General features: G+C 72.7%; 47 protein-coding genes (1 of these 47 only partly in view). 18 read left to right on the top strand and 29 right to left on the bottom strand.

Translation table 11 applies throughout. From position 1 onward, the window contains the following. The 9 genes from ABZ883_RS21700 to ABZ883_RS21660 form a co-directional block, all read right to left on the bottom strand. On the bottom strand, nucleotides 1-1,199 hold the 5' portion of the coding sequence (locus tag ABZ883_RS21700) for an ABC-F family ATP-binding cassette domain-containing protein (RefSeq protein ID WP_360908365.1). Its footprint begins 439 nt before the window's first position; the window shows 1,199 of its 1,638 coding nt (coding positions 1-1,199); the start codon lies at nucleotides 1,197-1,199; its stop codon lies off the left edge, out of view. Between the two features lie 244 nt (nucleotides 1,200-1,443). Next, nucleotides 1,444-2,064 (bottom strand): TetR/AcrR family transcriptional regulator, encoded by a 621-nt coding sequence (locus ABZ883_RS21695; RefSeq protein WP_360908363.1) that lies wholly within the window; start codon nucleotides 2,062-2,064, stop codon nucleotides 1,444-1,446. Nucleotides 2,065-2,112: 48 nt separating this feature from the next. Further along, nucleotides 2,113-3,042: a hypothetical protein gene (locus ABZ883_RS21690; RefSeq protein ID WP_360908361.1), complete on the bottom strand. Its 930-nt coding sequence runs from the start codon at nucleotides 3,040-3,042 to the stop codon at nucleotides 2,113-2,115. Between the two features lie 132 nt (nucleotides 3,043-3,174). Then, entirely contained in the window at nucleotides 3,175-3,522 is a 348-nt protein-coding gene (locus ABZ883_RS21685) for a hypothetical protein (protein ID WP_360908359.1), read from the bottom strand. A 173-nt stretch (nucleotides 3,523-3,695) separates the two neighbouring features. Then, on the bottom strand, nucleotides 3,696-7,769 hold the full coding sequence (locus ABZ883_RS21680) for a discoidin domain-containing protein (protein WP_360908357.1): 4,074 nt from the start codon (nucleotides 7,767-7,769) through the stop codon (nucleotides 3,696-3,698). A gap of 586 nt (nucleotides 7,770-8,355) precedes the next feature. Next, nucleotides 8,356-9,606 (bottom strand): cation:proton antiporter, encoded by a 1,251-nt coding sequence (locus tag ABZ883_RS21675; RefSeq protein ID WP_360908355.1) that lies wholly within the window; start codon nucleotides 9,604-9,606, stop codon nucleotides 8,356-8,358. A 2-nt stretch (nucleotides 9,607-9,608) separates the two neighbouring features. Further along, nucleotides 9,609-10,079, bottom strand: coding sequence for a TrkA C-terminal domain-containing protein (locus tag ABZ883_RS21670; protein ID WP_360908352.1), 471 nt, complete (start codon nucleotides 10,077-10,079; stop codon nucleotides 9,609-9,611). A gap of 211 nt (nucleotides 10,080-10,290) precedes the next feature. Next, nucleotides 10,291-11,346, bottom strand: coding sequence for an aldo/keto reductase (locus ABZ883_RS21665; RefSeq protein WP_360908350.1), 1,056 nt, complete (start codon nucleotides 11,344-11,346; stop codon nucleotides 10,291-10,293). Nucleotides 11,347-11,398: 52 nt separating this feature from the next. After that, on the bottom strand, nucleotides 11,399-12,865 hold the full coding sequence (locus ABZ883_RS21660; protein WP_360908348.1) for an MFS transporter: 1,467 nt from the start codon (nucleotides 12,863-12,865) through the stop codon (nucleotides 11,399-11,401). 196 nt (nucleotides 12,866-13,061) lie between these two features. Here ABZ883_RS21660 and ABZ883_RS21655 point away from each other — a divergent pair, with 196 nt between their 5' ends. Next, entirely contained in the window at nucleotides 13,062-13,676 is a 615-nt protein-coding gene (locus tag ABZ883_RS21655; protein WP_360908346.1) for a TetR family transcriptional regulator, read from the top strand. A gap of 4 nt (nucleotides 13,677-13,680) precedes the next feature. On the opposite strand, the gene ABZ883_RS21650 is transcribed toward ABZ883_RS21655, so the two are convergent. The 7 genes from ABZ883_RS21650 to ABZ883_RS21620 all read right to left on the bottom strand — a co-directional run bounded on the left by ABZ883_RS21650 (nucleotide 13,681) and on the right by ABZ883_RS21620 (nucleotide 22,710). Further along, nucleotides 13,681-14,931, bottom strand: a complete 1,251-nt coding sequence (locus ABZ883_RS21650) for an NAD(P)/FAD-dependent oxidoreductase (RefSeq protein ID WP_360908344.1) — start codon at nucleotides 14,929-14,931, stop codon at nucleotides 13,681-13,683. A gap of 110 nt (nucleotides 14,932-15,041) precedes the next feature. Next, nucleotides 15,042-16,304 carry a SpoIIE family protein phosphatase gene (locus ABZ883_RS21645; protein WP_360908342.1) on the bottom strand — a complete coding sequence of 421 codons (1,263 nt, stop codon included), beginning with the start codon at nucleotides 16,302-16,304 and terminating at the stop codon, nucleotides 15,042-15,044. A gap of 126 nt (nucleotides 16,305-16,430) precedes the next feature. Then, the gene (locus tag ABZ883_RS21640) at nucleotides 16,431-18,245 is read right to left on the bottom strand and encodes a CBM35 domain-containing protein (protein WP_360908340.1); all 1,815 of its coding nucleotides are present in this window, start codon (nucleotides 18,243-18,245) and stop codon (nucleotides 16,431-16,433) included. 52 nt (nucleotides 18,246-18,297) lie between these two features. After that, nucleotides 18,298-19,122: a carbohydrate ABC transporter permease gene (locus ABZ883_RS21635; RefSeq protein WP_360908690.1), complete on the bottom strand. Its 825-nt coding sequence runs from the start codon at nucleotides 19,120-19,122 to the stop codon at nucleotides 18,298-18,300. Between the two features lie 101 nt (nucleotides 19,123-19,223). Further along, a complete protein-coding gene (locus ABZ883_RS21630; RefSeq protein WP_360908338.1) occupies nucleotides 19,224-20,192 on the bottom strand; it encodes a sugar ABC transporter permease in 969 nt (322 codons plus the stop codon). A gap of 20 nt (nucleotides 20,193-20,212) precedes the next feature. Beyond that, nucleotides 20,213-21,526 carry an ABC transporter substrate-binding protein gene (locus ABZ883_RS21625; protein WP_360908335.1) on the bottom strand — a complete coding sequence of 438 codons (1,314 nt, stop codon included), beginning with the start codon at nucleotides 21,524-21,526 and terminating at the stop codon, nucleotides 20,213-20,215. Between the two features lie 2 nt (nucleotides 21,527-21,528). Then, complete coding sequence (locus tag ABZ883_RS21620; RefSeq protein ID WP_360908333.1) at nucleotides 21,529-22,710, bottom strand: ROK family transcriptional regulator; 1,182 nt, start codon at nucleotides 22,708-22,710, stop codon at nucleotides 21,529-21,531. A 182-nt stretch (nucleotides 22,711-22,892) separates the two neighbouring features. Between ABZ883_RS21620 and ABZ883_RS21615 the strand changes: the two genes are divergently transcribed. Next, nucleotides 22,893-25,031 carry an alpha-galactosidase gene (locus ABZ883_RS21615; RefSeq protein WP_360908331.1) on the top strand — a complete coding sequence of 713 codons (2,139 nt, stop codon included), beginning with the start codon at nucleotides 22,893-22,895 and terminating at the stop codon, nucleotides 25,029-25,031. A gap of 66 nt (nucleotides 25,032-25,097) precedes the next feature. On the opposite strand, the gene ABZ883_RS21610 is transcribed toward ABZ883_RS21615, so the two are convergent. The 3 genes from ABZ883_RS21610 to ABZ883_RS21600 all read right to left on the bottom strand — a co-directional run bounded on the left by ABZ883_RS21610 (nucleotide 25,098) and on the right by ABZ883_RS21600 (nucleotide 27,858). Continuing rightward, nucleotides 25,098-25,658, bottom strand: a complete 561-nt coding sequence (locus ABZ883_RS21610) for an isochorismatase family cysteine hydrolase (RefSeq protein WP_360908329.1) — start codon at nucleotides 25,656-25,658, stop codon at nucleotides 25,098-25,100. Continuing rightward, a complete protein-coding gene (locus tag ABZ883_RS21605; protein ID WP_360908688.1) occupies nucleotides 25,634-27,313 on the bottom strand; it encodes an MFS transporter in 1,680 nt (559 codons plus the stop codon). The genes ABZ883_RS21610 and ABZ883_RS21605 overlap by 25 nt, the downstream gene beginning before the upstream one ends. Before the next feature lie 95 nt (nucleotides 27,314-27,408). Next, on the bottom strand, nucleotides 27,409-27,858 hold the full coding sequence (locus ABZ883_RS21600; RefSeq protein WP_360908327.1) for a MarR family transcriptional regulator: 450 nt from the start codon (nucleotides 27,856-27,858) through the stop codon (nucleotides 27,409-27,411). Between the two features lie 216 nt (nucleotides 27,859-28,074). On the opposite strand from ABZ883_RS21600, the gene ABZ883_RS21595 reads away from it, so the two are divergent. After that, nucleotides 28,075-28,794 (top strand): SDR family oxidoreductase, encoded by a 720-nt coding sequence (locus ABZ883_RS21595; protein WP_360908325.1) that lies wholly within the window; start codon nucleotides 28,075-28,077, stop codon nucleotides 28,792-28,794. An 18-nt stretch (nucleotides 28,795-28,812) separates the two neighbouring features. On the opposite strand, the gene ABZ883_RS21590 is transcribed toward ABZ883_RS21595, so the two are convergent. Further along, on the bottom strand, nucleotides 28,813-29,574 hold the full coding sequence (locus tag ABZ883_RS21590; RefSeq protein WP_360908323.1) for an SDR family oxidoreductase: 762 nt from the start codon (nucleotides 29,572-29,574) through the stop codon (nucleotides 28,813-28,815). 200 nt (nucleotides 29,575-29,774) lie between these two features. Between ABZ883_RS21590 and ABZ883_RS21585 the strand changes: the two genes are divergently transcribed. From ABZ883_RS21585 to ABZ883_RS21575, 3 genes are all read left to right on the top strand, one after another. Next, complete coding sequence (locus tag ABZ883_RS21585; protein ID WP_360908321.1) at nucleotides 29,775-30,428, top strand: class I SAM-dependent methyltransferase; 654 nt, start codon at nucleotides 29,775-29,777, stop codon at nucleotides 30,426-30,428. 131 nt (nucleotides 30,429-30,559) lie between these two features. Then, entirely contained in the window at nucleotides 30,560-31,306 is a 747-nt protein-coding gene (locus ABZ883_RS21580) for a DUF4328 domain-containing protein (protein ID WP_360908319.1), read from the top strand. Nucleotides 31,307-31,436: 130 nt separating this feature from the next. Next, nucleotides 31,437-31,664: a hypothetical protein gene (locus ABZ883_RS21575; protein WP_360908317.1), complete on the top strand. Its 228-nt coding sequence runs from the start codon at nucleotides 31,437-31,439 to the stop codon at nucleotides 31,662-31,664. Nucleotides 31,665-31,742: 78 nt separating this feature from the next. Here ABZ883_RS21575 and ABZ883_RS21570 read toward each other — a convergent pair whose 3' ends face one another. Further along, nucleotides 31,743-32,642: a glycoside hydrolase family 19 protein gene (locus tag ABZ883_RS21570; protein ID WP_360908315.1), complete on the bottom strand. Its 900-nt coding sequence runs from the start codon at nucleotides 32,640-32,642 to the stop codon at nucleotides 31,743-31,745. A gap of 100 nt (nucleotides 32,643-32,742) precedes the next feature. On the opposite strand from ABZ883_RS21570, the gene ABZ883_RS21565 reads away from it, so the two are divergent. Beyond that, nucleotides 32,743-33,528: a BBE domain-containing protein gene (locus tag ABZ883_RS21565; protein WP_360908313.1), complete on the top strand. Its 786-nt coding sequence runs from the start codon at nucleotides 32,743-32,745 to the stop codon at nucleotides 33,526-33,528. Here the strand turns inward: ABZ883_RS21565 and ABZ883_RS21560 are convergent. Continuing rightward, entirely contained in the window at nucleotides 33,518-34,690 is a 1,173-nt protein-coding gene (locus ABZ883_RS21560) for a TDT family transporter (protein ID WP_360908311.1), read from the bottom strand. The genes ABZ883_RS21565 and ABZ883_RS21560 overlap by 11 nt on opposite strands. Before the next feature lie 70 nt (nucleotides 34,691-34,760). Here ABZ883_RS21560 and ABZ883_RS21555 point away from each other — a divergent pair, with 70 nt between their 5' ends. The 3 genes from ABZ883_RS21555 (at nucleotide 34,761) to ABZ883_RS21545 (ending at nucleotide 37,514) form a co-directional block, all read left to right on the top strand. Further along, nucleotides 34,761-35,687, top strand: a complete 927-nt coding sequence (locus ABZ883_RS21555; protein ID WP_360908309.1) for a LysR family transcriptional regulator — start codon at nucleotides 34,761-34,763, stop codon at nucleotides 35,685-35,687. Between the two features lie 79 nt (nucleotides 35,688-35,766). Continuing rightward, nucleotides 35,767-36,243, top strand: coding sequence for a MarR family winged helix-turn-helix transcriptional regulator (locus tag ABZ883_RS21550; protein WP_360908307.1), 477 nt, complete (start codon nucleotides 35,767-35,769; stop codon nucleotides 36,241-36,243). Nucleotides 36,244-36,863: 620 nt separating this feature from the next. Further along, the gene (locus tag ABZ883_RS21545; RefSeq protein ID WP_360908304.1) at nucleotides 36,864-37,514 is read left to right on the top strand and encodes a hypothetical protein; all 651 of its coding nucleotides are present in this window, start codon (nucleotides 36,864-36,866) and stop codon (nucleotides 37,512-37,514) included. A 15-nt stretch (nucleotides 37,515-37,529) separates the two neighbouring features. On the opposite strand, the gene pip is transcribed toward ABZ883_RS21545, so the two are convergent. Beyond that, nucleotides 37,530-38,495, bottom strand: a complete 966-nt coding sequence (pip, locus tag ABZ883_RS21540) for a prolyl aminopeptidase (protein ID WP_360908302.1) — start codon at nucleotides 38,493-38,495, stop codon at nucleotides 37,530-37,532. A gap of 167 nt (nucleotides 38,496-38,662) precedes the next feature. On the opposite strand from pip, the gene ABZ883_RS21535 reads away from it, so the two are divergent. Then, entirely contained in the window at nucleotides 38,663-39,814 is a 1,152-nt protein-coding gene (locus ABZ883_RS21535) for an AI-2E family transporter (RefSeq protein WP_360908300.1), read from the top strand. Here the strand turns inward: ABZ883_RS21535 and ABZ883_RS21530 are convergent. Then, a complete protein-coding gene (locus ABZ883_RS21530; RefSeq protein WP_360908298.1) occupies nucleotides 39,811-40,431 on the bottom strand; it encodes an SMI1/KNR4 family protein in 621 nt (206 codons plus the stop codon). The two genes, ABZ883_RS21535 and ABZ883_RS21530, sit on opposite strands and share 4 nt — an antisense overlap. Before the next feature lie 585 nt (nucleotides 40,432-41,016). Between ABZ883_RS21530 and ABZ883_RS21525 the strand changes: the two genes are divergently transcribed. Further along, nucleotides 41,017-45,312: a discoidin domain-containing protein gene (locus tag ABZ883_RS21525; RefSeq protein WP_360908296.1), complete on the top strand. Its 4,296-nt coding sequence runs from the start codon at nucleotides 41,017-41,019 to the stop codon at nucleotides 45,310-45,312. A gap of 89 nt (nucleotides 45,313-45,401) precedes the next feature. Here the strand turns inward: ABZ883_RS21525 and ABZ883_RS21520 are convergent, their stop codons facing one another. Then, nucleotides 45,402-45,881, bottom strand: coding sequence for a lamin tail domain-containing protein (locus tag ABZ883_RS21520; protein WP_360908294.1), 480 nt, complete (start codon nucleotides 45,879-45,881; stop codon nucleotides 45,402-45,404). 340 nt (nucleotides 45,882-46,221) lie between these two features. On the opposite strand from ABZ883_RS21520, the gene ABZ883_RS21515 reads away from it, so the two are divergent. Beyond that, entirely contained in the window at nucleotides 46,222-47,061 is an 840-nt protein-coding gene (locus tag ABZ883_RS21515) for a methyltransferase domain-containing protein (RefSeq protein ID WP_360908291.1), read from the top strand. Here ABZ883_RS21515 and ABZ883_RS21510 read toward each other — a convergent pair. Continuing rightward, nucleotides 47,024-47,641, bottom strand: a complete 618-nt coding sequence (locus ABZ883_RS21510) for a TIGR03086 family metal-binding protein (RefSeq protein ID WP_360908289.1) — start codon at nucleotides 47,639-47,641, stop codon at nucleotides 47,024-47,026. The two genes, ABZ883_RS21515 and ABZ883_RS21510, sit on opposite strands and share 38 nt — an antisense overlap. Before the next feature lie 242 nt (nucleotides 47,642-47,883). Here ABZ883_RS21510 and ABZ883_RS21505 point away from each other — a divergent pair, with 242 nt between their 5' ends. From ABZ883_RS21505 to ABZ883_RS21490, 4 genes are all read left to right on the top strand, one after another. Further along, the gene (locus ABZ883_RS21505; RefSeq protein WP_360908287.1) at nucleotides 47,884-50,376 is read left to right on the top strand and encodes a SpoIIE family protein phosphatase; all 2,493 of its coding nucleotides are present in this window, start codon (nucleotides 47,884-47,886) and stop codon (nucleotides 50,374-50,376) included. A gap of 91 nt (nucleotides 50,377-50,467) precedes the next feature. Further along, on the top strand, nucleotides 50,468-52,642 hold the full coding sequence (locus ABZ883_RS21500) for a substrate-binding domain-containing protein (protein ID WP_360908285.1): 2,175 nt from the start codon (nucleotides 50,468-50,470) through the stop codon (nucleotides 52,640-52,642). A 75-nt stretch (nucleotides 52,643-52,717) separates the two neighbouring features. Beyond that, nucleotides 52,718-53,455 carry a dienelactone hydrolase family protein gene (locus tag ABZ883_RS21495; RefSeq protein WP_360908282.1) on the top strand — a complete coding sequence of 246 codons (738 nt, stop codon included), beginning with the start codon at nucleotides 52,718-52,720 and terminating at the stop codon, nucleotides 53,453-53,455. Then, nucleotides 53,455-53,733 (top strand): DUF6295 family protein, encoded by a 279-nt coding sequence (locus ABZ883_RS21490; protein WP_360908280.1) that lies wholly within the window; start codon nucleotides 53,455-53,457, stop codon nucleotides 53,731-53,733. Before ABZ883_RS21495 ends, ABZ883_RS21490 begins: the two co-directional genes overlap by 1 nt. A 106-nt stretch (nucleotides 53,734-53,839) precedes the next feature. Here ABZ883_RS21490 and ABZ883_RS21485 read toward each other — a convergent pair whose 3' ends face one another. Beyond that, complete coding sequence (locus tag ABZ883_RS21485; RefSeq protein WP_360908278.1) at nucleotides 53,840-55,027, bottom strand: damage-control phosphatase ARMT1 family protein; 1,188 nt, start codon at nucleotides 55,025-55,027, stop codon at nucleotides 53,840-53,842. Nucleotides 55,028-55,216: 189 nt separating this feature from the next. Between ABZ883_RS21485 and ABZ883_RS21480 the strand changes: the two genes are divergently transcribed. After that, entirely contained in the window at nucleotides 55,217-55,738 is a 522-nt protein-coding gene (locus tag ABZ883_RS21480; RefSeq protein ID WP_360908276.1) for an HD domain-containing protein, read from the top strand. 34 nt (nucleotides 55,739-55,772) lie between these two features. Here ABZ883_RS21480 and ABZ883_RS21475 read toward each other — a convergent pair whose 3' ends face one another. Both ABZ883_RS21475 and ABZ883_RS21470 read right to left on the bottom strand, forming a co-directional pair. Continuing rightward, nucleotides 55,773-56,501: a VOC family protein gene (locus tag ABZ883_RS21475; protein WP_360908274.1), complete on the bottom strand. Its 729-nt coding sequence runs from the start codon at nucleotides 56,499-56,501 to the stop codon at nucleotides 55,773-55,775. Between the two features lie 385 nt (nucleotides 56,502-56,886). Next, nucleotides 56,887-57,396: hypothetical protein (locus tag ABZ883_RS21470; protein WP_360908272.1), on the bottom strand; the 510-nt coding region annotated here is incomplete at its 5' end.

Here is a 57,396-nt window from a genome sequence, read left to right as displayed (position 1 = left end):
ACCCGCGCGCCGTCCGCGGCGCCGAGCTCGCCGCCGACCAGGCGCAGCAGCGTCGACTTCCCGGCGCCGTTGGGGCCGGTCAGCGCGATCCGTTCCGGGCCCCGGATCGTCAGGTCGGCGCCCTCGCCGGCGAAGATCTCCCGCCCGCCGTGGCTGACCCGCATCCGCTCCCCGGTGAACAGCGTGCGCCCGGCCGGGACACGGGTGTCGGGCAGTTCCAGCGCGATCCTCGTGTCGTCGCGCAGGGCGCGGCCCGCCTCGTCCAGCCGGGCCTTGGCCTCGCTGACCCGGGCGGTGTGGGTCTCGTTCGCTTTGCCCGCGGACTCCTGGGCGCGCCGCTTGAGCGTCCCGGCGAAGATCTTCGGCAGTCCCGCGCTGTCGAGGGAACGGGCGGCGGCGCCGGCCCGGCGGGCGGCCCGTTCCCGAGCCTGCTGCAACTCCCGCTTCTCCCGCTTGAGTTCCTGCTCAGCGCTGCGGATGTTCCGCTCGGCCGCCTGCTGCTCGGCGCGCACGGCCTCCTCGTACTGCGTGTGGTTGCCGCCGTGGAAGCGGATCTCCCCCCGGTCGAGTTCGGCCACCCGGTCGACCCGGTCGAGCAGCTCGCGGTCGTGGCTGACCAGCAGCAGGCAGCCCCGCCACTCGTCGAGGACGGTGTGCAGGGTGCGGCGGGCGTCCAGGTCGAGGTTGTTGGTGGGTTCGTCCAGCAGCAGGACGTCGGGACGCCTGAGCAACTGCGCCGCCAGGCCCAGCGTGACGGCCTGCCCGCCGCTGAGGGTGCGCAGGCGCCGGTCGAGGGCGACGTCCCCGAGGCCGAGCCGGTCGAGTTCGGCGCGGCTGCGGTCCTCGATGTCCCAGTCGTCGCCGATGGTGGTGAAGTGCTCCTCGCCCGCGTCCCCGGACTCGATGGCGTCGATCGCGCGGATCACGTCGGCGACGCCGAGGACCTCGGCCACGGTCAGGTCGCCGGTCAGGGGCAGGGACTGCGGGAGGTAGCCGAGCGTCCCGTCCACGGTGACGGAGCCGCCGCGGGGCCGCAGCTCCCCCGCGATCAGTTTGAGGAGCGTGCTCTTGCCGGCGCCGTTCGGCGCGACCAGGCCCGTGCGGCCGGAGCCGACGGTGAAGGACAGGCCCTCGAAGACAGGGGTGTCGTCAGGCCAGGAGAAGGACAGGTGGGAACAGACGATGTACGCGTCGGACATGGGTGAGCCCTCGGGAGAACGCCGCGGGCACGCCGGAGCGGCCCTGCGGAAAAGGAAGGGGGAAGGAACGACGAAGCGGCCACGGCGGCCGCGCCTTCTGCGCGCCTGCCCATGGCCGAGGACACCCGGTATCACCCGGAGATGTCGTCGTCACCCGCCACGTGCGGACTCCCTTGGTCTGCTGGATCTTCTTCCCGGTCGTTCGCGGGCCAGCGTAGCAGCCGGCCCGGAACCGGGCCCGCCGTTATCGTCGCGCCGACGGGCCGCCGTCGAACGCGGCCACGGCTTCGAACAGGCGCAGTCCCTGCTCCACGACGTCCTCGCGGGACAGCGGGAGCGTGCCGTCGGCCCAGTTCAGGAGGATCTGCTGGACGCCGCCCACGATCGCCAGGGCCATGACGCCGGTGTGCGTTCCGGGGGCCGGCGGGTCCTCCAGGAGCATGTCCTCCACCAGGCGGGCCAGATTCCGCATCCCCCGTCGCCGCTCGTTCGCGGCCAGCGGACCGGCCGCGAGGGACTCGACGAGCTTGACCCGTCCCTTGCCGGGGTCGTCGGCCACGCCCGCGGCCAGCACCCGCAGCATGCCGCGGGCCCGCTCCCCGCGTGTTCCGGGGCCGGTGACGGCGGTACGGCACCGCGCGGCCTCCTCGTCCTGGATCTCGGCCAGGACGGCGGCCATCAGGGCGTCGAGGGAGGGGAAGCTCTCGCCGAAATAGCGGTCCTGCAGTCCGCTGCGTCGCAGCACGGCGCGGATGGACGTGCCGGGGTACCCCTGGGTGTGGAACAGCTCCAGCCCGGCGTCCATCAGGCGCCGGCGCCGCGCCGCGGTGCGTTCCCCGGCGGTCATTCCGTCGTACGTTCGCATACCACCAGATCCCTCCGGCCCATCCTAGCCAGGGGTCCCTTTTCGGGCTCAGTGGACCGGGGAAACCCTCAGTACCCGCCGAACGCCATGTGACGAGTGGGCCTCGTGGTCTGCGGGGTACACGCCGACGGTGCCGTCGGGAAGGTGACGGCCGACGATGTGGTAGTAGTCGGTCCGGTTCCGTTCACCGAGGACCGGGTTCGGCTCCTCGTGGCTGCCTTGCGGGTAGTAGGGGAAGCACGTCGCCCACGGCACCGGGATCATGGTGCCGCGGTCACCGAGGAACGGCTTGGCGCCCTGCCGGTCCGCCGGGAGCCGCCCGGCACGACGGCGCGTGCCCTGCCAGACGAGGTACTGGGGGACGGTGATGGAGCCGATGTGGCGTCCGGCCGGTCGATGCGTCTCGGCGTCTTCCTTCTGAAGGTCCTTCAGCTGCCATTCCGCGCCTATGCCGCGGTACTTCAGTCCTCTCCCGGCTGGTTCGGGCCCATCGGAATCGTCCAGGACGAAGCCGATCAGCCAGTCGGCTTCCTGGCCGTCGTCGTGCCGGGCGGCAAGGTGCGCCCGCTCGGCCTCGACGGCGACGGAGTGGACAGCGGGCCGGCCCGTCGCCCTGGAGGCCCAGTCGGCGATCCGCTGCCGCGGGGAGGGCTGAGGCGGCGGTGGATCGTACGGGTACCGGTAGGGGCCCAGGGGAACCTTGTCGCTGATCCCGGCCCACTCGACCGCGTCGATCAAGGCGAGAAACCGCCGCCATCCACCCAGACTGCGGACGCTCGGAGTCATGACCAGATCGTCCCGGCATCCGGCTCCGGCTCGTCGGACGAGCCAGGCCCTGACCTCGGGCTGCACAAGCGCGTCGAGGGCCGCGCGGTCCGGCATGCCGTGAACGGGGAATCCCATGCTGCGCAGGACTGCGGCGCAGGCCTCGTACTGCCGGTCGACGCGCTCGTCGTAGGCATGTCCGCGCTTCGCCACCGTTACCCCCCTGCTGACGGAACTCCCGCCCCGCCCCCCGACGCCAAATCTGAATCCTTCCCTGGGCGGCTGGACATGTATGCCGGTCCGGCGGCAGCACCGAACGGGCGGATCGGCGTCGCCCGGGGGCCATCAGACGGCGGGTGCCCCCGAACGGGGCTCGCACGGGCTGTCGGGGCGGTCGGGGCGGTCGGGGCTGCCTGCGCTGTCGAGATACATCCACCCCAGCGGATTCCAGCGCAGACGGTGCACCTCGACGGCGTCGATCGCGGCGTTCGCGCGCGCCGCGCACTCGTACTCCGCCGTGGCGCGGCCCGCCGCGATGTCCACGGCGTCCTGGGCGTCGGCCGCGTCACCGCCGACGACGTAGTAGTGGCAGCCCGCGGCACCGTGCGGCGTGCTGAAGCGGAAGCCCACCAGCCATCGGTCCCCGTGCGCGGCCGATCCGGCCCGGTCCTTCGGTGCGATGGTGGCGAACATGGGTGCAGCGCTCCTTGGTCTCGTGGTGGCGGGGTGGCCGCTCCGGGCCGCTCGATGTCCAGTTCAACAGCACGAGCGGCCCGGAGCATCGCGTTCTTGCTGGCCTCCCTGTGCCTGGGAACGCCAGTACCACCCTCCGCGGGCGGGGCCGAGGCCCCGCCCGCGCCGGGCGGTCAGTCCCCGGCCCGCACCGTCGTCCGCGGCACGTTGTACCCGTCCACCCGCAGGGCCGGCCGGCCCGAGGGCAGGGCGTGCTCCGGCCAGGACAGGGTGAGGGTGCGCGACTCGCCGGGCAGCAGCCACAGGTAGTTGTCGCCGTACAGGGTCGGCAGTACGCGTTCGCCGCTGCCGGAGTCCAGGAGCGACAACCGCACCATGGCCGCCACCGATCCGCCCCGGTTGGTGACCGTGGCGGTCGTCCCGCGGCGCTCGCCGGACCGGGTGACCTTGCCGACCGTGGCGGTGACCCGGGTGCTGTGCGCGGAGTTGAGCGCCCGCATGGCGGACGGCTCGCGGTAGCGCCAGTAGGTGTTCTCCGACAGCACGGTGCCGCCGCGCTCCATCCGCAGCCGCAGCAGGTGGAAGTCCGGCAGGCCGTCCTCCCACCCGGCGGTGAACGCCTCGGTCGTGCCCGAGGAGGCGACGTCGAGGGTCGTGCGCAGGGTCTTCCCGAGCCGGCGGCCCTCGAGGTCGAGGAGCTGCGCCGTGACCGTGACGCCCTTCAGCGCGCGCGGGGTGTGGTTGACCGCGACGACCTGCCAAGAGCCGGGGACGGCCTGGACGTGGATCGCCTCACAGGCGGAACGGGCGCCGTAGTAGGTGCCGTTGACGTCGAAGTCGTAGTCGTAGGTCTGCCACACCGTGCTGTGCCACGCCGGGTGCGACATCCACAGCAGCAGGCCGGTGGCGTCGTCCCAGAGGTTGGCGTTCCACGCCTCGAACATCGCGCGGGTGTTCTCGTAGTTGACGAACTGCGCCTTGCGCGTGAAGTCGTCGAGGTCGCGGGCCGTGTCGAGGCGGGCCTCGATGGCGGCCTGGTAGTTCTGCGGGGCCTGGTTCCCCCGGGTGCTCCAGTCGTGGTAGTACCAGGCGCCGCCGGCCGGCCACTCGGGCTCGGAGCCGACGAGGTTGCGCATGCTCTCGGCGGTCGACACCACGGGCATGCCGATCTCGGTGTGGAAGCCGAAGTTGCCGCTGCCGTACGTGGACGCCGAGAAGTAGCGGTTCGGGTCGACCCAGCCGTAGGGGCCGCCGCCGGTGACGATGCCGCCCGCGGAGTTGTTCTGGTAGAGGATGCCGGGCGCCTCGTCGTGCACGGCGTCGCGCATGCCGTCGTCGATCGCCGCAGGCGGGTTGCCCTCGTTGGCGCCGCACCAGACGACGACACTGGGGTGGATGCGGTAGCGCAGCACCGTGTCACGGGCGAGGGAGTTGAACGCCTCGTGGTTCGGCGGGTCCATGCCCCAGGCGTTGGGGAAGTCGTTCCAGACCAGCAGGCCGAACTCGTCGCAACCGGCGTAGAACTCCTCGCGGTTGCTGCTGGCGACCCAGTTGCGGATCATCGTGAAGTTCATGTCGCGGTGCATGCGCAGCGCCGCGTCCATGCGCTCGGCGGGCATACGGCGCAGCAGTTCGTCCCAGCCCCAGTTGCCGCCGCGGCAGAAGACGCGGACGCCGTTCACGCTGATCTTCAGCGGGTCCGGGGTGTTGTCCACGGACGTCACGTCGGTCCAGTTGTCGCCGTCGTCGGAGACCTGGACGGTGTAGGTCTTCGGGTAGGCCGTCTCCCATACGGCGGTGACCCGGTCGAAGGAGACGGAGGAGCCCAGGTCCACCTGGATCCACTGGTTGTCCTCGTAGGCCGAGGCCCAGCGGGTGCCGGGGACGCCGTCGGTGGCGTTGGAGGCGGGGTTCGAGGAGTCCTCGGTGGAGGCGGTGGTCGTCCTGCGGAAGGCCAGATCGGTGCCGGGCGCCGAGCTGTCGACCACGGAGAGCGTCCACAGCGAGTTGCCCCAGCTGGTCGCGCGCGCACCGCACTGGAGGCGCACGTAACGCGCGGTGCGGGCCTCGAAGTCGACGTTCTGGAGGCTGGCCGCGCCGCTCTGGAACGGCAGCGGCACCGCGCCGTTGTCGACGGACTTCGCGTCGGTCCAGGTGTCGCCGTCGTCGGAGAGCTGGACCACGAAGGTCTTGGCGTAGGCCTGCTCCCACGTCAGGTCGACCCGGTCGAAGGAGACGGAGGAGCCCAGGTCCACCTGGATCCACTGGTCGTCCTCGAACGACGAGGACCAGCGGGTGCCGGCGTCGCCGTCGGTGACGTTCGAGGCCGCGTTGGCGGTGTTGTCCACGGAGGAGGCGTGGGCGTCCTTGTGCAGCGCGAGGTCGGTGTCGGGGACGGAGCTGTCGACGACGGACAGGGCCCACAGCGACGAACCCCAGCCGGTCGCGCGGGTCAGGCACCGCACCCGCACGTGGCGGGCCTTGCGGCGGCCGAGGTCGACGGACTGCGTGTAGGAGTCGCTGCCGGACGTGAAGCGCAGCGGGATGTCGTAGTCGTAGCCGAACTGACGTATGCCGAAGCGGGTGCTGCGGCGGTCGCTCTCCGCGCCGCCGACCGTCGCCACCAGCGTCAGGTCGTGCAGTGCGGGGCTGCCGTAGCCGTTGGGCCACCACAGCTCCGGGTCGCGCAGCCGCAGCCGGGCGTCGGTGGCGGGGGTGAACACGACGTCGGTGCTCTTGCCGGCGGGCACCGTGACGGTCCGGGACACCCGCACACCGCAGAGCGAGGCGCTGACGGTGACGCTCCGGTCGGTGGTGTCGGCGTTGCGCACCGGGACGGTGATCGTCAGCTCGGCGGTCCGGGTGTCCGGCAGGTCGGGCAGGACGGTGTCGACCCGGGGGTCGCCGAGGACGGCGTGGCCGGTGGAGCGCAGGCGGACGTGGTTCCAGATGCCCGCGGCCCGGTCGCGCACGGCCGGCATCCAGTCCCAGCCCGAGGAGGCCAGGTACGTCGGCGAGTTGCGGTTCATCATTGTGGCGCCGGCGTCCACGAAGGCCAGGCCCGCCTCGCCCTTGTCGCCGGGGCTGCCGGGGAGGGGCATCGGGGTGATGCGCACGGCCAGCGCCTGCTCGCCGCCGGCCGCCAGGTGGGCGGTGATGTCGGTGGCGGACCGGGCGAAGGGGAACTCCATGCTCGCCACCGAGGCGCCGTTGAGCCAGATGTCCGCCTTGTGGTTGATGCCGTCGAACTCCAGCCAGATGTGCCGGCCGGCGCCCGTGCGCAGCGACCGCGGCAGGCGGAACTCGCGCCGGTACCACCAGGCGTGCCGGGACAGCGCCTCGGGGACGTGCAGGTTGTTGAAGCCGGTGACCGGGTCGGGCAGCTTGCCCTGCTCGACCAGCGAGCCCAGCACCGTGCCGGGCACGGTGGCGGGCAGCCAGCGGCTGGTGTCGACGTCGGCGCGGGAGAGGTCGGCACCCTCGGCGCCGGCCCAGTCGTCCATGGTGAGCGTCCAGCCGGACTCCAGCGGCACGGTCCCGTCGGCGGCGGCCTCCAGTTCGGGCGCCTTGTGGTCGTGCACGCCCCAGTCGGTCCAGCCGGTGGCCTCCGGGCGGTGGCCGCGGGCCCGGCCGTGCACCTCGAAGCCGTTGAGGCCGAGGGGGTTGGCGTTGGAGCGCTTGTGCACGGTCAGCCGCACCCAGCGGGCGGTCACGGCCCGGGCGAGGGCGATGTCGACAACGCCGCCGGTGCCGGAGTCCGTCCGGTGGACCGCCGTCCAGGTGCGGTGGTCACGGGAGGTCTCGACGACGAAGTCCACGGCGCAACTGGACAGGATCTCCTGGCCGGTGGTGCTGTCGCGGGGGTTGCCGCTGTTGGACGGGACGAAGGGCGGGTCGCCGGCCGTGGCCTCGAAGGTCAGGCGGATGGCGGTGATCTCGCAGTCGCCCTCCAGGTCGACCGAGATCCACTGGGGGTCGCCGGCCGCCGCGCGCCAGCCGCTGCCGCGCACGCCGACGGCGTTCAGGCGGTCCACCGCGAACTCGCCCGGCGTCGGGGCGTAGTCGGTGGACGACACCGCGACCGGGCGGTGCGCCGCCAGGTCGCCGGCGGTGCCGCCGCCCGTCACGGCCTGCTCGGCGGCACGGGCGGTGCCGGGGAGCGCAACGCCGATACCCAGGCTCGCGAGCAGTGTGGTGCCGGTGGTGACGACCGACCGGCGGGAGGGGTGTGACGCGTGAGTCGACATACGCAAATGGTCCAATCCGGGCACCCGGTGACGGGTTGGCACGACGGCCCGGTCCGCTCGGGCCGCCTGACAACGTTGCCATCTGACAACGTTGCCATAGGCTGTAATCCCCCGGGGCCGCTGTCAAGGGGTACGGCACGAACCGTGCTCGCGAGCGACCCGGCGCGGGCGTCCGGCCAAGCGACGCGGGGCTGTTGAGATGCCCTGCCGGTATGGCCGAAAATCGATGCCCGGCCGAAGGGGAAGAATCGGCACCCGGCCGCCGCCGCCCGCCGCCGCGCCCCGGCGGCGGCCGGATCGCAACGTCAGGGTGCCACCTCTTTCACCTGCGCCTTTATGGAGGCAAGTAGGCGCAGGCAGACCCCTCCCCCGCCCTGCGCCCGACTGCCCGGCCGCGGCGGCCCGTTCGCCGTGCCGCGGGCTCGCGTACCGGCAGTTTTCAGCCACACGCGCGAAGACCGCGCCATGGCGGGCCCGGACCGTCGCACAGCGCCTTTCGGCCTTTTTGCGGACGCGCGTCTGCACCGTGCGTAGGGCGGTGCCGGGGCCGCGGCGGCGCGGCAACGCACCGCCGCGGCCGGGACGCTCAGCCCGACGAGCGCGGCGCCCCCGCCGGGGACGCGTCCGGGAGTTCCTCGACCGCCATCGGCCCGCCCGCCTCGGCCCCGGTGGACGGCACACGGCGGAACACCGCCCGCAGCGCGCTGACGGCGGGCTCGGTCCAACGGGCGGCCAGGGGTCCGGCGATGACCAGGATCAGGACGTACGCGGTGGCCAGCGGGCCGATCCGGGGCTGACTGGCGACGGCGAGGCCCGCGATGACGATCGAGAACTCGCCACGGGCCACGAGAGTGCCGCCGGCCCGCAGGCGGCCCCGGGTGTGGATGCCCGCCCGGCGTGCCGCGTACCAGCCCGTCATGATCTTGGTGACGGTGGTCACCGCGGCCAGCGCGAGCGCCGGCAGCAGCACCGGCGGGATGGCCGACGGGTCGGTGGACAGGCCGAAGAACACGAAGAAGACGGCGGCGAACAGGTCGCGCAGCGGCATCAGCAGCCGGCTCGCGCCCTCGGCCGCCTCCCCGGACAGGGCGATGCCCACCAGGAACGCCCCGACGGCGGCGGAGACCTGGAGCTTCTGCGCGAACCCCGCGACCACCAGGGCCAGTCCGAAGACGACGAGCAGCAGCATCTCCGGGTTCTCCGAGGAGACCGCCTTGCTCAGCAGGCGTCCGTGGCGCAGTGCCAGAAACAGCACGGCGCCCACGGTGCCCATGGCGATGGCGAGGGCCAGTCCGCCGGCCGCCAGGCCGATGCCGGCGAGCAGGGTGGTGAGCAGCGGGAGGTAGACCGCCATGGCCAGGTCCTCGATGACGAGGACGCCGAGGATCACGGGGGTCTCGCGGTTGCCGAGCCGTCCGAGGTCGGTCAGTACCTTGGCGATGACGCCCGAGGAGGAGATCCAGGTGACGCCGGCGAGCGCGACGGCCGCCACCGGGCCCCAGCCCAGCAGCAGCGCCGCGGCGGCGCCGGGCACGGCGTTGAGGGCGAAGTCGACCAGACCCGAGGGGTACTGCGTGCGCAGGCTGGTGACGAGTTCGGAGGCGCTGTACTCCAGGCCGAGCAGCAGCAGGAGCAGGATCACCCCGATCTCCGCGCCCACGGCGGTGAAGTCCTCGCTGGCGTCCAGCGGCAGCAGGCCGCCGTGCCCGAACGCGAGCCCCGCCAGCAGGTACAGGGGTATGGGCGAGAGCCCGAGGCGTCCGGCGAAGCGCCCGATGAGCCCCAGTCCGAGGATGACGGCGCCGAGTTCGATGAGGAGTTCGGTGGTGTCGTGCATCCTCACTCCCCCGCCACGATCGCGGCGAGCGCGTCCACGCCCTCGCGGGTGCCGACGACGACCAGTGTGTCGCCGATCGCGAGCCGGAAGTCGGGCCCCGGGGAGGGGTGGGCGCTCGTCCTGCGCATGACGGCGACGATGGAGGCGCCGGTACGGGTCCGCGCGCGGGTGTCGCCGAGCAGCCGCCCGGCGTACGGGGAGCGGGAGTTGACCGGGATCTGCTCGGTGACGAGGCCGATCCCCTCGGTGTGCACGGCCTCCAGCGGGGTGGGGTCGAGGAGCCGCGCCAGCACGGCGGCCTCGTCGCCCTCCAGTGGTATCGACATCTGGCACGAATCGGGGTCCTCGGCGCCGTAGAAGCCCAGGAAGCGCCGCCCGTCCTGGTGCACCACCACCGAGAGGTGCCGTCCCGCGCGGGTGGTGACGTCGTACTGCGTTCCGACGCCGGGAAGGGTTGTCCGCCGAGTTCCCACTCTTTCCTCCCAGGGGGTGTCCCGTGGTGTCGCTGCATGGCCGGGCGGGTGGCACAGCCCTCGACGTCCCGGACCCACGACACGGGTAACACTGCGGTAGGCCTGGCCACCAGCGCGTTTTACCCTATCATTACGCTTCAGCGGGGCGGATCCCTTCCCGCCGGCACCCCGCGCCACGGGACGGCGCGGGGCACCGGCGGGGCCGCGGGGATCAGGCCACCGGCCGGACGGGGACGTCGACTCGGGAGGCGTCCCCGCCGCGCAGGCTGTCGCGGGCGGCGAGGACCGCCTCGTGCGGCACACCGAGCGGGACGGCGCTGACCTCGGTCAGCCGCGTGTACTGCGCCGGGCTCAGCCGGACCGCCAGGGCGCCGAGGTAGTCGTCCAGCTGGGCGGTGTTGCGCGGGCCGATGATGGGCAGGAACGGCGTCGCCGCCCGCGCCGCGCGTTCGCGCACCCAGGCCACGGCCACCTGGGCGGGCGTCGCGCCGGTCTCCCGCGCGATGTCCAGCACCGTGTCGACGACGGCGGTCTTCTGGTCGGAACTCTCGGTGTGCACCAGGGTCTTGAGGTCGCTCAGCCGGCCCTGCGTGCCGCGGCGGTACTTGCCTGTCAGCAGCCCGCCGCCGAGCGGCGACCACATCGCGGCGGCCAGGCCCAGGCTTTCGGCCATCGGCAGCAGTTCGCGGTCGGCGCTGCGCTCGACGAGGCTGTACTCGATCTGGACGCCGGCGACCGGGGCCCAGTTCCGCACGTCCGCGAGGGTGGCGGCGCGGGATATGCGCCACGCGGGGAAGTTGGAGAGTCCCGCGTGCAGGATCTTGCCGGACCGCACCAGGTCGTCGATGCCGCGCAGGATCTCCTCGATCGGCGTCAGGTCGTCCGGGAAGTGGACCCAGTACAGGTCGATGTAGTCGGTGCCGAGGCGCTTCAGACTGGCCTCCACCGAATGGATCATGTTCTTGCGGCTGTTGCCGGTCCTGGAGATGTCCTTCCGGGCCGTGTACCCGTTGCTGAACTTGCTGGCCAGCACGAAGTGGTCGCGGTCCGCGGTGAGGAAGCTCCCCAGGATCTCCTCGGACTCGCCGAACTGGTAGGTGTCGGCGGTGTCCAGGAAGGTGCCGCCGGCCTCGGCGAACCGGTCGAACATACGGCGGGACTCCTCGATGTCGGCCCCGGCACCCCACCTGGTGCCGAAGTTGCCGGTGCCGAGGGCGTACTCCGAGACGCGCAGTCCGGTGCGGTGTCCGAAGGTCGTGTAGCGCAAGGGGATCTCCTTGGATGTGGGGGGACGAGCTGTTTGCGGTGGGGGGCGACGGTCAGCCGGCCTCGGGAGCGCCTGCCCGGCGGCGCGGTGTGATGCCGAGCGCGGCGAGCGCGCTGAGGGCGACGACCGCGGCCGAGGTCCACCAGGCGTGCGCGAAGGTGTGCGCGGCCTGGCCGGAGGCCCCCGCCGCGAGGAGGACGACGAGCACACTCACGCCGATCACGTTCCCGACCTGGCCGGCCATGGTGACGACGGCGCTGCCGGTGGCGGCCTTGTCCTTGGGGAGTTCGGCGGTGGCCGAGGAGATCAGGGTCGGCAGGGCCAGGCCGACACCGACGCCCGCGACGAGCCAGCCGGGCAGGATGTCGGTGGCGTAGTGGAGCTGCCCGCCCGCGGCCAGGGCGAGCAGCGCGGCCCCGACGGCGACGAGTGCCGCGCCCAGTGCCGCCACCACACCGACCGGGAGACGCCGGGCGAGGTGCCGTCCGGCGGCCGAGGCACCGAACACCATCGCGGGGCCGGGGGCGACGCCGAGGCCGGTCTCGATGGCCGACCAGTGCCATTCCTGCTGCAACCACAGGGTGAGGCCCAGCAGTTGGACGGCGAAGGCGGCGTAGAACAGCAGTGTCGCGACGCCGGCCCAGGCGAACACCGGGTTGCGCAGCAGCCGCAGGTCGACGGCGGGGACGGGGTGCCGCGCGGAACGCAGCAGGCACAGCGCGAGCGCCACCGCGGTCACGGCGAAGCTGCCGACCGTCGGCGCCGCGCCCCAGCCCCACACCGGCGCCTGCACCAGCCCCAGGGCCAGTGATCCGATCGCGACGGCCAGCAGGGCGCCGCCGAGCAGGTCGGGCATCCGGGCGTCGCGGGTCTGCCGCCCGCGGGGCAGCAGGCGTGCGGCGAGGACCAGCGCCGCGACGCCGATCGGCAGATTGAGCAGGAAGATCCACTGCCAGGCGGCCTGGACCAGCAGTCCGCCGACCATGGGCCCCGCCGCGGCAGCCAGTGAGCCGCTGGCGGCCCAGATCTGGATGTACCGGGTGAGCCTGGCGGGCGGGGCCGTGGTGAGGACGAGGCCCAGGCTGGCCGGGGTGAGCACGGCGGCGCCGGCGGCCTGGAGGAAGCGGAAGGCCACCAGGACCCACAGGTCACCGCTCGCCGCGGCGCCCAGGCTGGCCGCGGTGAACACGCCCAGGCCGAGCAGGAATCCGGTCCTGCCGCCGAAACGGTCGGTCAGCCGGCCGGCGGGGACCAGGAGGGCGGCGTACACGATCGCGTAGCCGTTGAGGATCCAGCTCAGCTTCGACAGCGAGGTCTCGCCGACGCCGTGGCCGATGGGCGCGAGCGCCACATTGACAACGAAGGCGTCCAGTCCGGACAGGAACACCGAGGTGGCCAGGACGGCGAGGACGAGGCCCGGGTGCACCGGTCGGCGCGCGGAGGGCCGGGGGGCGGGAGGCGATGCCTGTGCCGGGCCGGTGCGACCGGCGGGTGTCGCATGCGGGGGTGAGGCGGTCATGGACGAGGTCTCCAACGGAGTGACGAAGTGCGGGGGACGTCCCGATCGGGCGCGCCGCCGGCGGGACGCCTCCTGCGGGGAGAGGGGTCCCGCGGGAGGGTCCGGCCGGCGGCCGATTAAGAACACCGATCGGTGTACTTAAGAGCGACCGTAACAGGGGTGTCCGCTTAAGTAAAACGATCGGTACCCTGGAGCCATGAGCATCACCGACCCTTCGCCCGTACGCCGGCGCCGCGGCCGCGGCGCGCGGGAGCGGATCCTCAAGGCGGCCACCGAGCTGTTCACCGCCCAGGGCATCAACGCCACCGGCATGGACCAGCTCACCGCGGCCGCCGAGGTGTCCAAGCGCACGCTCTACCAGCACTTCGGCGGCAAGGACGAGCTCGTCCACGCCTGCCTGCGGGAGATGGAGGACGGACTGCTGCCCCCGCGGGTCCCGCCGGAGATGACCCCGGAGGAAGCCCGCGACCGGCTGCTCGCCGTCCTCTCCTGGCCTCCCCCGGACCCCTCGGCGCCGCTGCGCGGCTGCCCGTTCCTCAACGCCGCCGTCGAGGTCCCCGACCCCGAGCACCCGGTGCACCGGCTCGCCGCGTCCTTCAAGACCGAGTTCGCCAGGCGCCTGGCCGGCCTCGCCCGGCGCGCGGGCGCCCGTGACCCGGAACTGCTCGGCGAGCAGTTCGCCCTGCTGTACGACGGCGCCGTCGCCCGCAGTACGGCGCTCAACGCTCCCGGAAGCGGCGCCGTGGCCCGCTCGATCGCCACGTCCCTGCTGGACGCCGCGCTCGTCCCGGACGCCCGGTCGGCGGGCTGAGCCGCTAGTCGGTGCGGCGGTGGTCCGCCAGCAGTTCGCGCGCGGCGCGCGCGCCCGAGGCCAGGGCGCCCTGGAGCGAGCCCGTGGCGCGGTGGTCGCCGCACACGTAGCGGCCCGGCGTGACGCGGCTGCCGCGGCTCAACGGGTGCGGCGGCGGCATCGCGGGGAGGGCGCCGTGCACCGTGCAGGCGCGCAGCGGCTCCCAGCCGCCCGTGTCGGTCCCGTACACCTCGGCCAGCGCCTCCCGCACCGCGGCCTCCTCCTCCGGGCCCGGGACACCGAGGACGGAGGTCGACACCAGCGCGCGGCCGTCCGGTGACAGCCCGGGCTGGACCTCGGTGAGGACCACCGTGTTCAGGAACCGCCGCCGCGCGTCGACCAGGAGCGTGGGCTCCGCCAGCGGCGAGCGGCCGGCCGCGTGGTACAGCGTCGTCACGGTGCGCGTCCCGGGCACGGTGAGCCCGGGAAGCAGGCGTGCGGCGGCCTCCGGCCCGGTCGCCACGACGACGGACGGCGCCGCCGTCTCCGTCCCGTCGTCCAGCAGGACGCCGTACGCGGTCAGTTCGCGCACCGGGGCGTCCGTACGGACGACGCCCTCGGGCAGCAGCCCGGCGAGCTGCGCGGGCACCTCGCCGATGCCCTCGGCCGGGAGGCAGAGGGTGCCGCGCAGCATGCTGCGCCACACCAGGTGGAAGAAGCGGCTGGAGGTCTCCAGCTCGTCCTCCAGGAAGACACCCGAAAGGAACGGCCGGAAGAAGGACTCGACGATGTCCGCGGAGAGCCCGGCCGCGGCGAGCGCGGTGAGCGTCGTGGTGTCCGCGCCGCGGCGCAGGACCCGGGCGGGCAGCAGCATGTCGCGGGCGCTCAGCACGCCGAGCGCGGCCAGGTCGCGGGCCGAGGCCAGGCGGCCCGGCAGCAGGTCGGCGGCCTCCCGCGGTCGGCGGGTCGGGTCGGTGAACAGCAGCCGCCCGCGGTCGGTGTGCACCGCCACCCCGGGCGTGAACGGGCGCAGCCGCAGGTCGCGCAGCCGCAACCGGCGCCGCACCTGCGGGTAGGAGGTGTTGAAGACCTGGAAGCCGCGGTCCAGCAGGAAGCCGAGGTGGCGGTCGGTCCGCATCCGGCCGCCGACGCGGTCGGAGGCCTCCAGGACGCGCACCGACAGGCCCGCCGCGCTCAGGTCGGCCGCGCACGCCAGTCCGGCGGCCCCGGCACCGACCACGATCACGTCACACCGGCCGCCGTGCTCGCGAGCCATCGATCGCCGCCCTCTCCACGACCGCCGCCGCAGGACGGACCCCGCGTCGCACGGTGCCGATCACCCTACGTGCGCTCCCGCCGGCGTCCGGGCGCGGCGCGCCGCACCCGTCACAGCCGCAGGGTGACCAGGGCGACGTCGTCGTCGGTGTCCGCGCCGTCCTCCGCGCGCAGGTCGCGCAGCAGGGCGTCGGCGAGGTCCTCAGGGCCGAGGTCGCGGTGCCGGACGATGCTGTCCCTGAGGCGCCGCAGCCCGACGTCGATGTCCTCGCCGCGGCGCTCGATCAGGCCGTCGGTGTACAGGACGAGGATGGCCCCGGGCGAGTAGCCCACCGTCGCCTGGGCCCGGTTCGCCTCGTACGTCCAGGCGCCGAGCGGGGGGTCGGCGTTCTCGTCCAGGAAGACCGCGGTCTCGCTGCCCGCGTCGAGCAGGGCGGGCGGCGGGTGGCCGGCCCTGCTGTACGTGATGGTGCCGCGGGCGCGGTCGATGACGGTCTGGACGGCGGTGGTGGCCAGCGCCCCCTCGACGGTGATGGCGTACCGGGCCAGGGTCTTCAGGGCCGGCCCCGGCTGGCCGAAGGCGCGGACGGCGGCGCTGAGCGCGCTGCGCAGCTGGCCCATGACGCCCGCGGCCTCCAGGCCGTGCCCGACGACGTCCCCGACGGCGACCGCGAGCCGGTTGCGTTCCAGCCCGATCAGGTCGTACCAGTCGCCGCACACGTTCAGCGAACCGGTGGCGGGCCGGTAGCGGACAGCGGCGAAGTCGTACTGGTCGTGGACCACGGTGGGCAGCATCGAGCGCTGCAGCGTGACCGCGATGGCGCGCTCGCGGGCGTGCGCCTCGCGCAGCCGCTCGTTGAGTTCCTCCAGTTCCTGCGCCCGGACCAGCAGCCCGGCGGTGGCCAGCACGTCGCTGCTGAGCCCGCCGCCCTCGGAGTCCAGGCCGCGGCCGGAGCGGACCAGGGCGGTCACGTCGTCCAGGCGGGCGATGACCATGCTGACCTCGCCGTCGGGACCGACGACGGGGATGTGGACGGGGCTCCAGTAGCGCACGCCGTCGTCGCCGGGATGGCTGCCGGCGGCGTCGTACCGGATCGGGCCGATGACGTCCTGCTCACCGGTTACCACGGCGCGGTGCGCCGAGGCGCTCATGCGCTGCACGTCGTTGTCCGCCTCGATGGGGAACGCCTCGACGGCCGGTGTTCCGCGGACCTGTTCCCGTTCGAGGCCGAAGGTCCGCAGGAACGCGTCGTTGGCGTCGGCGATCACGAGGTCCGGGGTGAGCAGCAGCACAGGAACGGGGAAGGCCAGGAACACCGACTCGTAGTCGATCTTCCCGCCCGGTCCCCCTCCGGATGCGGATCCGCGGCTCACCCTTTGATGTCTACCTCGCCCGGACGGCCTCCGCCCGTTGGCGGCGGTCCGGCACCGCCCGGGTGGCGGCGGTGCGGACCGTCCGTACGGGGTGCGGGGCCCGGCGCGTGCCGGGCCCCGCGGGGGTCACAGGCGCTTCGGGACGTCGATCCGGTCGATGTCGGGGGCGTATCCGGAGCCGCTGCCGAAGGTGATGGTGTTGGCGCCGGCCCTGAGGCTCAGGGGGATGCTCACGGTCTCGGCCGTCCCCCAGTCGCCGGTGGAGGCGAACGCGTACGTCGTGGCACCGCCGCCGTTGACGGAGACCTGCGCCGACCGCGCGTCACCGCTGACGTAGGCGACCTTCACCGAGTAGATGCCGGCCTTCGGGACGACCACGTCGTTGAAGGCCAGCGAGCCGCCGAGGTAGAGGTTGCCGACCTTGCGGGAGCCGGAGCAGGCGCCGCAGTCGGCGACCGAGGCGCCACCGCCCAGGGTGTTGCCCGCGGCCTCGGCCTCGTACCCGGTCGTCGCCTGCGCCGGCCCGTGCGGGGTGACGGTGAACAGGCGGGAGCCGTGCGCGGGCAGGGTCGCGGTGATCTTGTCCGTGCGGCTGCCGAGGTCCTGGTGGTTCCACAGGTCGCGGACCGAGCCTCGGCCGGAGAAGCCGAGGGCGGCCCAGTCGGCGGTGACGTCGGCGGGGGTGTCGCCGAGGTTGAACAGGGCGACGGTCCGGCTCCCGTCGGCGTTCCTGGCGGCCCACACCTGCTGGTCGCCGGCCGGGGTGACCGGGCGGGCCGGCGGGGTACTGGACTGGTCGACGGCGATGACCTCGCGGTTGGTCAGCAGCGAGGTGCCGTAGGCGTCGAGGCGGGTGAGGTCGTCACCGGTGAACAGCGGGGACTTGGCGATGGCCCACAGCGTCATGTAGGTCTGCCGCTCGGCCTTGGTGAGACCGTCCATGGCGCCGTTGCCGACGTCCAGGGAGTCCAGGTCGTTCCAGCCGCCGGGGCCGCCGTGCCGGCTCCAGGCCGCGGCGTCGGCGAAGCGGTCGTCGACGGAGTTCTCCCAGCTGACCAGGGTGTCGCAGTAGCACTCGACGTCGGTGTCGATCCGCCAGCCGTTGGAGTACTTCTTCCAGTCGGCGATGTGGCCGATGTCCAGCGACCAGGAGAGTTCCAGGTGGATGGGGCGGCCGGTGGCGGCGATGGCCTTCTGCCAGGCGGCGATGTCGGCGACGTTGTCGTAGTTGTCGCCGCTCTTGAAGGAGCCGGGGCCGACGCCGTCGATCTTGAGGAAGTCGTAGCCCCAGTCGGCGATCAGCCGGGCCTGCGAGTCGATGTACTTCTGGGCGCAGGGCCGGGAGAAGTCGATCTTGTACGAGCTGTCCCAGCCGTTGGTGGTGCGCAGGTCGCCGTAGACGATGTCGCCCGTGGTGCAGCCGGGGGCGTTCCAGACCGGGACCTTGCCGTCGCCGTAGCCCTCCTTCTCCAGGCCGACCGGCAGGTAGATGCCGGCCTTCAGGCCCTTGGCGTGGATGTGGTCCGCGACCGGCTTCATGCCGCGGGGGAAGCGCACCGGGTCCGCGGTCTGCCGGCCGTTGGCGTCGAACTCGGGCTTCCAGTCCTTGTCGCGCCACCAGCCCGCGTCGATGTTGACGTAGCTGTAGCCGTACTTCTTCAGCTTGGCGGCCATGGCGTCGGTCTGCTGGAGCACCTTCTGCTCGGTGAGCCAGCTGTAGTCGCCGTCCGGGTTGAGCCCGGGGTACTTGGAGGACTGCATGCTCCAGCTCGACCAGCCCATGTAGGGCTTGGCCGCCACCGGTGCCTTCGTGACGGCCGGAGTCTCCGGCGCGGCGGCGCGGGCCGCGGGGACGGCGGTGGACACACCGGCGGTGAGCGCCAGGACGAGCAGGGTACGGACGGTGCCCGAGGGCACGACGGAGTGCGAGGGTGACCGCATGGGTCGGCCTCCTGGGGTTGGGGGGAACGGCGGGGCGGATGCCGCGGTGGCGTCAGCCCTTGCCGGAGCCGATGGTCAGGCCGCTGATGAACTGCCGCTGGAGGGCGAAGTACACCAGCAGGGTGGGGACGGCCGTCATCAGGGCGCCGGCGGCGATGAGGTTGGGGCTGGTGAAGTACTGGCCCTGGAGATTGGCCAGGGCCGCGGTGATGGGCCGCTTGTCGCCCGTCTCGATGAGCGCGAGCGGCCAGAAGAAGTCGTTGTAGATCCAGATCGACTCCAGCGTGGCCAGCGCGGCGAAGGCCGGCCGGCACAGCGGCAGGATGATCTGGAAGAACTGCCGCCACACCGGGGCGCCGTCGACGAGCGCCGCCTCGGAGATCTCGTGCGGGATCGTCTTCATGTAGTTGCTGAGCACGAAGGTGCAGAACCCGCACTGGTAGGCGATGTGGATGGCGATGATGCCCCACACGGAGTTGTAGAGCAGCAGCGAGTCGCTCATCCAGGGCGGCAGGGGGATCAGCAGGTAGAGCCGGTAGAGCGGGGTGATGAGCACCTGGGCGGGCAGCAGGTTGCCCGCGGTGAAGAGCATGAGCAGGACGATGTTCCACCGGAAGTCGAAGCGCGAGACGAAGAACGCGACCGCCGCGGAGAACAGCAGGGTCCCCAGCACCGAGGGCACGGTGATGAGCACCGAGTTCCAGAAAAAGTGCGGCATGCCCGACTGGGCCCAGGCATCGGTGTAGTTGCTCAGGCTGATCCCGTGCGGCCAGGACAGGTAGCCGTGCCGGGCCGTGTCCTCGTACGGGCGCAGCGAGGTGTACATCGCCCACAGCAGCGGCAGCAGCCACAGCAGGGCGATGCCGCCGAGCATCACGTGACGGCCCGTCTGACGGGGCGGCCGCGAGGCGGCGGTGCGCGGTCCCGGCCCGCGCCCGACGCGCTCCCGGGACGGGGCCCGCTCGGTGGCGGTGCTGGTCACTGGGCCTCCTTGCGGAAGTTCTGTACGAGGAAGGTCCCGATGGCGGCCAGGGAGACGACCAGCAGTACGACGGCCAGCGCGGAGCCGTAACCGATGTGGCTGGACTCGCCGATGATGTTGTCGGTGATCAGGAGGGACAGCAGTTCCATCCCGGGCTTGCTGCCGACGCCGCCGCCGAGCACGTACACCACGTCGAAGGCGCGCAGCGACTCCATGACGGTGACGACCAGGATGATGACGTTGACCGGCCGCAGCGCCGGGAAGACCACCTTGAGGAAGGTCTGCCGGCCGTTGGCGCCGTCGAGGGCGGCGGCCTCCTTCAGCGCCGGGTCGAAGCCCTTCAGGCCGGCCAGGTAGAGGATCATGATGTAGCCGGTGTGCCGCCAGGCCGAGGCGACCAGCACGGACCACAGGTTGAGGTCCGGGTCCCCCAGCCAGTCGATGTGGTGGCCGGGGGCGGCGGCGCCAAGGATCCCGTCGAGCAGCCCGGTGTCGGGGTTGTAGATGATCTCCCAGATCAGGCCGACCACGGCCAGGGAGAGCACCATCGGCAGGAAGATCGCGGTCTGGTAGACCCGGGTGAAGCGCAGCTTCCGGTCCAGCTGGTAGGCGAGGAAGATGCCGAACGGGGTCGGCAGCAGCGCCGTGAACAGCAGCCAGGTCACGTTGTGCCGCACCGCGGGCCAGAACGGCGGGTAGTTGGTGAAGATCTGCCGGTAGTTCTCCAGCCCGGTCCAGTGGATGTCGGACAGCGCGATGCCGTCCCAGCTGGTGAACGACAGGCCCATGGAGGCCAGCGCGGGCAGCCAGACGAAGAACAGCAGCGCGACCAGCGGGATGCCCACGGCGACGGTCAGGAAGAGGCGGTCGCCGGGGCCCAGCCGGCGGGCACGGGACCGGGAGCGCGCGAAGGGCCGCGCAGAGGGGGGATCGGAGGGCTGCGCGGAGGGGGGAGCGGACGGCACGGTGTTCCTTCCGGTCCGGGTCAGGCGGTGAAGAAGCGGGACCGCTGCGACTCGATCTGCTTCAGCAGGGACGAGGCGTCGTCCGGGTGGCCCAGCCACTGCGTGAGCCCGGGCAGCACGACCGTGGAGACGAAGCCGGGGTCGCTGTCGCGGTCCGCGAACTGCGTGATGTGCTTGGCGGAGGCGATGAGTTCGGCGGACTTCTTCTGCAGCGGGTTGTAGGAGCCGGTGTCCGCCTTCGCGTGCACGGCCACGTTGCTCGGGTCCACGCCCATGTAGAGGTTCTCGGCGCCGGCGCTGCCCAGGAACTCCAGCAGCTTCTTCGCGCCGGCCTCGTTCTTCGGCTTGCGGCTGAGCATGAAGCCGTCGGTGGGCGCCTCGACGGCGTCCTGGCCCTGCGCCGGGTCGATCTCGGGGAAGGGGAAGAAGTCGATGTCGTCGCGGAGCTTCTCGTCGGAGATCTGCTGCCCGACGAAGAGCCCGATGACCGCCATGCCGGACTTCTTGTCCAGCAGCGACTGGGCGGCGTCCTGCCAGGAGCGGCCCGCCGCGCCCTGCTGGTAGTACGGGGCGATCTCGCGCCACAGGTCGAAGATCGCGACGGTGCGGCGGTCGGTCCAGGCGACCTCGCCGCGCATCAGCTGCATGTGGAAGTCGTAGCCGTTGGCCCGCAGGTCGAGGTAGTCGAAGGCGCCCAGGATGCTCCAGGCGTCGCCGCCGCCGTAGCCGGAGGCGATGGGCGACAGGCCGTCCTTCTTCATCCGCTTGGCCAGCGCGGTGAACTCCGACCAGGTGCGGGGGACGGTGTAACCGCGCTCCTGGAACAGGCTCTTGCGGTAGAAGACGGCCCAGGGGTAGTTGTACAGCGGCACGAAGTAGTACTTGCCGTCCTCGCCGCGCGACAGTTGCTTGGTCGCGTCGCTGAAGCCGTCGCCTATCTTCTCCCACACGTCGTCCAGCGGCGTGGCGAGGCCCTTCTTGGCGAAGTACTGCATGCGGTACCCGGCGAACCAGGTGAAGACGTCGTCCGGGGTGCCCTGGAGGTAGGTGGAGATGCTCTTCTGGAAGCTGTCGTGGTCCACGGTGTTGGTCTTCACCGTCAGACCGCTGTCCTTGGTGAAGGCCTTGGTCACCGCCGCGTAGGCGGACTTGGGCGTGGCGTCGGCGCCGTTGGACCCGAAGGTCACCGTCTTGGGGTCGGCGCCCGCTCCTCCGCCGCAGGCGGTGAGCAGCGGCGCGGCCAGGGCGGCCGCCCCGAGGCCGAGCATGCCGCCGACCACGCGACGGCGGCCGGGCTGGGAAGCGGTGGGGGAAGTGCGGCTCTGCAGCGTCATCGCTACTCCTTTGACGTGTCTGATGTGATGAAGGACTGGATCGCGGTGGCCGCGGCCCCGCGCGCCCACTCGTCGAAGGGCAGCGGTCGGGTCTGCAGGTCGCACTGCGCGGCCGTGCCGAAGGCGGCGGCGGTGAAGGCGTCGCGGATCTGGTCGGCGAACAGGTCGTAGGCCGCCAGGCCCTCGCCGGAGATGATCACGCGTTGCGGGCCCAGCAGGTTGGCCACGGCGCCGATGGCCCGCCCGATCGCCTCGCCGGCCCGCGCGTAGACCGCGCGGGCCCCGGGGTCGCCCCGGTGGGCGAGTTCGAGGGCTTCGGCGGCGTCGGCCACCGCGACTCCGGTCGCCGCGCGCACGTCCCGGACGATCGCGGGATCGGCGGCGATGGCCTCCACACAGCCGCGGTTGCCGCAGTGGCACAGCGGTCCTGCGGGGTCGATGGCCAGGTGGCCGATCTCGCCGGCCACACCGTAGGCGCCGGAGACCACGGTGCCGTTGACGACCAGGCCGCAGCCGATGCCGGCGCCCACGGTGACGACGGCGAAGCCGGTGAGCCCGACGCCCGCCCCGAACCACTGCTCGGCGACGGTGAGGGCCCGTACGTCGTTCTCGACGGTGACCGGCAGACCGGTTACCGTCGCCACGATCTCGGCCAGGGGGATGTCCCGCCACTCCAGGAACGGCGACCAGCGAACGACCCCGGCCACCCGGTCGACGTCGCCCGAGACGGCCACGCCCAAGCCGCGGACCTGGACGCCGAAACCGTCCGCCTCGGTGCGCAGTTCCTGCACCAGGCCTGCGAGTTCGGCCAGCACAGAGCCGGGATCGCGGCTGGTGAGCGGCACATGCCGGGCGACCCGGATGCGGCAGCACAGGTCGGTGAGGACGCCGATGATCTCGTCACCGGTCACCTTGAGGCCGATGAACAGCGCCCGCCCGGCGTCCACACGAACCTGGTTGGCGGGCCGCCCGAGTGCGGTACGGGCCGCTCCGTCCGCCTCGTCCACCAGGTAGCCGGCCTCGATGAGGGGCCGGACCGCCTTGGTGACCGCGGCGGCGGACAGCCCGGCACGCCGGGCGATGTCGGCCCGGGTCAGGGGCCCGTGCGACAGCACGATGGTGAAGATCTGCGAGGCGGCCGGGGTTTGAACCGGTATCGCCTCGCCGGGTGGGGTCGAGCGCATGGCCGGGAACCTAGGTCTGTTCTTTTCTGCTGTCAATGAAAGAAACGAGGTTGGTCGGAAGCTGCGGTTTTGAACCGGCCCCGGCTTGCAAAGGATCGTCCCAGGTGGGTGTTGACAGCTGATCAAAGGTCACGATTGGCTTTCGCCATTCGCCTTGTGGCGTCGACCGAACGTGAGGACCCATGGCCCTGATCTCCTTCGCCCCGCACACCGGGGTCTGGCTGCTCTCCACCGCGCGCACGTCGTACGCGCTGCGGACCGACGAGACCGGGGCACCGTGTCACGTCGCCTGGGGACCGCGGCTGACTCTCGCGGAGGCGGCGGAACTGGCCGCTCCCCTCGCTCCGCCGGCCAGCAGCTTCGAAGGACGCCCCGCGGTGGGCGAGGAGCTTCCCGTCGACGGCGGCGCGCGCTACGGGGTGCCGTCGCTCCAAGTCCGGCTCCCCGACGGCTCGCGCGCCTTCGAGTGGGAGCCGGCCGGCCACCGGCTCGACGCATCGACGCCCGGCACGGCCGAGCTGGCGCTCGCCTACCGCGACCGCGGGTACCCGCTGGAGGTGACGCTCCACTACCGCGTCCACGAGGACACCGATGTCGTCGAGCGCTGGACCGTCCTGCGCAACGCCGGCGACCAGGAACTCGCGTTGCCGCGCGCCGACTCCGCCGCCTGGACGCTGCCCGCGCTGCCCGGCTACCGGCTCAGCCACGTCACCGGCCAGTGGTCCGCGGAGAACGGGCTGCACCGCGAGCCGCTCCCGGCCGGCGAGACCGTCCTCAGCAGCCGGCGCGGCGTCACCAGCCACCACGCGAACCCGTGGGTCATGCTCGACGCGGGCGACGCGACGGAGGAGCAGGGCCGGGTGTGGAGCGCCGCCCTGGCGTGGAGCGGCAGTTGGCGCATCACCGCGCAGCGCATCCCCGACGGCCGGGCGGGCTTCACCGGCGGCGCGGGCCACGACGGCGCGAGCCTGCGGCTGGCACCCGGCGAGGAGTTCACCACCCCCGTCATGGCCGGGCTCTTCAGCGAGGGCGGTTTCGGCGCGGCGAGCCGCGCCTGGCACGCGTACACCCTCGCGCACGTCCTGCCCCGGCCGCGCGAGACGGCGCCGGTGCTCTACAACTCCTGGGAGGCGACGGGCTTCGACGTCGAACCTGCCGCGCAGGCCGCGCTCGCCGCGCGCGCCGCGGCGCTCGGCGTCGAGCTGTACGTGGTCGACGACGGCTGGTTCGGCGGCCGCCGCCACGACCGCGCGGGACTGGGCGACTGGACGCCCTCACCGGACCGCTTCCCGGACGGGCTCGGCCCGCTGGTCGGCGAAGTGCACCGGCTCGGCATGAAGTTCGGCCTCTGGGTGGAACCGGAGATGGTCAACGCCGACAGCGACCTGTACCGCGAGCACCCCGACTGGGTGCTGCACGTCCCCGGCCGTACGCGCACCGAGCTGCGCAATCAGCTGGTGCTCAACTTCGCCCGCCGCGACGTCGCCGACTGGGCGTACGGCTGGCTGACCCGCCTGGTCGCCGAGCACGGCATCGACTTCCTCAAGTGGGACATGAACCGCGCCTTCAGCGAGGCGGGCTGGCCGGAACGCGACGGCGGCGCCGACCGCCTGTGGACCGGGTACGTGCACCAGCTCTACGGCGTCCTCGACCGGCTCCGGGCCGACCACCCGGACCTGCGCATCGAGGCGTGCAGCGGCGGCGGCGGCCGCGTCGACCTCGGCATCCTGGCCCGCACCGACCAGGCGTGGACCTCGGACAACACCGACGCCGCCGACCGCACCCGCATCCAGCACGGCCACACCCAGATCTACCCCGCCCGCACCATGGCCGCCTGGGTCACCGACGTCCCGAACCAGCTCACCGGCCGCACGGTCCCGCTGCGCTTCCGCTTCCATGTGGCGATGGCCGGACTGCTGGGCATCGGCGGCGACCTGAGCCGCTGGCCGGAGGACGACCTCGCCGAGGCCGCGGAGCTGGTCGCGGAGTACAAGACGGTCCGTCACATCGTCCAGCACGGGATCCTGCACCGCCCGGCCGGACCGGACGGCGACGGACCGACCGTCGTCCAGTACGCCTCCCCGGACGGCGAGGAGGCCCTGCTGCTTGCCTGGCGCCCGCCGCTCCCCCACGGCACGCCCCAGCGGCCCGTGCGACTCGCCGGCCTGACTCCCGGCGCCCGCTACCGCGACGCCCGCACCGGCGCCGTCCATCACGCCGCGGTCCTGACGGGGTACGGGCTTTCGCTGGACCTGCCCGCGCGGGACTGGGCGAGTACCGCGGTGCACCTGGTACGCGTACCGGAGGGCGGGACCGCCTGACCGGCCCCGCCCCCCGGTACGCCCGCGCGCCCGCCCCGGACCCGGTCCCCGGGGCGCGGCGCACGGTCAGTTCTTGACGGCGAGCACCCACTCGTCGACGGAGACGACGGCCGCCTGCCGGGGGAAGACCTTCTCCGTCAGCACGCGGTGCACCTCCGGGTCGGCGTCAAGGCAGCCGTCGGACAGCACGGTGAGGCCGAAGTCCAGGTCGGCGGCCTGGCGGAGGGTGGACAGGACGACCCCGCTGGTGGCGATGCCGCTCAGAACGAGGCTGTCGATGCCGCGGGCGCGCAGGACCATGTCGAGGTCGCTGCCGGCGAAGGCGCTGACGCGCTTCTTGGTGACGACCAGGTCGCCGGGCTCGGGGGCGACGTCGGGGTGGATCTGCGCCGCGGGGTCGCTCTCGGCGAAGGCCCCGGTGCCGGCGAGCGCGCTGAAGGTCTTGTTGCGGGGGCTGACCTCGGGGTGCCCGTCGCGGAAGCCGATGACGACGTACAGGACCGGGATGCCAGAGGCGTGGGCCGCGTCGACGGCACCGCGCAGGCGCGGCAGGTAGTCGCTGTCGGTGGCGAAGCGGTCGACGATGCCCCGCTGGACGTCCATCACGAGGAGTGCGCTGTGCGCCATGCTTCTGTTTCCTGTCCTTCGTCGGTGCCGGCCGGTGTGCCCGGTGCGGCCTTGTGGTGCTTGCCGCGGAGCGCCGAGGCGGCGGCGGCGATCAGGGACATCGCCGTGGCGGCGGTGAAGACCGTGACGAGCCCGTGGTGGAAGGGCCCGGAGACCAGTTCGGGGAAGAACCCGTTGCCGGTCAGGGCGTCGACGTTGGGCCGGGGCAGGGAGTGCAGCACGCCGCTGGGCCCGAGCAGGTGGCTGATGGGGTTGTTGCCGAGGAAGGTGGCGAACAGCGTGCTGACCGGGGGCAGTCCGGCCACCTGGCTCGCGGTGCCCGCGGGCACGCCCTGGCTCCGCAGACCGCTCTCCAGCGCGCCGGGCAGCGAGCCGGCCAGGCCGGAGATCATGAGGGAGAAGGACAGCCCGATGGACAGGGCGGTACCCGAGTTCTGGAACGTCGAGCGCATGCCAGAGGCGACCCCGCGCTGGTCCGGCGTCACGCTGCCCATGATCGCGGAGGTGTTGGGCGCCGAGAACATGCCCTGCCCGATACCGCTGAGCAGCAGCAGGCCCGCGAAGGCGGGATAGGGGAAGTTCACGGGCAGCATGAGCAGCCCGACGAATCCGGCGGCCACCAGCAGCAGTCCGGTCGTGGAGAACAGCCGCGCGCCGAAGCGGTCCGACAGGTAGCCGGAGGCGGGGCCCGCGATGAGGAATCCGACGGTGAGCGGCAGCATGAAGATGCCCGCCCACAGCGGGGTGTCCTCGAAGGCGTAGCCGTGCAGCGGCAGCCAGATGCCCTGCAGCCAGATGATCAGCATGAACTGCAGCCCGCCGCGGGCCACGGAGATGAGCAGCGCCGCCAGGTTGCCGGCCGCGAAGGCCCGGATACGGAAGAGGCCGAGGCGGAACATGGGTTCGGCGATGCGGGTCTCGACCACGCAGAACACCAGCAGCAGCGCGACCCCGGCCGCCAGGCCGCCGAACACCCAGGGGTTGGTCCAGCCGGTGGGGTGACCACCGTAGGGCTGGATGCCGTAGGTGATCGCGGCGAGCAGCCCGCCCGCTCCCGCGGTGAAGGTGATGTTGCCGATCCAGTCGATGCGGCCGGGTCTGCGGACGCCGGTCTCGCGGAGGCTGCGGTACGACCAGATGGTGCCCACGATGCCGATGGGGACGCTGATCCAGAACACCGCGCGCCAGTGGATCGTGGCCAGCAGCCCGCCCGCGAGCAGCCCGAGGAACTGCCCTGCCAGGGCGGTGATCTGGTTGATGCCGAGCGCCATTCCGCGCTGTCTGGAGGGGAAGGCGTCGGTGAGGATGGCCGCGGAGTTGGCCGTGAGCATCGCACCGCCGACGGCCTGCACGACGCGGAATCCGATCAGCCACAGCGCGCCCGAGCCGCCCTTGAACGGGTCGAGCGACAGCGCCAGCGAGGCGCAGGCGAAGATCGCGAAGCCCATGTTGTACATGCGGACGCGGCCGAACATGTCGCCGAGCCGGCCGAGCGCGACCACGAGGACCGCGGACACCAGCAGGTAGCCCAGGATCATCCAGAGCAGGTAGCCGATGTTGCCGGGCGCCAGCGGGTCCAGGCCGATGCCGCGGAAGATCGCCGGGAGCGAGATGATCACGATCGAGCCGTCGATGGTCGCGATCAGGACGCCCAGCGTCGTGTTGGAGAGCGCGACCCACTTGTAGCGGCCGTCGTCCTCCGGCCGTCCGGTGCCTTCGGGGCGGGCCGTCGTGCCGGCCGCCGCGCCCTTCACAGCCGCTCCGCGAGCCGGTCCAGCAACGGCAGCACGGCCAGCAGTTGATGCCGTTCGTCGTCGGTGAACTCGGCCCGGATGACGGCGCCCAGTCGCTGCACGGACTCCGAGCGCCGGTCGGCGAGCACCTTGCGGCCGGCGTCCGTCACGGTTACGACGGCGCGGCGGCCGTCGGCGGCGTCCGGGCGGCGGCTGACCAGTCCCCGTTCCTCCAGGCCCGCGAGGGTCGTGGCCATGGCCTGCGGGCGTACGCGCTCCAGTTCGGCGAGCGACCCGGGGGAATCCGGCCCCTCGCGGTCCAGCCGGGCCAGCACGGACACCTCGGAGAGTGTCACGTCCCCCACGGCGTGTGCCTGTCGCAGTCGGCGCGCGATCCGGCCCACGGCCAGCCGGAGTGCCGCTCCGACCTCCGTGGGGTCGTCCGCCACCGGCGGAATGTCATCCATGATTAATTACAATAGCTTAATCAATTGCCCGTAACTACCCCGCGCCGACGGGCCGGGGCGGGCACGGACAGCGGGCGGCCGGCACCCCGGTCCTGAGGTCCGGGTGGTCGCCGGGACAGGTGCGCCCTACGTTGGAGATGGGAGCGGCGCCCCACGCTCAGGCGCTGCTGCGACATCGCTCCACGGCCTCGCAGTCCACCGATGGTGAGGTACCCCATGAAGATCCAAGGGTCGGTCGCTCTGGTCACCGGCGCCAACCGCGGACTCGGAGAGCAGTTCGTGCGGGCGCTCCTGGAGGCGGGAGCGGCCAAGGTCTACGCCGGGGCGCGCGATCCCGGGAAGGTCACCGTGCCCGGGACGGTTCCGGTCGCCGTGGACATCACCGACCAGGAGTCCGTGCGCGCGGCGGCCGAGCAGGCCCAGGACGTGACGCTCCTCGTCAACAACGCGGGGTCGACCACCCGGGCGCATGTGCTCACCTCCGACCTGGACTCGTTCCGCAAGGAGTTCGAGACGCACGTCCTCGGCACCCTCGCCATGTGCCGGGCCTTCGCACCGGTCCTCGGCCGCAACGGCGGTGGCGCGCTCGTCAACGTCCTGTCCGTGCTGTCCTGGGTGTCGGTCCCGGCCAGCGCCGGATACGCCGCCGCCAAGTCCGCCGAGTGGTCCGTGACCAACGCCCTGCGGGTGGCGCTGGCCGAGCAGGGCACGCAGGTCACCGCCGTGCACGTCAGCTACCTCGCGACGGAGATGGCCGCCCGGATCCCCGGCCCCAAGGCCGATCCCGCCGTGGTGGCCCGGGCGGCCGTCGACGGGGTCGACGCGGGACTGGACGAGGTGCTCGCCGACGACGTCAGCCGGCAGGTCGAGGCGGCGCTGGCCGCGGGACCCGAGGCGCTGTACCCCCAACTGTCGGGCGGGCCCCCGCTGGTCTGACCGCCCGGCTCAGCCGGTTCAGTGGGGAAGGAGCTGCTGGCCGCCGTCGATGTCGTAGGTCGCGCCCGTGAGCGCGTCATTGGCCATGATGTGCAGCGCCAGGGAGGCGACGTCGCCCGGGCCGACGACCCGCCGGATGGGGAGCTTGGAACGCAACTCCTCCCGTCGCGCGTCGAGTTGGTCGCCCAGCAGTGAGGCCGACAGCGGCGTGTCCACGAATCCCGCCGCGATGGCGTTGACCCGGACCGGCGCGATCTCCAGCGCGAGATTGGCGACAAGGGCGGGCAGCGCCGCCGTCATGGCACCGACGACGGACATGCCGACGCCGGGGCGCCGGGCGCCGGTACCGCCCATGAACAGCAGCGTTCCCCCGGCCCTGACCTTCCGGCGGCCGTGCAGGGCGACCGCGAGCGTCATCCCCAGGCGGTCGCTGAACTGCCGGCGGGCGGCGGTGAGGTCCATGCCGTCGAGCGGCATGTAGGCCGGACTGCCGGCGGTGACCATCACGTGGTCGACCGGCTCGCGCAATGCCTCGAAGAACTCCTCGACGCGGTCGGTGTCGTTGGCGTCGAACGCCGCCGTCGCCTGCGGCCGGAGCTCGAGCGCGGCCCGCTCCAGCCGTTCCGGGTCGCGCGCGACGAGGATCAGCCCGCCGCCCGCCGCCCGTACCTGACGCGCGGTCTCCAGCCCGATGCCCGCGCTCGCGCCGATCACCACGACCGTCCGGCCGGCGAGGCCCGAGGGGCCGGGCGAACCGGGTACGCCGGGCGCCGCGGTCATCGGGCCACCTCACGGCCGTGGTCGCCTTCGCCTTCGCGGACGCGGTGCGGCTCGCTGCTCATCCGTGCCTCCCGGGGTCGGCTTCCGCTCCATCGTCGCGCTTCGGCCCGCCGATCGCCCGTCGGCCCGCCCGCGGCACCCGCGGCGTACGGGGGCGTTGTCGGTACCGCCGTCTATCGTCGCCGCCCATGACCCCGCCCATGACTGAGAGTTCCCGCCTGGATGCCGTCCGCGCCTCGTACGACACCGTCGCCGCCGACTACGCCCGGTTCTTCGGCACCACCCTCGCCGAACCCCCGCTCGACCAGGCGATGCTGGCCGCGTTCGCCGATCTCGTCCGCGCCGGCGGCTCCGGCCCCGTCGCCGACCTCGGCTGCGGACCGGGCCGGGTCACGGCGCACCTCGCCTCACTCGGGCTCGACGCGTTCGGCGTCGACCTGTCGCCGGGCATGGTGGAGGTGGCCCGCCGCAGCTACCCCGGCCTGCGGTTCGACGTGGGCGCGATGCCGGCGCTCGACCTGCCGGACGGCGGGCTCGGCGGCGTCCTGTCCTGGTACTCCACGGTGCACACCCCGCTGCGGGAGCTGCCGGCCGTCGTCGCCGAGTACCACCGTGTCCTGGCGCCCGGCGGCCACCTGCTCCTCGCCTTCAAGGCCGGCGACGGGCACGTCCGGCTGGAGCACGCCTACGGCCACCCCGTCACGCTGGACGTCCACCGCCACCCGCCGGACCGCGTCGCCGCGCTGCTGGCCGAAGCGGGATTCACCGAGACCGCGTGCCTGGTGCGGGCGGCAAGCGGCGTCGAACGGACGCCGCAGGCGTTCCTGCTGGTCCGCAGGGCCGACGGCGTGTGACACGGTGGCGTCGGTCGCGTCGGTGGCACACGAATCCACGTGGACGCCCGGCGGCCCGCTGACATATGTTCCTGCCTGCCCGCCCGCGGCGGGCGCACCACTCGCACACCATCCCTTGGGGGGATTTCGTCATGTCCATCAGCCCTGCCGGTCCGCCGGGCGGTGTCCCGCACTACCCGTCCGGCCTGACACCGACGCCGCCACCGCAGACCGTTCCCGGCGTGCTCCGGTCGCCGCTGGGCCTGGCGAACGCGGTCACCGCGCTGCTCGGACTGGCGATGGCGATCGACCTGTTCGTGATCGCCGCAGACATCAACCTGTACATCACGGCCGGTACGTGGTCGCCGGACGACCTCGCGGCGGTCAGCGAGGCCGGCCCGGCCGATGTGCTCGTGGGGCTCTCCGCGCTCCTGCAGAGCATCGGCCTCGTGGCGACGGCGGTCGTCTTCATCATCTGGTTCCACCGGGTGCGCGGCAACGGCGAGGTCTTCTCACCCAGCGGCTTCGACAAGGGCCGCGGCTGGGCCATCGGCGGATGGTTCGTCCCCATCGGCAACTTCTTCATCCCGTACCGGATCGCCCGTGACACCTGGACCGCCAGCACGCAGCGCGCTCCGGACGGTTCGTGGCGTCCCGCCCGGACGGGGATCGTCACCGCGTGGTGGTTCGTGTGGATCCTCGGTCTGATCGTCGACCGGGTCGCCTCCCAGATGTACTCCGGCGCCGAAGTCCCGGACGCCGTGCAGAGCGCGGCGCTCGACATGGCCGTGGCGACCACGCTGGACCTCGCCGCCGCCGTCCTGGCGATCGTCTTCGTGCGGAGGCTGACCGCCATGCAGCACCGCATGGCCACGGAGGGCCCGCTGGCGGCCGTCTGACCTCCCGCACCCGGGCGTCCGGGCGCCGGCCGTGGGCCGGCGCCCGGACGCTTTCGCATCCCGGGTTGCGAGCCTCGCGGGCCCGCGGGGAGGCTGGCAGGGGAAGGTGCCACAAAGGCGGTGGTGGGACGTGGAGCGCCAGGTGTCGGTGGAGATGACCGGTGAGGGCTATCGCGTCGCGTGCCGGGACACCGGCGTTGTCGGGCTCGGCATGACCGAGTCGGAGGCGTGGACGGACTTCTGGCAGGCGCTGCACGCGGTGTGGAAAGCGCCGGAGGACGCGCGGGCCGCCGCCGAGCGGCGGGACGCGGACCGTGCGCGGCCCCGGATGGACCGGGTGCGCGGCCTGCTGAGCTGAACGCGTCCGCGGCTGACGGGACCGGGCCCCGCCGGTGGGCGCAGGGGCCGCCGTCCCTGCGTCCACGTGCGCCGGCGCTCAGCAGGAGAGGTTGTTCCCCGCGGGGACGCCGAGGATCTGGGTGAAGCGCTGGTAGTTGGCCACCCGGCTCTGGACCTGTGCGGGGTTGCGTCCGTCGCACTCCAGGGAGCCGTTGATGGAGCGGATCGTCTGGCCGAAGCCGGCCTGGTTCACCATCGCGTTGTGGCCGGTCATGGTGCCGGGGCCGCTCTGGGTGTTCCAGTACCACAGGCCCGTCTTCCAGGCCACGGCCGAGTCCTGCTCGACCAGCCACGGGTTGTGCAGCAGGTCGATGCCGAGCGCGTCACCGGCGGCCTTGTAGTTGAAGTTCCAGCTGAGCTGGATCGGGCCGCGGCCGTAGTACGCGGACTGCCCGGCCGGGCAGCCGTAGGGCTGGCCCCAGTCGCAGTAGTGCGAGTAGTTGGCCGTGTTCTGCTCGACGATGTAGACGAGGCCGCCGGTCTCGTGGGCGATGTTGGCGAGGAAGGCCGCGGCCTCCTGCTTCTTGACGGTGTCGCTGCCGGTCTTGGCGAAGCCGGGGTACGCGGACAGGGCCGCGACCAGGCCGCTGTAGGTGTAGAAGCCGTTCCGGCCCGGGAACATCTGGTTGAACTGGGCCTCGCTGACCACGAATCCGGACGGGTTGCCCGGGTTGCCGGGGTCGGTGCCACCGCCGCCGCAGGTGCCCTGGTCGGCCCAGACGCCCCACTCACCGGTGGTGCCGGGCGTCTCGTTCTGGGTCCACCACTTGGCCTGCCAGTTGTGGCCGCCGTAGGAGGCCGTCATCCCGTTGGTGTACACCGAGGATGCGCTCCACGCGGCCGCGCAGGTGGCGGCGGAGGCAGTTCCGGAGGGGATGGCCACCGCCATGCCGGCGGCGGCCGCGAGGGTGGTGAGGAGTGCCAGAGTGCGTCGCATGACCGTAACTGCTCCTTGTGTGGGGGGAGTTGCGTCTCGCACTGAGCAATGAACCGGATTGGCCTATACCTGTCAAGGTCTAGACCAACACCCGTTCCGCTTGAGGTCGCGCCCCGGCGGCGTAGCGTGGGAGAAGTGCGGGGGCAGCGGGAGGGGGCTCTACGAGACGGACCACGCCGCCACGGTGCTGCGCGCCTACCGCGGGGCCATCGCCGCCGCCCCGGAACGGCTCTGCGTCTTCCCGGCGTTCCACATCGCGCCGCCGCTGCCGTTCATCCCCGAGGGCCGGCACGGCGACCGGTTCGTCGGCCTCGTGGCGTGCTGGGCAGGGCCGCCGGAGGAGGGCGAACGGGTCCTGCGCCCGTTCCGCGACGCGGCACCCGTGGCCGCCGAGCACGTCGGCCCGATGCCCTACCCGGTGATGAACAGCCTCTTCGACGCGATCCTGCCGCCCGGCCTCCAGCACTACTGGAAGGCCGCGTTCGCCGCCGAGCTGACCGACCAGGCCATCGCGGCCCATGTCGCGCACGCCCCCGGGCTGCCCGCGGTCAACACCGCCGTCCACATCTACCCGATCGACCGCGCCTGCCACCGGGTCGCCCCGGACACGACCGCCTTCGCCTACCGCGACGTCTCCTTCGTGGCCGTCATCGCGGGGATGCGGCCCGACGCCGCGGCCAACGACGCCAACATCGCCTGGGTGCGCGGCTACTACGAGGCGATCGCACCGCACTCCCAGGAGGGCCGCTACGTCAACTTCACGGCGGGCGACGACCAGGGCCGCGTCCGGGCCAACTACCGCGGCGACCACGACCGCCCGGTGGAGGTGAAGAGGGCCCGGGACCCGGGCAACCTCTTCCACCTCAACCAGAACATCAGGCCTTGACGGGCGAGCCCTGAGGCGCGGGCACCGGAGGAAGGAAGATGCCGCCGCGCGCGGCGGCCCGCGCCGTACGCGCCGCCACCGTGATCCATGCCACGAGCAGCAGGGTGCCGAGCACGACGGCCGCGCCCTGGAAGGCGGTCGCGTGCAGGCGCAGCGCGAGCGCGCTCGTGCCGGTGACGCAGGTGCCGACGGGGAAGGTGAAACTCCACCAGGTCAGGGAGAACGGCAGGCCGCGGCGCGCGGTGCGCACGGTGAGGGCGGCCGCCAGGAGGAGCCACATCATCGCGAAGCCCCAGACGGGCACCCCGTACAGCAGGCCGAACACCTCGGCGCCGGTGGCATAGGGACGCGGCAGAACCGAGCGGGCCGCCCCGCCGAGCAGATTGGCGGCGGTCACCGACTGACCCAGCGGTCCCAGCACGATCCAGAGCGTCGGCACCATGGCGGCGGGGCCCGTCTTGTGGTGCATGAGCCGGCTCCACACCTGGGTGATGATGATCAAGCTCGCGATCAGACTCATACCGAACATCGCGTAGCACGCCAGCAGCAGCGTGAGCCGTCCCTGCCCCGGCGCGAGGTGCGGGATCAGCGCGGCGCCGGTGGCGGCCGACACCATCGGGGGCACGACGGGCATCAGCCAGCCGCCGAAGGCCGCGTCCTCGGTCACGCGGTGGTCGGTCATGGCGCGGTACGGGATCCACACCCAGGTCACCAGCCCCAGCAGGGTGCCCGCCGACCAGAGCACCACGTCCACGACGAGCGCCGGGCGCTCGCCGATCCACGCGGAGCCCAGCGTCAGGGTGCCCGCGCCGACCGTCATCAGCGCCATCGCGGGGGCGCCCCAGAAGTGCGCCATGACCGGGTGGCCGGCGTGCGCGCGGCCGCGCTCGGGGTGGCGCGTCCAGTGCACGGACCAGGCGGCGGTGAGCAGGAGGAGCCAGGCGGCGGCCAGGGCCCATACGACAGTGGCGAACGTCCGCAGCCCCGGCACGTGCACGGGGAGGCCGGCCGCGGCAACGGCGACGATGCCGGTGCCCATGACGGAGGCGTACCAGTTGGGACCGAGGTCGCGGAAGAGCTGGGAGGGGTGGTCCAGCTCCCGCAGCAGGCCGGTGCGCGGGTGGGCGCCGGCCCTGGGCGGGGCGGTGAGCGAGGGGTGCATGGCCCCAGCCTCCCGTCGCCCCGCGGACGCCGGTAGGGATCATTCGGCGATGGGGTCATAGACTCGGCCTATGCCCCTGCCCGAGCGAGTGAGCGACCTGGCGGCGTACGACCTGCTGCTGTCCGTCGCCCGCCTGGGCAGCGTGGGCGCGGCCGCCCGCGCGCACGGCATCAGCCAGCCCTCGGCCAGCTCCCGGCTCCGCCATCTGGAACGCCGGCTCGGGCTCCCGCTGCTGGAGCGCTCGCCGCGCGGCTCACGGCTCACCGAGCAGGGCGCACTGGTCGCCGACTGGGCGCGCACCGCGGTCGACGCCGCGGCCTCGCTGGACGCGGGCGTGACCTCGCTGCTGGGCACCACCGGGAGCCGGCTCCAGGTGGCGGCCAGCATGACGGTGGCCGAGTACCTGCTCCCCCAGTGGCTGGCGGTGCTGCGGGTCCGTGCGCCGCACACCTCGGTCGCCCTGGCCGCGGGCAACTCCGACGAGGTCGCCGCCGCCGTGCGGGAGGGCCGGGCCCATCTCGGATTCGTCGAGGCCCCCGACGTCCCGCGCGGGCTGACCGCCCGCACCGTGGGACACGACGAGCTCACGGTGATCGTGGCCCCCGCCCACCCCTGGGCCCGGCGCCGCTCGGGGATCACCGCGGGCGAGCTGGCCGCCGCGCCGCTGGTCGCCCGGGAGCGCGGCTCCGGCACCCGGCGCTATCTGGAACGTGCCCTCGACGGGGTGGGCGCGGTCCCCCTCGCCTCGCCGCTGCTCGAACTCCCCTCGACGACCGCCATCAAGACCGCCGTCGCCGACGGGGTCGCCCCCGCGGTCCTCAGCTCGCTCGCGCTCACGGCCGAGCTGGCCAACGGCACCGTGGTCGCCGTCCCGGTACGTGACCTCGATCTCACCCGCGCCCTGCGGCTGGTCCATGCCCGGACCAGCCCGCCCACCGGCGCGGCCGGCGAACTGGCGGCGATCGCCCGGCACGGCGGCCCTTCGGCCGCCGCCTGAGCCACCGCCACGACCTATCATTGAAGGGCGGCAACGATCCGCGCCGACGGATGGTTTCCCGCTTGATACGGTGACCGACGTGACAGGACACGAGAACGCGAACCGGGACCCCGCATCCGATCCGCTGGACCGGCTCGGCTTCCTGTTGGCCCGTCACGGAGCCGTCGCCAAGGACCGCGTGCACCATGCGTTCGCCGTCTGCGGACTGGCACCCCGTCAGGGCACCACGCTGATGCTGCTCGGTAGGTCGGGCGACATGAGCCAGCAGGCACTCGCCGGTGAACTGGGCGTCGACCCCAGCATCATGGTCGGCATCCTCAACGACCTGGAGTCCTGCCGTCTCCTGGAGCGCCGCCGCGACCCGGCCGACCGCCGGCGCCACATCGTCACCATCACCGAGGCGGGCACCGACACCCTGACGCGGGTGGAGAAGGCCCTTCACGAGGTGGAGAGCGAACTCTTCGCGGACCTCGCCCCCGAGGAGCTCACCGCACTGCGCGGCCTGCTGGCCCGGGTCAGGACCTCTCCGGTCGCTCCCCCCTGCGACGAGGCCTGAGGAGCCCCGGCCGGCTCCGGCAGGCACCGCGGGCGGTACGCGAAGAGCGGGTGGCCGTCACGTCCGAGCGTCCCCACGCGCGATGACGGGCCACCCGCCCTGGCGGACAGGGCGACAGCCGTGTCCTGTCAGCCGCACTTACCGTCCCCACGGGCGCGGCCTCCTGCGCCTCCCTCACAGAGCGCAGGGCCTTCACCCCGGCCTCACAGGTTCGGGGCGAAATTGAACGTACACGACGGTTGATCCATATCAATGATTATGGGCGTGTGACCATGACCTCAGCGTCCGGTCCGCCGGAGGCGGAATAAAAGGCTCCGCCCGGCGGACGGCCCGGCCCGGCCGGCGTGGGACACCTCACACCGGCCCACCGGGCACCACGATCACCGCTCTGACCTGCGCTTTCACGGAATCACGCCTGGTGGGACCGCCGCGTGCCGACCCGAAGGCCTTGCGCTCCGCGCGCCCACTGCCGCAGAGTCCACACATATCCGGCCTCGTTCGCTTACGCGGCGATGGGGCAACCGGGCGGGGGGCACATTCGAAAGGGTCCTTGTCCTCCCATGGTTTCCCCACGCAGCAACCAGGCAAAGCACCGCCGCGGTCGGTCCCTGCGGTGGAAGGTGACGACGGCGGCCGTCGCCGCGGCGGCCGCGCTCGGCGGTACCGCCTGGGCGCTGCAGCAGTCCTTCCAGGAACCCGCGGAGGCCGCCGGAAAGCCGAGGCCCGCCGCCGTCTCCCCGGCGCCCGCGTCCCGTACCACCTCGCCCAGCCCCGACGCCGTACCCGGCAAGGGCCTCGACCGGCCGGTCCACGGCGAGCGGAAGGCACCCGGCAAGAAGCACGGCACCGCCACGAGCGGCAAGCCCGCGCACGAGTCGCCGTCCCCGAAGGCGGCGGCGTCCACCCCCGCGAAGGCGACCCACAAGCCCGCCCGGTCCGCCACCCCCACCAAGCCGGCCGCGCCCACGCACCACGCGTCCCCGAGCGCGCCGCACACGACCCACCCGGCGCATCCCTCGGTCAGTCCGTCACCGGTGGTCACCCACCCCGCGCACACGCCCCCGGCCACCCCGCCCGCGCCCAGCGAGCCGGCACCCAGCACCCCGCCGGCGAGCCCCGATCCGACGGACACGCCGCCCCCGGCGACGCAGCCCCCGGCCACGGACACACCGGCCGACGACACGGCCGGCACGGCACCCACCGCCACCGCGCCGGAGCACCGGGTGCCGCGCGGGCACGGCGGATGGTGGCAGCACCGCACAACGAGGTGACACCGCGGGCGCGGATCAGCGCCCGCGCCCCGAGAAACGCTCGACGGCCCGCAGGACGGCCTGCTCCATCGCGGGGCTGCCGGTGTGACCGGAGTCGTCGATGACCTGGAGCTCCGCGTCCGGCCACACCTTGGCCAGTTCCCACGCGGTCGTCAGCGGGCTGCCGAGGTCGAGCCGCCCGTGGATCAGCACGCCGGGGATGCCCGCCAGCCGGTGGGCTTCACGCAGCAGCTGCCCGTCCTCCAGCCAGGCGTCGTGCGAGAAGTAGTGCGCGCAGATCCGCGCGAACGCGATCAGCGCGTCGTCCGCACGGTCACTGTAGGCACCGGGCTTCCCCAGGCTCTCGTGGGCGATGACCGCGTCCTCCCAGGTGCACCAGTCCCGCGCGGCCTTGGCGCGCACGGCCTCGTCCGGGCTGTTCAGCAGCCGGCTGTAGGCGGCGACCAGGTCACCGTCCCGGTCCTCGGGCGGCAGCGCGTCGCGGAATGCCTCCCAGGGGCCGGGCACCAGGCGGCCGACGCCGCGGTACAGCCAGTCGGTCTCCTCGGGCCGGGTCGTCGTCACCCCGACAATGATGATCTCGGTGACGCGCTCGGGGTGGCGCTCGGCGTACGCGAGGATCAGGGTCGACCCCCAGGAGCCGCCGTAGAGCAGCCAGCGCTCGATGCCCAGGTGCTCGCGCAGCCGCTCCATGTCGGCGATCAGGTGCTCGGTGGTGTTCTCCGCGAGGCCCACGCCCGGGTCGGAGGCGTGCGGCAGGCTCTCCCCGCTCCCCCGCTGGTCGAATATGACGACCCGGTAGAGCTCCGGGTCGAAGCCGTTGCGGGCACCCCGCTTGCCGCCGGAGCCCGGACCGCCGTGCACGCACACCGCGGGCTTGCCCTCCGGGTTGCCGCTGACCTCCCAGTGGATCAGCTGGCCGTCGCCGACGTCGAGCTTGCCCTGTGCGTACGGTGCGGAATGCCTGTACGGCGATGCCACGGCGGTCTCCTCCGGTGAGGGTGCGGAACGGGCGCGGAGCGCCCGGGTGAGGCTACTGCCCGCCCCCTGCGCACGTGGGTGCCTTCGGGCGAATGACGCCCGCGGCACGTTGCGGGGGCGCGGAGCGGTGGTACGAGCCCAGGCGTACGGGAGGTGGTGGCGGGCACATGCCCAGGCGAGCGCACACGCAGGGCGGCCCGGACCCGGGCATGCCGCCGACAGGCCGCCGCGACCGCATCCGCACGAGCCGCCGCGCGGCGGCCGGCCGTTCCCCCGGCACGGCCGGGCCCCGGGTGCTTCCCGCGCTCAACACGGCGGCCGCGTACAGCTGGCGGCTCATCGTCGTCGGCGTGGTCGTCTACGGGATCTTCTCCGTCCTGGGCCGCTTCCACGAGATCGCGGTCGCGGTCTTCCTCGGGCTGGTCGGCACGGCGATGCTCCGGCCGGTGGCGGACCTGCTCGCGCGGTGGATGCCCAGGCCGCTGGCGGTCGCGGCGTCGCTGCTCGGCAGCATCGTCCTGGTGCTGGGCGTGCTGGCCCTGGTCGGTGAGGCGGTCGCCCAGGAACAGGAGGGACTGCAGAAGGAGTTCGGGGCCGGGCTGTCCAGAATCGAACGCTGGCTGGAGGCACCGCCGTTCCGGCTCGACCCGAAGGCCCTCACGGACCTCCAGTCCAAGATCGGCGACTGGCTGTCCAGCCACCGCTCGACGCTCATCAGCACCGCGCTGAGCGGCGCCGGACGGCTCATCGAGGTGGGCACGGTCCTCGCGCTCGCCCTGTTCTGCTCGGTCTTCTTCCTGCACTCCGGCGACCGCCAGTGGACCTGGTTCTGCCGTCAACTGCCGCTGTCGGTGCGGGAACGGGTGGCGATCGGCGGCACGGCGGCATGGCGCACCTTCACCGGCTACACGCACGGCATCGTGCTCGTGGCCGGCACCAACGCCGTCCTGGTGGGCCTCGCCCTCTACGCGCTCGGCGTGCCGCTCGCCCTCCCGCTGGCCCTGCTGGAGTTCTTCGCCGCGTTCGTGCCGCTCATCGGCTCGCCGATCGCGCTCGCCGTGGCCGCGGTGGTGGCCCTGGCCTCCAAGGGGCCCCTGGTGGCGCTGGTCGTCATCGCCCTCATCGTCATCATCGGCCAGATCGAGGGCCACGTCCTGCACCCCCTGGTGATGAGCTGGGCCGTCCGGCTGCACCCGGTCGTGGTCGCCCTCAGCGTCATCGGCGGGGCCATCGCGGCCGGCGTCATCGGCGCGGTCGTCGCCGTCCCCCTCGTCTCCGTCCTCTGGTCCGTCCGCCAGGCGCTGCGCACCGGCGCCTAGGACGTTTCCTTCGGATCATCTCCCGGAGGACCGGCGAACCAGGAACGGCCCTGGGCCCAGTGGGTTACCCATCCGGTGAAACCAGGGGTGCCGGGCATCGGGGAGGTGCTCGGCGAGGTACCGAAGGGCATCGCGCCGTACTCGTCGATCAGCCAGACGTGACCGCGCTGCGGGCCGGTGACGACCAGGTGCCAGTACATGCCGCAGCCGTCGGTGCCCAGCAACAGGGAGCCGTGATCGAACACGGCGTCCATCCGGGCCTCGAGCTCCTGCTCCGGCAATGCCTCCTCGCCCTCCTCGTTGTTCTCCCACATCCACGTCGACCTGAGGGGAAACGGCTCCGCGAGCAGGCGCTCGGGGCGGTCGGAGCCCCAATCCGACGGCGGTTGCGCGAAGGGCAGCAGACCGTAGTAGGGCGGCCCGGCCCGCAGGCCGTCGCAGACCTCCGCCACGAACGTGCGATACGGCTCCGGCAGCGTGATGCCGTGCTCCGCCTCGAAGAACCGCACCGCCTCCCAGCCGGCCGGCGGCGACGCCTCGGGACGGGGCACGAAGATCTCACGGAGGGCGGCCAACTCGGCCGGGTCGCAGGTTTCCGTGTTCATGCCGATCATCATGCAAGATCCGAAAGAAACGGCCCAGCCCTCCGCGAACGTTCCGGGCTGCGCCCGTGGCCGGCCGCTGTCACGCCCCGCCGCCGACGCCAAGCACTTTGCCCGAAACCCACGACCAGCAGCCTCGCCGTCCCGTCCCGTCGGTGACGCCGGGCATCCCGAGGCCCGCGCCGCGGTCTCGGTTGTCGGGTCCGTCAGCCAGGCGCCCCGTGCCGCGGCAGCACAACGGGCGCGGCCCCGCGCGAACCGCCCCGAAAGGCGCGCAGCGCGCGGTGGGAAGGGCGGCGCCGGCCGGAATGCGGGCGTCCGAACATGCGGACGAGGCCGTGCCGGAAGCCCAGGGAGCGTAGTGAAGGCGACTGGCCGAGGCAAGGGCAATTGCGAATTGCGCAAAATCTTGCATGCACGCGCAAGTACGTGTCGGCTGCACGGCACAGCAGCGCAAGCCTGTCGCGTCCATATCAAAAGGCCCGGTCGTAGGCATGGACGCCCGCAATCTGCTCTGCAACTATCGCCACGGTTAACGCAATTTCATGAGCGATCAACGCAACTTCTCGGTCACCGACACACGAGAGGCACAGGGACGACATGCGAAGGAAGCACTTGGTCCAGCGGCTGGTGGCGGGGGTGATCGCGGCGGGCATGGTCGTCCTCGGCCTGTCGGCGCCGCCCGCCACGGCCGCCGGCGGGCCGAACCTCGCGGCGGGCAGAGCGGCCACCGCGAGCAGTTCGCACGCCGAGTACGGGGTCGCCAATATCACCGACGGCAGCCAGGACACGTACTGGCAGAGCGCGGGAAGCACCTTGCCGCAATGGGTCCAGGTGGACCTCGGCAGCGGTGTCAACGTCGACGAGGTGGTCGTGAAGCTACCCGCACCGTGGGGCTCGCGCGACGAGACCTTCGCCGTGCAGGGCAGCACGGACGGCAACACCTTCTCCACGCTCTCCGGCTCGGCGGCGCACACCTTCGCGCCCGGTGCGGGCAACACGGTCACCATCGGCTTCTCCGCCGTCACCACCCGGTACGTGCGGCTGAACATCACGGCCAACACCGGCTGGTCCGCCGCCCAGGTCTCCGAGCTCGAGGTGCACGGTGCCGCATCCTCGACGGACAACCTGGCCCAGGGCCGGACGCTGACCGCGAGCGGCAGCAATGCCCCGTACACCCCGGCCAACGCCAACGACGGCAACCAGGCCTCGTACTGGGAGAGCACCAACAACGCCTTCCCGCAGTGGCTCCAGGCCGACCTCGGCTCCTCGGTGGCCGTCAGCAAGGTCGTGCTGAAGCTGCCGCCGTCGTGGGAGGCGCGGACGCAGACGCTGTCGCTGCGCGGCAGCACGGACGGGTCGAACTTCAGCGACCTGGTGGCGTCCCGCGACTACGCGTTCAGCCCCGGGAGCAACAACACGGTCACCGTCAACCTGACCTCGGCGACCGTGCGTTACCTGCGGGTCAACGTCACGGCCAACACCGGCTGGGTTGCCGCCCAGCTCTCCGAGCTGGAAATCTACGGACCGGCCACCGGCGACACGATCGCGCCGTCCGCGCCCACCGGCCTGGCGTACACGCAGCCCGCGTCCGGCCAGATCCGGCTGACGTGGAACGCGTCCACCGACAACGTCGGCGTCACCGGCTACGACATCTACGCCAACGGCATGCTGCGCACGAGCGTCGCCGGCAACGTGACGACCTTCACCGACAGCCAGCCCGACTCCGCCACGGTCACGTACGCCGTGCGCGCCAAGGACGCGGCCGGCAACCAGTCGGGCAACAGCAACACCGTCACCCGCACCGGCGACACCGGCGACACGCAGGCGCCCTCGCAGCCCGGCAACCTCGCCTTTACGCAGCCCGCGTCGGGCCAGGTCAAGCTCACCTGGACCGCCTCCTCGGACAACGTCGGCGTCACCGGCTACGAGGTGTACGCCAACGACCAGCTGCGCACCACGGTCTCCGGCAGCACGCTGACGTACACCGACACCCAGCCGGACTCGGCGACCGTCGCGTACTACGTCAAGGCCAAGGACGCCGCCGGCAACCGCAGCGTCGCCAGCGCCACCGTCATCCGCAACGGGTCCCCCACCGGCCCCGGTTCGAACATGGCGGTCGGCAAGCCGATCACGGCCTCCTCCACCACCCAGAACTTCGTCGCGACCAACGCGAACGACAACAGCGTGACGACGTACTGGGAGGGCGCGGGCGGCAGCTACCCCAACACGCTGACCGTCCAGCTCGGCGCCAACGCCGACGTGTCCTCGGTGGTGGTCAAGCTCAACCCCGACGGTGCCTGGGGCACGCGTACCCAGAACATCCAGGTGCTCGGCCGCGAGCAGGGCGCGACCGGCTTCACCAGCCTCAAGGCCGCGACGGACTACACGTTCAACCCGGCCTCGGGCAACACGGTGACCATCGCGGTCAGCGCGCGCGTCGCCGACGTACGGCTGACGTTCACCGCGAACAGCGGAGCGGGCGGCGGACAGGTCGCCGAGTTCCAGGTGATCGGCACCCCGGCGCCGAACCCGGACCTGACGGTCTCCGCCATGGGCGTCAGCCCGAGCGCGCCGGTCGAGACGGACGCGGTCACCCTGTCCGCCACCGTCCGCAACATCGGTGAGCTGGCGTCGGGCGCCACGAACGTCAACTTCTACCTGGGCACCACCAAGGTGGGCACCGCCTCCGTCGGCGCGCTGGCCGCCGGCGGCCAGGCCACCGTGACGGCGAACATCGGCACCCGTGACGCGGGCAGCTACCCGCTGAGCGCGGCGGTCGACGAGGCGAACACCGTCATCGAGCAGAACGACACCAACAACGCCTACGCCAGCCCGAGTCCGCTGGTCGTCAAGCCGGTCGACAGCTCGGACCTGGTCGCCGCGCCGTCCAGCTGGACGCCGGGCAACCCGGGTAAGAACAACACCGTGACCTTCTCGGTCGCGATCAGGAACCAGGGCACCGTGGCCTCCGCGGGCGGCGCGCACGGCATCACCGTGACGGTCACCGACACCACCTCCGGCAGTGTCGTGAAGACCCTCACCGGTTCCTACAGCGGTGCCATCGCGGCGGGCAGCACGGCGAGCCCGATGAACCTCGGCACCTGGACGGCGGTCAACGGCAAGTACACCGTGCGCACGGTGATCGCCGCGGACGCCAACGAGCTGGCGGTCAAGCAGCAGAACAACACCAGCACCCAGTCCCTGTTCGTCGGGCGCGGCGCCAACATGCCGTACGACATGTACGAGGCCGAGGACGGCGTCCTGGGCGGCGGCGCGCAGGTCGTCGGCCCGAACCGCACCGTCGGCGACCTCGCGGGCGAGGCCTCGGGCCGCAAGGCCGTCACGCTGAACAGCACGGGCAGCTCGGTGGAGTTCACCACCAAGGCCAGCACCAACACCCTGGTCGTGCGCTACTCCATCCCCGACGCCGCGGGCGGCGGCGGCATCAACTCCACCCTGAACGTCTACGTCAACGGCACCTTCCTCAAGGCCGTCGACCTGACCTCGAAGTACGCGTGGCTCTACGGCAACGAGACCGCCCCGGGCAACAGCCCCGGCGACGGCAGCCCGCGCCACATCTACGACGAGGCCAACATGATGCTCGGCACCACCGTGCCGGCCGGGGCGAAGATCAAGCTGCAGAAGGACTCCGCCAACAGCACCACCTACGCGGTCGACTTCGTCAACACCGAGCAGGTCGCGCCGATCGCCAACCCCGACCCCGCGGCGTACACCGCGCCCACCGGCTTCGGCCAGCAGGACGTGCAGAACGCCCTGGACAAGGCGCGCATGGACACGACCGGCACGCTCAAGGGCGTCTACCTGCCGCCGGGCGACTACGACACCTCCAGCAAGTTCCAGGTCTACGGCAAGGCCGTCAAGATCATCGGTGCCGGTCCCTGGTACACCCGCTTCCACACCCCGTCGAGCCAGTCCAACACCGACGCGGGCTTCCGCGCGGACTCCACGGCCAACGGCTCGTCCTTCTCGGGCTTCGCGTTCTTCGGCAACTACACCTCCCGCATCGACGGTCCCGGCAAGGTCTTCGACTTCGCGAACGTCGCCAACATCACCATCGACAACGTCTGGAACGAGCACACGGTCTGCCTCTACTGGGGCGCCAACACCGACAACGTCACCATCACCAACTCCCGTATCCGGGACACCTTCGCCGACGGCGTCAACATGACCAACGGCAGCACGGACAACCACCTCGACAACATCGAGGCCCGTGCCACGGGTGACGACAGCTTCGCGCTCTTCTCCGCGATCGACGCGGGCGGCGCGGACGAGAAGAACAACCTGTACGAGAACCTGACGTCCCTGCTGACCTGGCGTGCCGCGGGTATCGCGGTCTACGGCGGCTACGCCAACACGTTCCGCAACATCCTCATCGCGGACACGCTGGTCTACTCCGGGGTCACGATCAGCTCGCTGGACTTCGGCTACGCGATGAACGGCTTCGGGACCGAACCGACCACCATCCAGAACGTCTCCATCGTCCGCGCCGGCGGGCACTTCTGGGGCGGTCAGACCTTCCCGGGCATCTGGCTCTTCTCGGCCTCGAAGGTCTTCCAGGGCATCCGCGTCAGCGACGTGGACATCGTGGACCCGACGTACAGCGGGATCATGTTCCAGACCAACTACGTCGGCGGGCAGCCGCAGAACCCGATCAAGGACACGGTCCTCACGAACGTGACCATCAGCGGTGCCCACCGCAGCGGTGACGCCTTCGACGCCAAGTCCGGCTTCGGCCTGTGGGCGAACGAGATGCCGGAGTCCGGGCAGGGTCCGGCGGTCGGCTCGGTCACCTTCAACAACCTGCAGTTCAACGACAACTACCAGGACATCAAGAACACCACGTCCACCTTCACCATCACGCGCAACCCGTAACCCGTAACGGGCAGGGCGCACAAAGGCGGCGTGCCGCGACTGGATGTCGCGGCACGCCGCTCGTTCACCGGGCCCTGCCCGGTACGGGCTCAGCGGTGACGACGGCCGCCCCACTCCTTGCTGTCCACGAAGCCACCGCGGTCGTTGCGCAGCGTGGCGCTGTCACGGTTGTCCCAGACACCCTTGCGGCGGTCCTGGAAGACGTCGAACCGGCTGTCGCGGCCCTGGCCGGTGTGCACGCGCACCTTGGAGTGGCCGGGGAGGCGCAGGAAGTTGAAGCGGTAGCGGTTGCCGTCGCTGTCGCTCAGGGTCCAGCCGCGCAGGTTCACGGCGTCGCGGCCCCGGTTGACCACCTCGACCCACTCGGTGTTGAGCGCGCGGTTCGAGCGGACCCCGCGGGCACCTTCGTTGTGCCGGACGTCGCCGATCGACACCGAGGTGCGGGGGGACGGGCCGTGCCCGTGGCCGCGGCCGTTGTCCGCGGAGGCCGGCATGGCGGCGGCCGCCACGACGGCGCCGGAGGCGAGGACGGTGGCGATGACGCGACGGGCGTTGAACGAAGCAGACATGATGCCCCCTCATCAGGGTGCGTCCCGGAACTCCCGTGTTCCGGTGACGCGGTACGGATACCTCGGCGGTTGGCCGATGACCCAACTCTGACCTGCCGCGACGGCAAAATCCGGAAGATCCGCTTCACGTTACGGAATGCGGACATATCCGTAACCCTCACCTGTAGGCGACATCTGTCAATGTCATAGGACACTCCCTGTCATTGCCCGATACATCGACCCGCTCGCCACACGTCATCCGCGCGACGACATGTCACTCACAGGGGTAAGCGCCCCGTGCGCGACATTGACGCGGCGGCCCGAGGGCCTTTGTAACGGCTCCGTCTGCGAACATCGCGTCATGGCGACACACGAACCCGGCACCGGCTACCTGCTCGACAACCGGCAGTCCGAGGCGGGCGTCCGCTTCGGGGCCCTCGCCGAGCTCTTCGACCCCGTGACGTTCCGCCACGTCGACGCCCTGGGGATCGGCTCGGGGATGCGCTGCTGGGAGGTGGGCGCGGGCGGCCCGTCCGTGCCGCTGGGGCTGGCCCGGCGTGTCGGGCCCGGCGGCACGGTGGTCGCCACCGACATCGACGTGTCGTGGGCACGGGAGGCGGCCGGCGGCGTGATCGACGTACGGCGCCACGACGTCGCCGGCGACCCGCCGCCCGAGGGCGGCTTCGACCTGGTCCACGCGCGGCTGGTCCTGGTGCACGTCACCGACCGGGCCGAGGCCCTGCGGCGGATGGTCGCGGCGCTGCGGCCGGGCGGCGTGCTACTGCTGGAGGACGCCGACCCGGGCCTGCAGCCGCTGCTGTGCCCGGACGAGTCGGGGCCCGCGCAGGAGCTCGCCAACCGCCTCCGGTCCGGATTCCGGACGCTCATGGCGGAGCGCGGCGCCGATCTCGCGTACGGCAGGACACTTCCCAGGCTGCTGCGCGAGGCGGGTCTGGAGGACGTGCGCGCCGACGCGTACTTCCCGATCACCTCCCCCGCCTGCACGGTGCTGGAGGCCGCCACGGTGCGGCAGATCCGCGGCCGGCTGGTGGCGGCGGGCCTGGCCACGGACGAGGAGATCGACCGTCATCTGGCCCATGTCGCCACCGGCACCCTCGACCTCGCCACCGCCCCGATGATCTCCGCGTGGGGACGCCGGCCGCTCAGCGCGGCGGACGCCACCCCGGATCCCGCCCGGTGAGCGCGACCAGCCGGTCCAGCGGCGGCGCCGTCGGCGCTACGGGCACCGGGCGGCCGAAGGGCCCGGATCCGTCCGATCCCGCGGTGAACGGGGTGAGCAGCGCGAGCGCCGCCTCCAGGCCCGCCGGGTCCGGCCGGTAGTCCTGGCCGGTGGCACGGGCCAGGTCCCAGCCGTGCACCAGGAGCTCGTTGAGGGCGAAGCACCCGGCCGCGCCGGCCGGCAGGTCGACCCCTCCGGCGCGGGTGCCGCCCTCCCACGCGAGCGGGCTGCGCCAGGCGTCCGCCATGCCCGCCAGCAGTTCCGGCAGGCTGGCCCGCCAGCGCGCCGGCGGGTCCGGCGGGAGTGCGCCGGCGGGATCGCTGTCGGTCGTGGGCCCGAGGTCCTTGCGGGCGGCGTCGCGGAAGGCCGCGCACAGCCCCGCGACATGGCCGATGAGACGGCCCACGGTCCAGTCGGGGCACGGGGTGGGAGCGCCCAGCCGGTCGTCGCCGATCCGCTCCAGCACGGCGGCCACGCCGAGCGCGGCGGGACGGAGGTCGGGCTGCCCCGCGATACCGGGGCCGTGGAACTGCTGCGTCATGGGAGTCCCCTCGGAAGTCGGTTTTCCTCACCGACACGACCGCGGCGGCGCGCGGAACTCATCGGTGCGGGGGTCCGGGGTCGGCGGGGCCCCGGCCGGCGGTGGGCCGCCAGCGGGTGCTCCAGATCTTGCCTGAAGGCAGTATTGACCTGTGGAGGTCCTGCGCACGAGGCAGCGCCGCCCGGACCGGCCGCGCGGACGCGGGCGGCGCGGTGCTCCCTGACGCTTCGGGCGACTCGCCCGTGAAGGGTGACGCGTACGCCGTGCTCGACGACCGCGGCGCCATCGCGAGCTGGAGTCCTGGCGCGCAACGGCTGCTCGGGCACACGGCGGCCCAGGTGATCGGAAAGCCCGCCGCCCACCTGCTGCACGCCGCCGCGGACACGGACGAAGCGGCCCGCATCCTGGAACGCCGCCGCGCGGACCGCTCCGTCGTGCTCGGCGTGGCCGGTCTGCGCCACCTCGACGGCCACCGCGTCGACGTGGCGCTGTGGGCGCATCCGCTCGTCCTGTCCGGACGGCAGCACTGGCTGCTGCAGGTCGAGGACGCCGAGACGGTGCGGCGCGGCGACCTGCGTCACGCTCTGCTCCAGGGTGTGTTCACCGAGTCGCCGTTCATCATCGACGTCTTCGACCGGGACCTGCGCTTCGTCGCCCAGAACGACTCGCGCAAGCGCGCGCCGGGATTCGACGACGTCGTCGGACGGACGATGCGGGAGGCCGCGCCGCCCGGTCTGCTCGACGTGGACGCCCTGGAGAGCCGGCAGCGGCAGGTCCTCGCCACGGGGAAGGCGCTGATCGGCACCGAGGTCCGCGGCCGGGACCCGCGCGACCCGGACCGGGACACCGTCTGGCAGGAGACCATCCTGCCGCTGCGCGGCACCGCCGGTGACGTGGTGGCGCTGGCCCACATGGTGACGGACACCACCGAGGAGTCCCGTGCCCGCGAGCGGCTCGACCTCGTCAACGAGGCCAGCGCCCGCATCGGCAGCCGGCTGGACGTCTTCTCCACGGCGCAGGAGCTCACCGACGTGGCCGTGCCGCGCTTCGCCGACCTCGCCTACGTCAATCTGGTGGACCCGGTCTTCGGCGGGGCCGAGCCGGTGACCGGCCCGCTGCACGAAACGGTCGTGCTGCGGCGGGCGGCGAGCACCATGGAGACCAGCGACCTGGCGAAATCCATCCTCACCACCGGGGATGTCGACATGTTCGCCTCCGCGCCCGACTCCCACACCCGGCGCGCCCTCGCCGACGGGGAACCGGTCCGGCTGAGCGGCGAGGAGGTCACGAGCGAACTGGCGGCCTCCGATCCGGCGCGCGCGGCCCTGGCCGCCCGGTACGGCGTCCATTCCTGGCTGCTGGTCCCCATGTTCGCCCGGGGTGCGCCGCTCGGCTCCGTGGTCTTCGTCCGGATCACCCGCGCACACCCCTTCGAGGACGACGACCTGCCGCTGGCCAGGGAGATGGTGACCCGCGCCGCGGTGTGCATCGACAACGCCAGCCGCTACACCCGGGAGCGGACCACGGCACTGACGCTGCAGCGCAACCTGCTGCCGCGGAGCCTGCCCGAACTGCGGTGCGTGGAGACCGTGTCGCGCTGTCTGCCGTCCGGTGAGCAGGCCGCGCTCGCCGGTGGCTGGTTCGACGTGATCCCGCTCTCCGGCGCCCGGGTCGCGATGGTGATCGGCGACGCCGGCGGCGAGGGACTCTACGCGGCGGTGTCGATGGGGCGGCTGCGGACGGCGGTGCGTACCCTCGCCGACCTCGACCTCTCGCCCGAGGAACTCCTCACCCATCTCGACGACCAGGTCAAGCGCACCCTCAACGACCGGCCCGCCCCGCTCGAACCCACCGAGCAGGCCGCCCGCTCCTGCCTGTTCGCGGTCTACGACCCGATCTCCCGCAAGTGCCGCTTCGCCGGCGCGGGCCACCCGCTGCCGGTGCACGTGGGCGCGAGCGGGCAGGCCTCGTTCGTGGACGTCCCCGTCGGGGCCCCGCTGGGCGTCGGCGCGGTCCCGTACGAGTCGGGCGAGGTGACCCTCGCCGACGGCGACGTCCTGGCCTTCTACACCGGCGGGCTGCTCGGCACGCCGGGCGAGCGGGACCGCGGCGCGGGCTCCGCACGGCTGCGCGAGGCGCTGTCCGACCCCGCCATCGTGTCCGCCCTGCGCGCCGGCGGCGGGCTGGTGTCGCTCGGCGAGGCCGGCGACGCCGTCCTGAACCGGATGCAGGGCGCTTCGTCCGGTGCATCTGATTCATCTGGTTCATCCGGTTCGTTCGGTTCATCCGGGAACAACGACGTGCTGCTGCTCGCGCGCGTGCACGAACTGGAGCCCGACCGGCACGTGACCTGGGAGCTGCCCTCCGAGCCGGAGGCCGTCGGGCTGGCGCGCGCGCTCACCGTGGAGAAGCTGGCCGAATGGGGCCTGGACCAGCTGGAGTTCACCACCGAACTGCTGGTCAGCGAACTGGTCACCAATGCCATCCGGTACGGCAGGCCCCCGCTCCGGCTGCGCCTCATCCACGAACGCACCCTCATCCTCGAGGTCTCCGACGGCAGCAACACCTCGCCCCGTGCCCGCCGTGCGCTGGAGACCGACGAGGGCGGGCGCGGTCTCTTCCTGGTCGCTCAGGTCGCGAAGTTGTGGGGCACCCGCTACGAGGTGCGCGGCAAGACCATCTGGGCCGAACAGCCCCTGGACGAACCGGTGGACGGGACCGGCGGCGCACTGTGAACGCGGGGACGGCCGGTGCGGGAACCCCGCCCGCGTTTCCCTATGCTGAGTGCTGCTCAGGAGGGCGGGGCGGCGCGGAGGGAGCGCACAGGTGACGCTGCTGGACGGCGATCCGCGGTCGGTCGGGGGGTACCGGCTGGAAGGCAGGCTCGGCGCCGGGGGCATGGGGGTCGTCTTCCTCGCCCGGTCCGTGTCGGGCCGGCGCCTGGCCGTCAAGGTGATCCGTCCCGAACTGGCCACGGACGACGAGTTCCGGGTCAGGTTCCGCCGCGAGGTGGCCGCGGCCCGCCGGGTCAGCGGGGCCTTCACCGCACCCGTCGTGGACGCGGACGCCGATGCCGAACAGCCCTGGCTCGCCACGCTCTTCGTCCCCGGTGACTCCCTGCACCGGCGGGTCACCGAGCAGGGCCCGCTGCCGGCGCGGGAGGTGCGGCAACTGGCGGCCGGGCTGGTCGAGGCGCTGCGCGACATCCACCGGGCCGGCCTGACTCACCGCGACCTGAAGCCCGGCAACGTGCTGCTCTCGGACGACGGCCCCCGGGTGATCGACTTCGGCATCGCGCACGCAGCCGACGGCGAACGCCTCACCCAGACCGGTGTCGTGGTCGGCACTCCGGCCTTCATGGCGCCCGAGCAGTTCACCGCGGACACCGCCGGTCCGGCGGCGGACGTGTTCGCGCTCGGCTCGGTGCTGGCGTTCGCGGCCACCGGGCACGGCCCCTTCAGCGGCGACAGCTCGCACGCCATCGGTTTCCGCGTGGTCTACGAGGAGCCGGATCTCAACGGCCTGCCTCAGGAGTTGCGGCCCCTGGTGACGGCCTGCCTCGCCAAGGACCCGGAGCGGCGGCCCACCGTGGAGGGGCTGCACGACTCGCTCATGGCGCCCGCCCCGGACGCCCAGGATGATTCGGCCACCCCTGACACCCCTGACACCGCGGACATCGTGGCCGCGACCCCCGCCGACGTCCCGCCGGCCACCGTCGCCGACGCGGCGGTCCCCGCCCCCGTCCCGGCGCGGCTCCCGACCCCGACCCTGCGTCCGGCCGTACCGCCGCCGCCCGCCGGGGAGTTCGGCCCGGCGCCCGGGGATCCCGCAGGGCCGCCGGGGGGCCGGACCCGGCCCTCCCGGACCCGCGTCGCGCTCACCGCGGGCGCGGCACTGCTGCTGGTCGCGGCGGCCGCCGTCACCGTCCCCCTGCTCGTCAACGGGGACGACGGCGACGGACGCACGCGGGCGGGCCGTGACGGCCCGAGCGGGGTCACGTCCTCCGGGGCCTCCGAGACGTCCGCCGCCGCGTTCTCGTGCGCGGGCGCGAGCGGGAATCTGCGGGGCAGCGGCGCGAGCAGCGTGGACCCCGTGGTCACCGCGTGGACCAGCGGCTTCGCCACGGCCTGCCCCGGTGCCGACGTCCAGTACGACCCGACGGGAACCGGCGCCGGGGTGCTGGCCTTCACCACCGCGACCACCCACTTCGCCCTGACGGACAGCCCGTTGAGCGCCGCGGACCGGGCGCGGGCCGACCAGCGGTGCCCGGCCGGAGGCGCCCTGGTCCTGCCGCTCGCCGCCACCCCCGTGGCCGTCGTCCACCACCTCCCCGGCGTCCGTGACCTGGTCATGGACGCGCCCACGCTCGCCGCGGTCTTCGACGGCACGATCACCCGGTGGGACGATCCGGCGATCCGGCGGCTCAATCCCGGCACGGCACTGCCGTCGCAGGCGATCACCGCCGTCCACCGGTCCGACGCCTCGGCCACCACCAGGACGTTCACCGGCTACCTGGCCGGAGCCGCCCCCGCGGCGTGGTCGCACGGCAGCGGCACGTCGTGGCCGGGCCGGGCCGGCCAGGGCGCCCAGAGCGCGCGAGGGCTCCGCGCCCAGGTGACACAGGTCCCCGGCGCCATCGGCTATCTGGACCTGGGTGACGCCGCCGGGCTGGACACCGTACGGCTGGCGACCGGTGCGTCGAAGCCGGTGGCGGCGACCTCCGCCGCGACCACCACGGCGGTCGGCGCGGGCGACCCGTCCCTCGCGACCGTCGCCCTGGACCCCGCCACCCACGCCGACGGCGCCTACCCCCTCGCCAGGGTCGACTCCGCGCTCGTGTGCGCCAAGGGCAACGACGCCCGCTCGCTCCCCGTACTCAAGGCGTTCCTGTCGTACACCGTCGGCGCACAGGGCCAGGAGACCGCGGTGCGGCAGGGGCACGCCCGGCTGCCGGAGGCACTGGCCGCCCGCGTCCGTACCGCCGTCGGAGGGCTGGGCTGAGCACCTGGGAGGGAGCCTTCCGGAAGGGCGGACTATCGTGTCGATCATCCGTCACCTCGAAGGGAAACCCCTTTCATGTACGACGCAATCCTGGCCGAGACGATCACCGTCACGGGCCACGACGACGACCGGATCGAGGCGTACGCGGCGCGCCCGATGACCCCCGGGCCGCTGGGCGGCGTGGTGGTGATCCACCACATGCCGGGCTACGACGCCCCGTCGAAGGAGATCACCCGCCGCTTCGCCGCGGAGGGCTACGCGGCCGTCTGCCCGAACCTCTACAGCCGTGAGGCCCCCGGTGCCTCCCCCGACGACGCGGCCGCGACGGCGCGGGCCCGGGGTGGAGTGCCCGACGAGCGGCTGCTCGGCGACGTGGCGGGCGCGGCCGCGTACCTGCGCGGGCTGCCGTCGTCCAACGGGCGGGTGGGTGTCGTCGGTTACTGCTCCGGCGGGCGCCAGGCGTTCCTGGTGGACGCCTCGCTCGACGTGCAGGCGGCGGTCGACTGCTACGGCGCCTTCGTCGCGGGCCGGCCGCCGGAGGGCTTCCCCCTCCAGGTCGAGCCGCTGCTGCACCTGACGAAGGACCTGCGCGCCCCGCTGCTCGGGCTGTTCGGCGTGGAGGACAGCTATCCCTCGCCCGAGCACGTCGCCGAGCTGGAGGCCGAGCTCAAGGCGCACGGCAAGCCGTACGAGTTCCACAGCTACGAGAACGCGGGCCACGCCTTCTTCGCCGTCGACCGGCCGAGCTACCGGCCGCAGGCGGCCGTCGACGGCTGGTCCCGGATCCTCACGTTCTTCGGGGAGCACCTCTGATGTGCACCTACCTCACGGAGAAGGTCCGCATCGAGGGCAGCGGGAAGGGCGCGCAGGGCTACTTCGCGCTCACCGACGCGATGGTCTACGTCGACCATCCGCAGCACGCGCCCTTCGAGCACACCGTCAACATCGACTTCATGAACCCGGAACTGGGCCCCTCGGCGCGGGTGGCCGTCGAGCTCACCGAGGAGGCCGCGCTCGCGCTGGTGGAGGCGATCCGCTCGGCCCTCGCCTCGGCGCCCCCCGGGCTCGCCTCGGCGTCCGCGGGCCGCTGAGGTTCCCTGCGGGGCGCTGGGCCGGATCGTCACGTCCCCTCGGGGTGCCCCGCGTGGCCCGGTCACGCCGACCACGGGACGGCTCTCCGCCGTGTGACGACACGGCCTAGCCGGGGATCGCCACCTGGATCAGCGCGTGGGTGCCGGTGGTGCGCCAGGGCGTGCCGGTGGCGTCGAGACGGGCGACGGTCCGCGCGTCGACGCCGGTGAGGGTGTCCGACTTGAGGGTGCGCAGGGCCGCGACCGGGCCGGGGAAGTACGCGGTGACGTCCGCGAACGGCACGGTCGCGGCCCACCGCCGGTCGCCGACCAGGCGGCGGTAGTTGAGGTCCCCCTTCATCACGGTGACGGCGGCTGCCGCGAAACGGTCGCGCAGGTCGCCGGGCAGGGCGTCGTAGGGCAGCGGCGCGCAGGCGAACGGGTGGGTGGACAGCGTCAGGCGGTCCGCGCGCAGGGCCTCGGCGAGCCGGTGCCCGATCCACCCGGCGGCGCCAGGCGCGTGTGCCATGCGGCGCAGGCACATCAGCACGTCGCGGGGAGTGGCGTCGGAGACGAAGTACGGGCGCGGCTTGAGCATGAGCTCGACATGCCCGGCGCGTCCCGTGGCCAGCAGGTGGTCGACCAGCACGAGGTCGGCGAGGATCTCGCGGGCGCTGTTGTCGGCGACCACGACGACCTGGCCCCCGTCCAGGAGCGGCCACAGCCGGTCGGACTCGTCGGCCACGTACGTCCCGGACGGCTCGGGGGCGCCAACCGGCTCGCCCGCGATGGTGAAGCCCAGGTCGGCCTGGTTCCCCCAGACGGCGGCGGTCAGCAGGCGGTGCTCCCGCTCCTCCTCGGTGAGAGCGGCCAGCTCGTCGAGGGCCGCGAGGTCGCCGGCGAAGCCGTGGCCCTCCAGCTCGGCGTCCTTGAACGGCGCGAAGAAGTCCAGACCGTGCCAGGGCCCTCCGGCGAGATGGCCCGTGGCGTCGAGCAGCCTGCGGTAGAAGTACGACTCCGCCCACAGGAACGGCAGTTCGGGCCACGCCCTGCCGTACATCCCCTGCCCCCAGCGCTCCCACACGGCCGCGTCGGCCGCGTCCGCCGGCAGCGGGGCGACGGTGCCGTGGCGGGACTCCTCCAGGAGCGCGGCACACGCCTGGCGCTGCGCGCCGCCGAAGGGAACGGCCTCCAGGATCCGTCCGATCAGGACCGGGTGGCGGACCTGGAAGACGTTCCAGGCGAAGGAACCCGGCTCGTCGCAGGTGATGGGGGGCGCGTCCGCGGGCGTCGAGCCGTGCGCTTGGTGGGGCATGCGTGGTCCTCCAACGGTGGGAACGCAATTCTCACAGGAAGCGGCGCGAAATCACGGACCGCACGCCCGTAGGGGGGAGGGCGTCCCCTGCGCCGCTGACCCGATGACCCCACCGAACCCGCTGGAACGCGCTGGAACGCGCTCTCGGCGACCCGGGCGACCCTCCGATGCGCCGGGTTGCCGCCCGCGGTGGCCGCCCTCCTGCTGCGCCTTCAGTCCCCGCCCCGTCTGGCGGCGCACCTGCGGGCCGTCCACGACGTCGCCCATGAGCCGGCCGACTGGGCGCGGGAGCACTGCCCGGGCCTCCCGGTGGACCGCGAGGCGGTACTCTTCGGCGCGGCGACGCACGACATCGGCAAGACGGTCCACGAGGCGGAGTTGTCCGGCCCGGGCTCCGCGCACGAGGAGGCCGGCCGGGAACCGCTGCTGGCACACGGCTTCCCCGCGGAACTCGCCCGCTCCGCCGGGACCCACGCCTCCTGGGCGCGATCGGCGGTGACGGTGGAGGAGTTGCTGGTAGGCACCGCCGACAAGGTGTGGAAGAACCCGCGGGTCCCCGATCCGGAGGACCGACTCGTGGCACGGCCGGCCGAGGCCAACGGCACCGCCCGCCGGGTGGAGTTCCTCGCGCTCGACGACATTCTCGGCCGAATCGGCGAGCAGGCTGGCCGCCGCCTCGCCTTCCAGGCGTCCTTCCCGGTACGGGGCTGACCGACCCGGCGAACCTGTCGTCGGTGACGCGTGCCTACTGGGGCATCCACAGTGAGAACTCGTTGCCGTCGGGGTCGAGCAGCAGCATCCGCTCGCCGTCTCCGATGCCGGTGTCGGCGCCGGCGCGTGTCGCGCCGAGCCAGACCGGGCGGGCCACCTCCGCCGCCCCGTCGGCGTGGGCAGGGATCTCCAGCTCCAGGAACAGCCTGTTGGGGCCGGTCTTCGGCGGTATCGGAGGCCCACCCCAGGTGATCTTCGTCCCGCCGTCGGGCGACTGGATGGCGGTCTCTTCGTCCTGGTCCCAGACGGGCGGCCACTTCAGGGCCTCGCTCCAGAAAAGGCCGACCTCCCGCGTGCCGTCGCAGGACAGCGCGCCGATGAGGCCCGTGCCGGCGAGGAACGTGTTGGCCGCCTCGATGACACAGAACTCGTTGCCGTCCGGATCGGCGAGCACCACGTGTTCCTCTTCGGGGAGTTGGCCCACGTCGAAAGGGGTCCCTCCCCGTTCCAGTGCCCTGGCGACAGTCCGGTGCTGGTCCTCCGGGGAGGCGCTCGTCAGGTCGAAGTGCGCCCGGTTCCGCCCGGTCCTCTGCTCCTGACCCCCCGGCACGAAACGCAGCTGGAACCCGGCCCCGTCAGGGGGCAGCACGGCGACGCCGTCCGGACCTTCGACCGGCTCCCAGCCCAGGACCCCGGACCAGAACCGCGCCAGGGCCGGCGGCCGGGCCGCACGGAAACAGATCGCACTCAGCTGACTGGTCATCCCGCTGCATCTCCGATCGGCCGACACCCGGTACGAACCGCGTCCCGCGACAGCGCCGGCCCAGGGGTGACCGTGCGACGCCCGCATCCGGGTTTCCGCTGGGTCCGGTCCACCCAACGCGCCTTTGATCGTGCGAGGTTGGCGGTGTCTGCCGGCTCTCGAGCCCGTTGCCGCCATGAGGACGCCCTGGCCTCGGCCGCGGTCCGGAAACACCGGCCCACGCTCCGTCCGGCTGTTGACCGCAGGACAGCAGCGCGAGGCCTTCCGTCTGCAGGCGGCCGGAGAGGGCTTGGCGCAGCCGATCAGCGAGCAGGCTCCGGATGCGGCCGCGGACGCGCGGCGTTCCACGGTGGAACGCCGCGCGTCCGAGCGGGCGGCTTCGCCGTCAGCGGCTGCTCGTGGTCTCGATGTCGACGATGCGGTCGTACCGCTCCAGCAGCACGAAGAGCTTGTTCTTCTGCGTCGTCCCGCCGCTGCCGTAGGTCAGCGTGACGACGACCTCGTGGCCGTTGCCCACGGCGCCGTTGTCCCGCACCGTCCACCGCGCCGGCACATTCTGGGCACGCAGGACGCCGTCCGCCCCGTTCTCCTCCTCCCAGGTCGCCAGCCGCCGGGCGAAGTCCGGCGTCAGGTAGTGCGTGCGGAGCGCCGCGGCCAGCGCGCCATCGGGGTCCTCGTAGTCGCCCTTCGCGTCGATGTACGCGCCGTAGAAGTCGGCGACCCGGGTCACCGCCTGACCGGGCACGCCGCTGACCGGCCCCGGCACGGCGGCGGACACCGCCGCGGGGGCAAGGGCGGCTCCCTGGGCCGGCACCGTGAGCCCCAGCGGCAGGGCCACCGCCGCGGCGGCAAGGCCGGCGATCAAAGCGGTACGGCGGACGGGCCTACGGGCGGT

The organism is Streptomyces sp. NPDC046977, assembly GCF_040644455.1.
Lineage (GTDB): Bacteria > Actinomycetota > Actinomycetes > Streptomycetales > Streptomycetaceae > Actinacidiphila.
This window is presented reverse-complemented; position numbering and strand designations above follow the sequence as displayed.

Excerpts from the sequence above, each read along its gene's own strand:
- ABZ883_RS21695 (WP_360908363.1), bottom strand. The coding sequence starts at position 2,064 with ATGCGAACGTACGACGGAATGACCGCCGGGGAACGCACCGCGGCGCGG.
- ABZ883_RS21685 (WP_360908359.1), bottom strand. The coding sequence starts at position 3,522 with ATGTTCGCCACCATCGCACCGAAGGACCGGGCCGGATCGGCCGCGCAC.
- ABZ883_RS21680 (WP_360908357.1), bottom strand. The coding sequence starts at position 7,769 with ATGTCGACTCACGCGTCACACCCCTCCCGCCGGTCGGTCGTCACCACC.
- ABZ883_RS21675 (WP_360908355.1), bottom strand. The coding sequence starts at position 9,606 with ATGCACGACACCACCGAACTCCTCATCGAACTCGGCGCCGTCATCCTC.
- ABZ883_RS21660 (WP_360908348.1), bottom strand. The coding sequence starts at position 12,865 with ATGACCGCCTCACCCCCGCATGCGACACCCGCCGGTCGCACCGGCCCG.
- ABZ883_RS21655 (WP_360908346.1), top strand. The coding sequence starts at position 13,062 with ATGAGCATCACCGACCCTTCGCCCGTACGCCGGCGCCGCGGCCGCGGC.
- ABZ883_RS21650 (WP_360908344.1), bottom strand. The coding sequence starts at position 14,931 with ATGGCTCGCGAGCACGGCGGCCGGTGTGACGTGATCGTGGTCGGTGCC.
- ABZ883_RS21640 (WP_360908340.1), bottom strand. The coding sequence starts at position 18,245 with ATGCGGTCACCCTCGCACTCCGTCGTGCCCTCGGGCACCGTCCGTACC.
- ABZ883_RS21625 (WP_360908335.1), bottom strand. The coding sequence starts at position 21,526 with ATGACGCTGCAGAGCCGCACTTCCCCCACCGCTTCCCAGCCCGGCCGC.
- ABZ883_RS21620 (WP_360908333.1), bottom strand. The coding sequence starts at position 22,710 with ATGCGCTCGACCCCACCCGGCGAGGCGATACCGGTTCAAACCCCGGCC.
- ABZ883_RS21615 (WP_360908331.1), top strand. The coding sequence starts at position 22,893 with ATGGCCCTGATCTCCTTCGCCCCGCACACCGGGGTCTGGCTGCTCTCC.
- ABZ883_RS21610 (WP_360908329.1), bottom strand. The coding sequence starts at position 25,658 with ATGGCGCACAGCGCACTCCTCGTGATGGACGTCCAGCGGGGCATCGTC.
- ABZ883_RS21600 (WP_360908327.1), bottom strand. The coding sequence starts at position 27,858 with ATGGATGACATTCCGCCGGTGGCGGACGACCCCACGGAGGTCGGAGCG.
- ABZ883_RS21595 (WP_360908325.1), top strand. The coding sequence starts at position 28,075 with ATGAAGATCCAAGGGTCGGTCGCTCTGGTCACCGGCGCCAACCGCGGA.
- ABZ883_RS21590 (WP_360908323.1), bottom strand. The coding sequence starts at position 29,574 with ATGACCGCGGCGCCCGGCGTACCCGGTTCGCCCGGCCCCTCGGGCCTC.
- ABZ883_RS21585 (WP_360908321.1), top strand. The coding sequence starts at position 29,775 with ATGACTGAGAGTTCCCGCCTGGATGCCGTCCGCGCCTCGTACGACACC.
- ABZ883_RS21580 (WP_360908319.1), top strand. The coding sequence starts at position 30,560 with ATGTCCATCAGCCCTGCCGGTCCGCCGGGCGGTGTCCCGCACTACCCG.
- ABZ883_RS21570 (WP_360908315.1), bottom strand. The coding sequence starts at position 32,642 with ATGCGACGCACTCTGGCACTCCTCACCACCCTCGCGGCCGCCGCCGGC.
- ABZ883_RS21560 (WP_360908311.1), bottom strand. The coding sequence starts at position 34,690 with ATGCACCCCTCGCTCACCGCCCCGCCCAGGGCCGGCGCCCACCCGCGC.
- ABZ883_RS21555 (WP_360908309.1), top strand. The coding sequence starts at position 34,761 with ATGCCCCTGCCCGAGCGAGTGAGCGACCTGGCGGCGTACGACCTGCTG.
- ABZ883_RS21535 (WP_360908300.1), top strand. The coding sequence starts at position 38,663 with ATGCCCAGGCGAGCGCACACGCAGGGCGGCCCGGACCCGGGCATGCCG.
- ABZ883_RS21530 (WP_360908298.1), bottom strand. The coding sequence starts at position 40,431 with ATGATGATCGGCATGAACACGGAAACCTGCGACCCGGCCGAGTTGGCC.
- ABZ883_RS21525 (WP_360908296.1), top strand. The coding sequence starts at position 41,017 with ATGCGAAGGAAGCACTTGGTCCAGCGGCTGGTGGCGGGGGTGATCGCG.
- ABZ883_RS21520 (WP_360908294.1), bottom strand. The coding sequence starts at position 45,881 with ATGTCTGCTTCGTTCAACGCCCGTCGCGTCATCGCCACCGTCCTCGCC.
- ABZ883_RS21515 (WP_360908291.1), top strand. The coding sequence starts at position 46,222 with ATGGCGACACACGAACCCGGCACCGGCTACCTGCTCGACAACCGGCAG.
- ABZ883_RS21510 (WP_360908289.1), bottom strand. The coding sequence starts at position 47,641 with ATGACGCAGCAGTTCCACGGCCCCGGTATCGCGGGGCAGCCCGACCTC.
- ABZ883_RS21495 (WP_360908282.1), top strand. The coding sequence starts at position 52,718 with ATGTACGACGCAATCCTGGCCGAGACGATCACCGTCACGGGCCACGAC.
- ABZ883_RS21490 (WP_360908280.1), top strand. The coding sequence starts at position 53,455 with ATGTGCACCTACCTCACGGAGAAGGTCCGCATCGAGGGCAGCGGGAAG.
- ABZ883_RS21485 (WP_360908278.1), bottom strand. The coding sequence starts at position 55,027 with ATGCCCCACCAAGCGCACGGCTCGACGCCCGCGGACGCGCCCCCCATC.
- ABZ883_RS21475 (WP_360908274.1), bottom strand. The coding sequence starts at position 56,501 with ATGACCAGTCAGCTGAGTGCGATCTGTTTCCGTGCGGCCCGGCCGCCG.